Origin of the sequence: Azotobacter chroococcum (assembly GCF_004339665.1) — a bacterium.
In the GTDB taxonomy this organism is placed as follows: Bacteria; Pseudomonadota; Gammaproteobacteria; order Pseudomonadales; family Pseudomonadaceae; genus Azotobacter; species Azotobacter chroococcum.
This window is the reverse complement of record NZ_SMMU01000018.1, coordinates 1-57,470: the sequence shown is the minus strand read 5'-3', so window position 1 is coordinate 57,470 and position 57,470 is coordinate 1. Positions and strand designations below refer to the sequence as shown.

The 57,470-nt window shown below is 61.3% G+C and carries 51 protein-coding genes and 3 pseudogenes (1 of these 54 running past the window's edge); 11 read left to right on the top strand and 43 right to left on the bottom strand.

All coding sequences use genetic code 11. The features are described from left to right. The 31 genes and pseudogenes from EV691_RS15115 to mtnA all read right to left on the bottom strand — a co-directional run. A protein-coding gene (locus tag EV691_RS15115; protein ID WP_089167641.1) for an undecaprenyl-phosphate glucose phosphotransferase crosses the window boundary here: on the bottom strand, positions 1-948 show its 5' portion. 438 nt of this gene lie to the left of the window's left edge; only the first 948 of its 1,386 coding nucleotides appear in the window; the start codon lies at positions 946-948; the stop codon falls past the left edge of the window. Positions 949-1,036: 88 nt separating this feature from the next. Further along, a complete protein-coding gene (rfbD, locus tag EV691_RS15110; RefSeq protein ID WP_089167640.1) occupies positions 1,037-1,915 on the bottom strand; it encodes a dTDP-4-dehydrorhamnose reductase in 879 nt (292 codons plus the stop codon). 12 nt (positions 1,916-1,927) lie between these two features. Further along, positions 1,928-2,467, bottom strand: coding sequence for a dTDP-4-dehydrorhamnose 3,5-epimerase (gene rfbC, locus EV691_RS15105; RefSeq protein ID WP_089167639.1), 540 nt, complete (start codon positions 2,465-2,467; stop codon positions 1,928-1,930). Beyond that, positions 2,464-3,342 carry a glucose-1-phosphate thymidylyltransferase RfbA gene (rfbA, locus tag EV691_RS15100; RefSeq protein WP_131297674.1) on the bottom strand — a complete coding sequence of 293 codons (879 nt, stop codon included), beginning with the start codon at positions 3,340-3,342 and terminating at the stop codon, positions 2,464-2,466. The genes rfbC and rfbA overlap by 4 nt, the downstream gene beginning before the upstream one ends. A 181-nt stretch (positions 3,343-3,523) precedes the next feature. After that, entirely contained in the window at positions 3,524-6,685 is a 3,162-nt protein-coding gene (locus EV691_RS15095) for a hypothetical protein (RefSeq protein WP_131297673.1), read from the bottom strand. Then, positions 6,682-7,506 (bottom strand): glycosyltransferase family 2 protein, encoded by an 825-nt coding sequence (locus tag EV691_RS15090; protein WP_207390153.1) that lies wholly within the window; start codon positions 7,504-7,506, stop codon positions 6,682-6,684. The genes EV691_RS15095 and EV691_RS15090 overlap by 4 nt, the downstream gene beginning before the upstream one ends. Positions 7,507-7,521: 15 nt before the next feature. After that, positions 7,522-7,878: an EamA family transporter gene (locus EV691_RS15085; protein WP_131297672.1), complete on the bottom strand. Its 357-nt coding sequence runs from the start codon at positions 7,876-7,878 to the stop codon at positions 7,522-7,524. Continuing rightward, positions 7,875-8,711, bottom strand: a complete 837-nt coding sequence (locus EV691_RS15080; RefSeq protein ID WP_131297671.1) for a sugar phosphate isomerase/epimerase family protein — start codon at positions 8,709-8,711, stop codon at positions 7,875-7,877. The genes EV691_RS15085 and EV691_RS15080 overlap by 4 nt, the downstream gene beginning before the upstream one ends. Beyond that, positions 8,708-9,502: an NAD-dependent epimerase/dehydratase family protein gene (locus EV691_RS15075; protein WP_131297670.1), complete on the bottom strand. Its 795-nt coding sequence runs from the start codon at positions 9,500-9,502 to the stop codon at positions 8,708-8,710. The genes EV691_RS15080 and EV691_RS15075 overlap by 4 nt, the downstream gene beginning before the upstream one ends. Next, positions 9,495-10,667: an NAD(P)/FAD-dependent oxidoreductase gene (locus EV691_RS15070; RefSeq protein ID WP_131297669.1), complete on the bottom strand. Its 1,173-nt coding sequence runs from the start codon at positions 10,665-10,667 to the stop codon at positions 9,495-9,497. The genes EV691_RS15075 and EV691_RS15070 overlap by 8 nt, the downstream gene beginning before the upstream one ends. After that, complete coding sequence (locus EV691_RS15065; RefSeq protein WP_131297668.1) at positions 10,667-11,692, bottom strand: glycosyltransferase; 1,026 nt, start codon at positions 11,690-11,692, stop codon at positions 10,667-10,669. The genes EV691_RS15070 and EV691_RS15065 overlap by 1 nt, the downstream gene beginning before the upstream one ends. A 216-nt stretch (positions 11,693-11,908) precedes the next feature. Continuing rightward, a pseudogene (locus EV691_RS15060) lies at positions 11,909-12,061 on the bottom strand (IS5/IS1182 family transposase); the annotation flags it as partial. A 193-nt stretch (positions 12,062-12,254) separates the two neighbouring features. Then, on the bottom strand, positions 12,255-14,153 hold the full coding sequence (locus EV691_RS15055; RefSeq protein ID WP_131297667.1) for an acyltransferase family protein: 1,899 nt from the start codon (positions 14,151-14,153) through the stop codon (positions 12,255-12,257). Positions 14,154-14,302: 149 nt separating this feature from the next. After that, positions 14,303-15,367 (bottom strand): dTDP-glucose 4,6-dehydratase, encoded by a 1,065-nt coding sequence (gene rfbB, locus EV691_RS15050; protein WP_131297666.1) that lies wholly within the window; start codon positions 15,365-15,367, stop codon positions 14,303-14,305. 13 nt (positions 15,368-15,380) lie between these two features. Further along, positions 15,381-16,487, bottom strand: a complete 1,107-nt coding sequence (locus EV691_RS15045) for a DUF1972 domain-containing protein (protein WP_131297665.1) — start codon at positions 16,485-16,487, stop codon at positions 15,381-15,383. 7 nt (positions 16,488-16,494) lie between these two features. After that, on the bottom strand, positions 16,495-17,754 hold the full coding sequence (locus tag EV691_RS15040) for a glycosyltransferase family protein (RefSeq protein WP_242672492.1): 1,260 nt from the start codon (positions 17,752-17,754) through the stop codon (positions 16,495-16,497). 242 nt (positions 17,755-17,996) lie between these two features. Then, positions 17,997-19,211 (bottom strand): O-antigen polymerase, encoded by a 1,215-nt coding sequence (locus tag EV691_RS15035; protein WP_131297664.1) that lies wholly within the window; start codon positions 19,209-19,211, stop codon positions 17,997-17,999. 2 nt (positions 19,212-19,213) lie between these two features. Further along, positions 19,214-20,539: a flippase gene (locus EV691_RS15030; protein ID WP_131297663.1), complete on the bottom strand. Its 1,326-nt coding sequence runs from the start codon at positions 20,537-20,539 to the stop codon at positions 19,214-19,216. A 125-nt stretch (positions 20,540-20,664) separates the two neighbouring features. After that, positions 20,665-21,186, bottom strand: coding sequence for a transcription/translation regulatory transformer protein RfaH (gene rfaH / locus EV691_RS15025; protein WP_232487196.1), 522 nt, complete (start codon positions 21,184-21,186; stop codon positions 20,665-20,667). Positions 21,187-21,427: 241 nt separating this feature from the next. Then, entirely contained in the window at positions 21,428-22,891 is a 1,464-nt protein-coding gene (locus EV691_RS15020) for an MBL fold metallo-hydrolase RNA specificity domain-containing protein (RefSeq protein ID WP_131297662.1), read from the bottom strand. Positions 22,892-22,955: 64 nt separating this feature from the next. Further along, complete coding sequence (locus EV691_RS15015) at positions 22,956-24,005, bottom strand: LPS O-antigen chain length determinant protein WzzB (RefSeq protein WP_131297661.1); 1,050 nt, start codon at positions 24,003-24,005, stop codon at positions 22,956-22,958. Positions 24,006-24,232: 227 nt separating this feature from the next. Continuing rightward, positions 24,233-24,532, bottom strand: a complete 300-nt coding sequence (locus tag EV691_RS15010; protein ID WP_039805170.1) for a lipopolysaccharide assembly protein LapA domain-containing protein — start codon at positions 24,530-24,532, stop codon at positions 24,233-24,235. Positions 24,533-24,680: 148 nt separating this feature from the next. Beyond that, on the bottom strand, positions 24,681-24,959 hold the full coding sequence (gene ihfB, locus EV691_RS15005) for an integration host factor subunit beta (protein WP_012700218.1): 279 nt from the start codon (positions 24,957-24,959) through the stop codon (positions 24,681-24,683). A 207-nt stretch (positions 24,960-25,166) separates the two neighbouring features. Continuing rightward, positions 25,167-26,846: a 30S ribosomal protein S1 gene (gene rpsA / locus EV691_RS15000; RefSeq protein WP_089167623.1), complete on the bottom strand. Its 1,680-nt coding sequence runs from the start codon at positions 26,844-26,846 to the stop codon at positions 25,167-25,169. A 117-nt stretch (positions 26,847-26,963) separates the two neighbouring features. Beyond that, the gene (gene cmk, locus EV691_RS14995) at positions 26,964-27,653 is read right to left on the bottom strand and encodes a (d)CMP kinase (RefSeq protein ID WP_089167622.1); all 690 of its coding nucleotides are present in this window, start codon (positions 27,651-27,653) and stop codon (positions 26,964-26,966) included. Beyond that, positions 27,650-29,908 carry a bifunctional prephenate dehydrogenase/3-phosphoshikimate 1-carboxyvinyltransferase gene (locus tag EV691_RS14990; protein WP_131253525.1) on the bottom strand — a complete coding sequence of 753 codons (2,259 nt, stop codon included), beginning with the start codon at positions 29,906-29,908 and terminating at the stop codon, positions 27,650-27,652. Before EV691_RS14990 ends, cmk begins: the two co-directional genes overlap by 4 nt. Further along, positions 29,901-31,013 (bottom strand): histidinol-phosphate transaminase, encoded by a 1,113-nt coding sequence (hisC, locus tag EV691_RS14985; RefSeq protein WP_131297660.1) that lies wholly within the window; start codon positions 31,011-31,013, stop codon positions 29,901-29,903. The genes EV691_RS14990 and hisC overlap by 8 nt, the downstream gene beginning before the upstream one ends. A 93-nt stretch (positions 31,014-31,106) precedes the next feature. Then, positions 31,107-32,204 (bottom strand): prephenate dehydratase, encoded by a 1,098-nt coding sequence (pheA, locus tag EV691_RS14980; RefSeq protein WP_131297659.1) that lies wholly within the window; start codon positions 32,202-32,204, stop codon positions 31,107-31,109. Next, a complete protein-coding gene (serC, locus tag EV691_RS14975) occupies positions 32,204-33,289 on the bottom strand; it encodes a 3-phosphoserine/phosphohydroxythreonine transaminase (RefSeq protein WP_131297658.1) in 1,086 nt (361 codons plus the stop codon). The genes pheA and serC overlap by 1 nt, the downstream gene beginning before the upstream one ends. Positions 33,290-33,389: 100 nt before the next feature. Beyond that, the gene (gyrA, locus tag EV691_RS14970; RefSeq protein ID WP_131297657.1) at positions 33,390-36,134 is read right to left on the bottom strand and encodes a DNA gyrase subunit A; all 2,745 of its coding nucleotides are present in this window, start codon (positions 36,132-36,134) and stop codon (positions 33,390-33,392) included. Positions 36,135-36,275: 141 nt separating this feature from the next. Then, positions 36,276-37,352, bottom strand: coding sequence for an S-methyl-5-thioribose-1-phosphate isomerase (gene mtnA, locus EV691_RS14965; protein WP_131297656.1), 1,077 nt, complete (start codon positions 37,350-37,352; stop codon positions 36,276-36,278). A 112-nt stretch (positions 37,353-37,464) separates the two neighbouring features. On the opposite strand from mtnA, the gene EV691_RS14960 reads away from it, so the two are divergent. The 4 genes from EV691_RS14960 to EV691_RS14945 all read left to right on the top strand — a co-directional run bounded on the left by EV691_RS14960 (position 37,465) and on the right by EV691_RS14945 (position 41,157). After that, positions 37,465-38,802: a TRZ/ATZ family hydrolase gene (locus tag EV691_RS14960; protein WP_131297655.1), complete on the top strand. Its 1,338-nt coding sequence runs from the start codon at positions 37,465-37,467 to the stop codon at positions 38,800-38,802. A gap of 91 nt (positions 38,803-38,893) precedes the next feature. Next, complete coding sequence (ubiG, locus tag EV691_RS14955; RefSeq protein WP_089167616.1) at positions 38,894-39,592, top strand: bifunctional 2-polyprenyl-6-hydroxyphenol methylase/3-demethylubiquinol 3-O-methyltransferase UbiG; 699 nt, start codon at positions 38,894-38,896, stop codon at positions 39,590-39,592. A gap of 7 nt (positions 39,593-39,599) precedes the next feature. Then, the gene (gene mupP, locus EV691_RS14950; RefSeq protein ID WP_089167615.1) at positions 39,600-40,271 is read left to right on the top strand and encodes an N-acetylmuramic acid 6-phosphate phosphatase MupP; all 672 of its coding nucleotides are present in this window, start codon (positions 39,600-39,602) and stop codon (positions 40,269-40,271) included. Positions 40,272-40,398: 127 nt separating this feature from the next. Further along, positions 40,399-41,157: a YciK family oxidoreductase gene (locus EV691_RS14945; RefSeq protein ID WP_131297654.1), complete on the top strand. Its 759-nt coding sequence runs from the start codon at positions 40,399-40,401 to the stop codon at positions 41,155-41,157. An 18-nt stretch (positions 41,158-41,175) separates the two neighbouring features. On the opposite strand, the gene rluB is transcribed toward EV691_RS14945, so the two are convergent. The 3 genes from rluB to pgl form a co-directional block, all read right to left on the bottom strand. Then, complete coding sequence (gene rluB / locus EV691_RS14940; RefSeq protein ID WP_131297653.1) at positions 41,176-42,432, bottom strand: 23S rRNA pseudouridine(2605) synthase RluB; 1,257 nt, start codon at positions 42,430-42,432, stop codon at positions 41,176-41,178. A gap of 87 nt (positions 42,433-42,519) precedes the next feature. Next, positions 42,520-43,158 (bottom strand): bifunctional 4-hydroxy-2-oxoglutarate aldolase/2-dehydro-3-deoxy-phosphogluconate aldolase, encoded by a 639-nt coding sequence (locus EV691_RS14935; RefSeq protein ID WP_131253591.1) that lies wholly within the window; start codon positions 43,156-43,158, stop codon positions 42,520-42,522. Positions 43,159-43,187: 29 nt separating this feature from the next. Continuing rightward, positions 43,188-43,904, bottom strand: a complete 717-nt coding sequence (pgl, locus tag EV691_RS14930) for a 6-phosphogluconolactonase (RefSeq protein ID WP_131297652.1) — start codon at positions 43,902-43,904, stop codon at positions 43,188-43,190. A gap of 176 nt (positions 43,905-44,080) precedes the next feature. Here pgl and EV691_RS14925 point away from each other — a divergent pair, with 176 nt between their 5' ends. Further along, positions 44,081-44,947: a MurR/RpiR family transcriptional regulator gene (locus tag EV691_RS14925; protein ID WP_131297651.1), complete on the top strand. Its 867-nt coding sequence runs from the start codon at positions 44,081-44,083 to the stop codon at positions 44,945-44,947. Positions 44,948-44,966: 19 nt separating this feature from the next. On the opposite strand, the gene EV691_RS14920 is transcribed toward EV691_RS14925, so the two are convergent. From EV691_RS14920 to EV691_RS14895, 6 genes are all read right to left on the bottom strand, one after another. Then, on the bottom strand, positions 44,967-45,935 hold the full coding sequence (locus tag EV691_RS14920; protein WP_131297650.1) for a glucokinase: 969 nt from the start codon (positions 45,933-45,935) through the stop codon (positions 44,967-44,969). Continuing rightward, positions 45,932-47,758 carry a phosphogluconate dehydratase gene (gene edd / locus EV691_RS14915; protein WP_131297649.1) on the bottom strand — a complete coding sequence of 609 codons (1,827 nt, stop codon included), beginning with the start codon at positions 47,756-47,758 and terminating at the stop codon, positions 45,932-45,934. The genes EV691_RS14920 and edd overlap by 4 nt, the downstream gene beginning before the upstream one ends. A gap of 86 nt (positions 47,759-47,844) precedes the next feature. Next, the gene (gene scpB / locus EV691_RS14910; RefSeq protein WP_131297648.1) at positions 47,845-48,588 is read right to left on the bottom strand and encodes an SMC-Scp complex subunit ScpB; all 744 of its coding nucleotides are present in this window, start codon (positions 48,586-48,588) and stop codon (positions 47,845-47,847) included. Then, positions 48,585-49,424, bottom strand: coding sequence for a segregation and condensation protein A (locus EV691_RS14905; protein ID WP_165496525.1), 840 nt, complete (start codon positions 49,422-49,424; stop codon positions 48,585-48,587). Before EV691_RS14905 ends, scpB begins: the two co-directional genes overlap by 4 nt. A gap of 48 nt (positions 49,425-49,472) precedes the next feature. Beyond that, a complete protein-coding gene (locus tag EV691_RS14900; protein ID WP_131297646.1) occupies positions 49,473-50,102 on the bottom strand; it encodes an L-threonylcarbamoyladenylate synthase in 630 nt (209 codons plus the stop codon). Between the two features lie 13 nt (positions 50,103-50,115). Further along, entirely contained in the window at positions 50,116-50,979 is an 864-nt protein-coding gene (locus EV691_RS14895; protein WP_131297645.1) for a PHP domain-containing protein, read from the bottom strand. 66 nt (positions 50,980-51,045) lie between these two features. Here EV691_RS14895 and EV691_RS14890 point away from each other — a divergent pair, with 66 nt between their 5' ends. The 5 genes from EV691_RS14890 (at position 51,046) to EV691_RS14870 (ending at position 54,610) form a co-directional block, all read left to right on the top strand. After that, the gene (locus EV691_RS14890; RefSeq protein WP_089167606.1) at positions 51,046-51,645 is read left to right on the top strand and encodes a septation protein A; all 600 of its coding nucleotides are present in this window, start codon (positions 51,046-51,048) and stop codon (positions 51,643-51,645) included. A gap of 1 nt (position 51,646) precedes the next feature. Beyond that, a complete protein-coding gene (locus EV691_RS14885) occupies positions 51,647-51,946 on the top strand; it encodes a YciI family protein (RefSeq protein WP_131297644.1) in 300 nt (99 codons plus the stop codon). A gap of 12 nt (positions 51,947-51,958) precedes the next feature. Then, positions 51,959-52,636: a response regulator transcription factor gene (locus EV691_RS14880; RefSeq protein WP_131297643.1), complete on the top strand. Its 678-nt coding sequence runs from the start codon at positions 51,959-51,961 to the stop codon at positions 52,634-52,636. Between the two features lie 109 nt (positions 52,637-52,745). Further along, on the top strand, positions 52,746-53,207 hold the full coding sequence (locus tag EV691_RS14875) for a hypothetical protein (RefSeq protein ID WP_131297642.1): 462 nt from the start codon (positions 52,746-52,748) through the stop codon (positions 53,205-53,207). Between the two features lie 65 nt (positions 53,208-53,272). Next, positions 53,273-54,610, top strand: a complete 1,338-nt coding sequence (locus EV691_RS14870; protein WP_131297641.1) for a sensor histidine kinase — start codon at positions 53,273-53,275, stop codon at positions 54,608-54,610. 9 nt (positions 54,611-54,619) lie between these two features. Here EV691_RS14870 and EV691_RS14865 read toward each other — a convergent pair whose 3' ends face one another. Then, complete coding sequence (locus EV691_RS14865; RefSeq protein WP_131297640.1) at positions 54,620-55,180, bottom strand: NAD(P)H nitroreductase; 561 nt, start codon at positions 55,178-55,180, stop codon at positions 54,620-54,622. A gap of 72 nt (positions 55,181-55,252) precedes the next feature. Then, the gene (locus EV691_RS14860; protein ID WP_089167600.1) at positions 55,253-55,624 is read right to left on the bottom strand and encodes a YkgJ family cysteine cluster protein; all 372 of its coding nucleotides are present in this window, start codon (positions 55,622-55,624) and stop codon (positions 55,253-55,255) included. A 233-nt stretch (positions 55,625-55,857) separates the two neighbouring features. Here EV691_RS14860 and EV691_RS14855 point away from each other — a divergent pair. Continuing rightward, positions 55,858-57,303: pseudogene (locus EV691_RS14855) on the top strand (TrkH family potassium uptake protein); the annotation flags it as partial. 1 nt (position 57,304) lies between these two features. Here EV691_RS14855 and EV691_RS14850 read toward each other — a convergent pair. Continuing rightward, a pseudogene (locus EV691_RS14850) lies at positions 57,305-57,470 on the bottom strand (IS1595 family transposase); the annotation flags it as partial.

The window sequence follows — 57,470 nt, the reverse complement described above, 5'->3', positions numbered from 1 at the left end:
CTTGCCGTTGATGCCGGTGCGGTACTGCTTGAACAGCATCGGCCCCCGCGAGGTGAGCTTGACGGCCAGGCCGATCAGCACGCAAAGAGGCAGGATCAGCGCCATGATCGGGATGCCGACCAGCAGGTCCTCCAGTCGCTTGATCACCCGCGCCGGGCCGTCCATGGGGCTGCAGCTCAGGTCCAGGGTATAGAGGCCGGCGATATGGCTGATCTTGTGATTGAGCAGACGGATGTCGCCCCATTCGGGAATGAAGCGCACGGCCACCGTGTGGTGGCGCAACGCATAGAGAACCGAACGGACCGCGCCTCCCTCGCTCAAGGGCAGGCAGAGCCAGACTTCGTGCACCCCGAGCGACTTCACCTGGGAGGCCAGGGTGTCCAGCCAGTCCTCGTCATGACCCAGCGGCAGGCTGTAGGCCACCTTGTAACCGTACTCCCCTAGCGCCAGGGTATTGCTCAGCTGCCTCGCACAGCCGCCTCCCGCATCCACGAGTAGCACAGTTTTCAGATTCCTGCCGGAGCCCCGCAGGCGCCGCAGTAACAGGAAGACGGAAAGGCGCAACAACACGCACAAGGTCCAGCTGCCCAGCAGCATGCTGACGAACCAGATGCGCGAATAGTCTTCGGACACCTTAAGCAGGAAGGACAGCGAAAACAGGATGCCGACCCCTGCGAGCCAAGCGGCGGACAGCACACCGCACTGGCGGCGGAACGGCTGGCCGCGCTGGGACCCGTAGACGCCTCCCAGCCCCAGGCAGAACAGGATGACGATACCGCTCAGAAAGGTCGCCGTGTTGTAGCGCCCCGGCATGTCGAAATCGCCGAAACGGAAATAGTGGGCCAGAAAACCCGCACCGACGATGATCGACAGATCCAGCAGTGCCACGAACAGGGCGACCGGATAACGCTCGGCAAAGGTGGGCTGGTAATGGGGGATGGAAGGCATATCCTTACTGAAAACTCCAACGGGACGGGACGACGCGCTGCGCATACTAATCCCTTGATAATAAAAGTGTGAGTCGTCCCCCTCCCTACTATTTCCCCAGCTCCATCAGCACGGCCCGCAACTCATCCCGCCAGTCGCTCGGCGCAATGCCATGGGCTTCGCGCAGCTTGCTGCAATCCAGCACCGACCAGGCCGGCCGCCTGGCCGGAGTGGGATACTGCGCCGTGGCGATGGCATGCACTACGGGCAGCCGCGGCAACAATCCCAGCTCGTGCGCCTGCCTGAAGATCTCCTGGGCAAAGTCGTGCCAGGTGCAGGCCGGCGTGCCGCTGTAGTGATAGAGCCCCCAGTGCAACGAACCCTGCTCCCGGTATTGCCGGGCCAGCGACCAGAGTGCCCGGGCGATGCTCGCCGCCGAGGTCGGGCAGCCCCGCTGGTCGGCCACCACCGACAACTCCTCGCGCTCGCGCCCGAGCCGCAGCATAGTCTTCACAAAATTATTGCCGTGGGCGCCGAACACCCAGCTGGTGCGCAGGATCATGGGACGGGAGCAGCCTGCCAGCAGCGCCTGCTCCCCGGCCAGCTTGCTCGCCCCGTAGACCCCGGTCGGCCCGGTGGCGTCCTGCTCCCGGTAAGGCTCGCTGGCATCCCCGGCGAACACGTAGTCGGTGGAGATGTGCAGAAGCGGGATGCCCAGTCGCTCCGCCGCCGCGGCGAGATTGGCCACACCGTCGCGGTTCACCGCAAAGGCGCGCTCCGGCTCGCTCTCGGCCTTGTCCACTGTGGTATAGGCCGCGGCATTGACGATCAGTTGCGGCCGCACCTGCTCCACCATCGCCGCCATCCGGTCGGCATTGGCGATGTCCAGCTCCGCCGAGCCCATGCCTACTGCTTCGAAGCCTTCGGGCGCCAGGCGCATCAGTTCGTGGCCGACCTGGCCGCGGGCGCCGGTAATCAATACACGCATGTGAATCCCCCCTCAGCTCTTGCCCAGCAGCTCGCGCAACGTCGGATTGGCCTGATCCTTCGCCGAGAGCTGCGGCGCTTCCAGCGGCCAGGGAATGTTCACGTCCGGATCGTTCCAGATCAGTCCGCCCTCATCCGCTGGAAAATACAGCTCGGTGCACTTGTACTGGAAGTCCGCCACCTCGCTGAGCACGCAGAAGCCATGGGCGTAGCCCGGCGGAATCCACAGCTGGCGGTGGTTCTCGTCGTTCAGCTCGACGCCGACGAACCGGCCACAGGTCGGCGACTGCGGATTTATGTCCACCGCCACGTCATACACAGCGCCGCGGCCGACGCTGACCAGCTTGCCCTGCGGCCGGCTGCGCTGGAAATGCAACCCGCGCAGCACGCCACGCTGCGAGCGCGAATGGTTGTCCTGGACGAACGGTAGGTTGATACCGGCCTCGCGGTAACGCTCGACCTGGAAGGTTTCCAGGAAGAAGCCACGGTGATCGCCGAAAACCTTGGGCTCGATGATCAATACGCCGGGCAGTGCCGTTTCGATGACCTTCATTGCACAGCCTCCTGAGTCAGCAGGCGCTTGAGGTATTGACCATAGCCGGTCTTGCTCAGCGCATCGGCTTGACGGCGCAGTTGCTCGGCGGACAGCCAGCCCTGATTGAAGGCGATCTCTTCCAGGCAGGCAACCTTCAGTCCTTGGCGCGCCTCGATGGTCTGCACGAAATGGCTGGCCTCCATCAGCGAATCGTGGGTGCCGGTATCCAGCCAGGCGAAGCCGCGGCCGAGCAGGCTCACATGCAGATCGCCGCGCTGCAGGTAGGCATTGTTCACATCGGTGATCTCCAGCTCGCCACGGGCGGAAGGTTTCACCTGCCTGGCGATCTCCACCACGTCGTTGTCGTAGAAATACAGGCCGGTCACCGCGTAGCTGGATTTCGGCGCCTTGGGCTTCTCCTCGATGGAAACCGCCTTGCCCGCCGCATCGAACTCCACCACACCGAAACGCTCGGGATCGGAGACGTGGTAACCGAATACCGTGGCACCCTGCTCGCGGCTCGCTGCCTCGCGCAGCATGGCGCTGAAACCATAGCCGTAGAAAATGTTGTCGCCGAGGATCAGGCACACGCTGCTGTTACCGATGAACTCCTCGCCGATCAGGAAAGCCTGGGCCAGCCCGTCCGGAGAAGGCTGCTCGGCATAGCTCAACTGGATACCGAAGTCGGAACCGTCGCCCAGCAGCTTGCGGAAGTTGGGCAGATCGTCCGGCGTGGAAATCACCAAGATCTCGCGAATACCCGCCAGCATCAGCACCGACAGCGGGTAATAGATCATCGGCTTGTCGTAGATCGGCAGCAGCTGCTTGGAGACGCCGCGGGTGATGGGGTGTAGTCGGGTGCCGGAGCCGCCGGCGAGGATGATGCCTTTCATATTGAATCTCTTTTATTTGCGCTCAAGTGCAAAATGAGCATACTCCAAGAATAAACAGCAACTCAGCGAGCTAGCCCTGCTTAAATCAGCATATCTTAAATAATGACTGATACTTTATTATCCACCTCAGCCAGCCATAAATATGGCTGATTTAGGCTACGCCAATACAACTTTGAAAAAGTTAAAAAATCCTTTGAAAAAGACCTGCATCATTAACTTTAATTGCACCGCACGCTGATGGATTGTCAAGATCAATGCGAATCCCTTTGATACGCTCCATCATGACCCAGCGGGGTGATGCATCCATAGGAACAATTAATGCTCCGTCGTCTGCAGTAAACCGTACGCTAGCAGCCTCAAAAGGCCCCTCATGATTGTCACCCCACCAGAATATTTGAATCCTTGGCTCAGCGTTTCTATTCACACAAGCAAAATCTAGCTTTAGCAAACCCGCACTTCTTCCGGAAACAGTGAAGCCAGACATATCGAAGCTCAACGAAGGATCACTTCCTAAAACCTTATAAATACCGTTCTCATAGGTTAGTTGGCTTGTGGAGGCAATACTCAACTCAACAATAGGCTCCATCTTTTCTTTTAAAGAATTACTGGATCGCCCCCAAGAAACCGGAATCTTATTAAATTCCTTCTGCCCCACAGCCCTTTCAAATAGCGATATATGATACTCAGCCATTGCTTCTTGACTAAGCATTAGCTCAAAATTATTTGGGTAACCACCTTTTGCCGGATCTATAACATCACCATCCAACCATATGGCATTTCCTTCGCGCCAAACTTTTGCAACTCGGCGAATCTCGTCCCCACCTATACGAACCCTGTCACCTGCTACAATAACCTCGACAAGCGAAGGGTCATCAATAATAACAGCAGGCTCAAGGCGGTGAACGCCACTATCCCAGTTCACATCCGTTAGGTCTTTTACCCCAACGCTAACTTCTGATCGCCTCAAACTATTTTCTTGCGAAATGCTAGCTCCAAAGATAAATCCGCCCTCAAAACTTGGCGCGTAGTTATCTAACACAAATCGGTACAGATAAGGATTACGTAAAGCAAGACCACCACCATCATGAATGATATTATCCCCTTCCAGCAGCACCAAACGGGGCAATTCTTTCGAAAGTCTTTCTACTTCACGTTTTTGCTGCAACGGCGGCACCATATTATATGGCGCAGTCACAACCATCATAGGCTTCCGATTTAAATAAAAATATTGTGCATTCCTAGACGTTAAGTCCAGATAGCTTTCTTCATCAGCCAATTTTTTTCTCAGCAATAAACTTAATTTATTAAGACGCTCCCAATGCTCACTCTGAACATAAGCCTTACCAATGTTGGATAACCCTGCAGTGCCTCCATCTACTAGCGGACCTGTACTTACCTTAGCAGACATAGCTGAAAAAAAACTGGACAAGGACAGAGGCGTAACATTTAGAGCAGCAGTCATGCACACAAAAAATAGAACAAGCACTACTCTAGCCTGCACCCTAATTAACCACCACGCAGCAACTGGCAGCAAAACTGCCCACCCAAAAGCTGCGGTAATACCAGGTCTAGAGATGTCACCTGGGTCGACTCGTCCCATAGAATATGGAATTAGCAGAAAAATAAAGAGCAACACCACAAGTGCAGGAAAAACTTTACTCCAACTCCTATGGCTTGTATAAATAAACGTTAGACAAGCAACAGGAATCAAAACCCAAGACATCCGAATTGCTTCAAAAGCAAAGCCACTCCTTACTCCTCCTCCCCAACTCAGAGACCAAGGAACCCCATAAGAAACTTGATTAAGCGGACCATTTTCCAAAACATAACGGAGAGCGCCAAAAAACATGGAGCCCAGCGGAGTGGCCACCCCTAAAATAACGACTACACCTAGGGCTGCTCCAACTCTCTTCCAATCTCTCTCTTCGGAATTTCGCAAAAAACGCCAACCAAACCAAGCAGCCATAACCCCAGAAGCTACAACGAGCAGCAACCCTTGCGGAGGAACTCCCAATATAACGAAAGGAAATGTTAGCAGCCACGCACTTAGCCACCCTGAAGAGCTTCTTCTCAACCTTTGACTAAACCAAAAGCAAATAAAAGGCGTAAGAAAAAGCCAAGCCAGCCGCCCACCAACAAAGAATATTGATGCGAAAGCCAAGCCAAGGCTTCCGGAAAATAGGTATATTGACAGAAATGCAGCAAAGGCTAAAAATGCATAACTTAACCTTCCAACCTCAGGAATAACCCCAGCTGAATCATGATAAAAAATAGATGACAAAAACTGAGTTAAATCATCATCAATCAAACCATGTGCAGGCATATATCCAACATAAGGCACCACGCCCTGCTTATATGACCACCACCCTAACAAGCCCTCACCAAAATGGTAGTCATCTGGACTAATACTTGGTGCTAATGTATTCCCAATCTTCAACCCAACCAGAAGCGCAAAAAATGCAACCGGCGACAAACACTTTGATATATCCGTAGTGAGTGACGAGTATTTCCGATAACGGCTTATTACATCAAGCATACCCCATACAACAATTCCAAAAACTAACACTTTTAACCAGATCGTCGTTTCGTATCTTGTCACTACTCCGTCTGGCTGGAGAAGGCCTGCTGGATAAAGAACAAAAAATAAAGTCGGCAGACCAATCTGCCCCAACAAAGCAAGTTTTGGGAAAGCTTCGGAGATTTTCTCTGGGTAGCGGGCGGTATAAAAAGCTAAAGCAACCACTCCCAACCCAACAAAAAAATAAGCCGCCTCAATATATTTTGCAAGATCCAAACTACTAAACAATCCCAGCGGCAAACGCCCAAGGACAACGGCAAGCTCTATCGGTATAATACCAGCTAAAATAACAGCAAGCGCGCTCAACCCTAAAACATGCGGGCTAATATTTATTCCCTTTGACCAACAAAACACAGAAATAAATAAAACAAATAAAATCCCGATAGCAGAAATTACAAATATTCTCTCATCTAACACTCCCCCTAGAACCATACTTAAAATAGCAGCAAAAGATGGCAAGGACCACCATATCAGCTGATTAGACAGCTCACTTGAAAACCTCTCATCTTCTCCGAGCCTTTTTATTCCAATCGATATCAATAAAAACCCAAAAAACAGAGCAAATATAAAAACAGGCATCACAACAAGATCCTGCAGTTTTGTTTCAGCAGTCCAAGTAATACTCCCAACAACAAAATCCGGATAACTTGGCGCAACTTTCAACTTTAGGCAGGCTATAATAGCCAAAGCACCTAAAACACATGACGAAACGGCTGCGGCTATCTTCTCCGTTATCGAAAGCTGCTTAATCATAAAATCACTCACAACGAATTATTCCTTGGATTATATGAACCAAAGCACGCCAGCAATAGAACCTTAAGTACTGATAGGTTACCCTTCACGCTACTAATTTTGGTTGGCACTTCGCCTTTTGGATATCGCCGCACAGTCGGTAACTCGACACATTTCCAACCCAGTTTCGGCGCCCGATATGAAAGATAAGCAAGCAGCTCGTAAGTCATGAACACATCACGGAATGGCGCAACTCTTAGATCAAGCAACATTTTCCGACTGTAGGCACGAAAGCCCTGGGTCGTATCAGTCCATTTGAAGCCGGAAAACAGACTTAACATGGGGGCATGAATGAAACGAATGGCAAAGTCTCGAGACTTTGGCGTATTCTCCGCCACTCCTCCTGCGATGAAACGGGAGGCTTGCACGAAATCCACTCCCTGCTTCAGGGCATCAATAAAGCGGGGTATGGCCTCCGGATCATCCTTGTCATTGCCGTCAATAGTGACAATGCCCTCATAGCCTTGGTCGAGTGCAAAAGCGTAGGCACAGCGGAGCTGCGCACTCAGCTTACCCGGCCCTGTCTTGACCAGCAGTCCACGGACAGCATTCTGCTGCAGCGACTCCAGTGACAGCGAATCATCTGTGCTACCGCCATCGACAATGATGATATCGGCAATGTCCCCGATTTTCAGGGTGGCCATTCTGGCTAGCAGGCTCTTGATTCGTTCTCCTTCATTGATGACTGGAATCACAACACACCATTGGTTCAGCCGTCCAAGCCACAGAGGCGTATCGAAGGTGGGTACTTGCCAGCTGTCACGAACGTCAGAAGCAATATCAGAAGTAATCATTGTATATTCTTATCATTAGGCCACTCGGGCCGTAATTAGTACTACGCCGGCGATCACCAATACGATCCCTGCCCCCGTTGTCCAGTGGAAGGACTCCCGGAAAATCAGCACTGAAAACAGGGCAACAGTCGCCACGGCTCCGGCGGTCAGAACAGGATGCGCCACATTGAGAGGAAGTCGGGCCAAGGCGGCGGCATAGAGCAGGAAAGCAGCGCCATAAAGCCCGAGCCCCAACCAGAACGGCCAGTTGTTCAACGCGGCCATGGGGTCACTGAGGGAGGGAAACTTTCGCGGCGGCATCATGGCTATCTTGACCAGAACGCTCGCAGAAGCATTGGAGGCAATGCCAAGAATCAGGATGAACCATTTCATAGGCGGGCTCCAGCTCCATCACCGCGGTAATACCGAATTGCTACCTTAAGGGCTCGCTCAATCGATACCTCGTGTGGTTCTTTGTTGGTTGCCAGCATCTCGATGGAAACAACATGATCAGGCAAAAGCTGCCTCAGCACCGCGGACATTCGGCTGTGCTCGGCTCCCCCGTCCCCCAAAGGGAGCAGGTCAGGCTCACTGGCATGAATGTGTCCAATAAGCGATGAAGAGTCGCGCAACACGGCCTCTGGATCTTCTCCATTGATGCTGAGCGCGCCCGTGTCCAACTGCATCCCGATGAATGGGTGGGCGACCTCCCTCACCACTCGTGCAGTCTCGACACTGGTGGTCATGAAGTTGGCGCCATAGCAGGATGGGTTAGGTTCGAGGCAAATAAGCACGTTGTACGATTGGGCGATACTTCCAAGCCGTCGAAAAAAATCGACAGCGATATCCATGCTTTCCTCATCGCTCAACCCACTGCAATCTCGATTTTTCGGCGACCCGAAGACCAGACGCGTCGCTCCCAAACCGGCTCCGATACGGCACACGGCGGTGAGATGCTGCAGCATTGCCTCTTGGGCTTCGAGTGAACCAAAGACGTTCAAGCCAGTTGTGCCAAACAACAGTGCCTGCATACCGGTAATTTCGATACCACGCTCGGCCCACCAGTTCTTGACACGGAGAATGTCTTCGTCTGCCGCCTTGGCAGGCTCAGAGAAATACTTGCCAGGCGCGATATCAATCGCGTCGATGCCAAAGCGTTGAAGCAGCGTCACTATTGCTTCATCCTCGCTGGTATCCCAGGCAATATTTGAAATGGCCAGCCTCATGCCTTCGCTCCCGACTCGGACTTTATTATCACTGGCTCAGATTGTGCATAGGCCCTGATGGCCTGGATGGTTTCGCGCTTGCTGTATTGGTAATGCCCCGAGGCACCGAAAATGCCGGCATGACGGGTACGCATATTGTATGTAGCCGGTGGGGTGGCCAAGGTATGATCAAAGGGCTTTCCAAAACCTTGCTCGGAAATCTCCCTCACACTGATCGGCGCTGCCGTCAAGTGTACCAACCTCAAGCCAGCATTGAGTGAAGTTTGAATGTCATACCAGAGATTGACCATCGGATAAAACTGAAAAACACCACGACTATCGATCACATGTACATTGTTTTCATTGAGGAAGTCGAAAATCACATTCTTTCGTAAGCCCGGCCCAACCAGGCCGGGAAGGCGAACAATCAGATAGTTGGTAAAATGGCTTTCGACGAACTTCTCCAGCAGACGGCGATGCAAGCCATAAGCATGCAGTCCCGACTCGTCTACAGGTGCATCTTCATCAACGTCTACAGGGCTCTTGAATACATCGACCGTACTAACAAGGATGAAGGTTTTGCACTGGATGCTTCTCAGATGTGCAATCAGGCCTTCTATTTTTTGCCGATCCGCCTCAGGCTCCTGGTTGGCGATCCACTTTTGAGCGGGAGCACCAGCACAGACAACGGTATCGAACGTTTGGCCGTCAATACCATTGATAGTGGTTGAGCGATAAATCGACTCAAAATTCCCCTGTTTGAGAAGTGTACTTCCCACGAAGCCCGAGAACCCAATTAAAGCATTAGACATGTGTCGCTCCAGACTCATCCTGCCCTTGATTCGCTATAGCCTGAAACGGCTCCGCATCCAGTTTCTCAAGAACATCATAAATATTGTCAATTTTTCCGCCTAGCACTGAATAACATCCGGGCAATTCAGGATGCTTTTCAAACAGAATGGGCCTTCCATCATCGGCCTCATTCTTCATAAGAACGGTTTTTACCTCGAACAAGGAATCAATGTGCCTGGCACCAAGCACTGAGGGGATATACCGCCCAGTGTCCCTCAGCATACGGTCTACGCGGGTTACGCATTCGTATTGCTTGAGTTTCTGGTAAGGATCAATGCCTTGCCTATCACTCCAGTGCAGGTGTGGGGTGTAGCGGACGTGGGAGAGTGTATGCAGCCCACGTGCTGGAAATGGCATTATGGAAAAAAATGGACCATCCATCACCGTAATGCCTAGTTTCTGAAGTTCAGGCGGCATCTGCATAAGAGCCATTTCCGTGATCTCATGCTTGAGAGCTGTGTGTGTACCAGGAAAATCACCCTCGAACTGGTTTAGCCCGCTATAGGTACAGTTGAATACGTAGCGGCTGGAGATCAATTCCTTGCTACCTTCGCCGTGCTGCATGGCAACAGTTAGTGCCCCATTAGCCCTCTTTGATATACCGATGACGCGTGTGTCAAAACGGACTCGCACACCAGTCTCTTTGAGTTCGTGCTCAGCCCAGCTAGCTAGCTTTGTCGTATCGAACGAATACTCTTCGACCAGAAAAACGTCTTCGATCAATCGTGGTTCAAATAACGCTCTTAAAGCTGGCTCTGCAGGTTGAACCTTGGCTCCAATCTCCCGACAGAATCGCTCAAACTGCTTGGCTGTGACTTTTGAATTACGGCGTGCAATGGCATATAGCTTGGTGAAATCTTGCTTCACCGCATTCGGCCAGTCACGTACAAATCTGGGTAGATTCACTCGACTTCGATAAGCCGTCGTAAAGCTGCGTGGATAATGATAGCCGTTGTGTACACGAGCCTGATTGCTATAGGAGGCTCGCATAAGAAGAGCCGGCTCTCGCTCTACAAGAACGATACACTTGAAGCCACGCTGCCTGGCGAGATAAATGGCAATCGCGGCGCCGTAAAAACCACCTCCAACAATGACGGCCTCTTGATCCATCTCAGTGGCTGACATCAGGAAACTCGCTCGGCATCAGAACCAGGCATATACGTCGACTTAGACGCTACCGTCTCAATGTTTAGTTTCTCATGTCGGGTCATGCGGGCACTGGTAAATTCCTGCCCTATATGATAAAGCGGCCCCTCATTTGATAAGCTGGCCATATGCAGAATGTATTCGCCAAGGACAAGAAGAACGAGAGAAATCAAGAAGAACATACCGGACTGTTGCAAGGACAGGCTGATCCAGCCTGGCGCTATATCTGTCTTCAGAAGTCCGATGGCGAGGACGTAAACCGAATACACAAGGTTGGCAATAGCTCCAAACAGGGAGAGCGAGGTGACGAGACGCATAGGCGCACGCGTGGTTGACACCAGCAGTCGCATACCTCTGTCTATACTTTCGCTCAACCGCTTGGTATGGGAGGCTTTCGGAATTGCACTGTAGTTGAGATTAACACGAGCAAACCCCCCACTTGCGGGAAGATGGCGATAGGTGATCACCGGCTGAGGATGCTGGAGAATGAAATTGACTACCCGCTTGCTCAGAATGCGGTATTGCGGAGCCTCTGTAGCCAGATGAATACCATTGAACCATTTGTAGGCCCCATGAAAAATTGCATAAGCGCCTGTATAGGCGAAGCTCTGCTTAGGCTTCTGGCTATTGTTGGCAAAAACTACATCAGCACCGCTGACAGCCTTATCGAGCATATCAGGCAGAAAGGCTATGTCGTCTACCAGTGGGTCGATCACAGCGACAAAATCACCCAAGGCATTTTCCAGGCCAACCCATGATGCGGTATCAGCATTTACCTCTTTAGTCAGTGCAAACACCTGCAAATTAGGCTGCCCATTCTCTCCCGTCAATCTTTTCAGCACAGTAACACTGTCGTCATCCGACGCATTATCTACGATGATGAACTCATAATCGCTTACAAGCGAGGAAATATCGACGGCGGCCTCTGATAATATTTTTTCGATATGCTCAGCCTGGTTGCGCACAACAAACACAACTGAAAGAAAGACGGGAAAAAACGACATTGGAAGTCCTCTTAATTTCCATCAACAAGTTAATCTTACTGCGTCATAAACGTGGGTATCCCAAACCTCCGTACAGGCCCCGGCAATACTCAAGCATCAGGTATACACCCAAGTGATGACGCAGCGTCGTGATCGAGTCCGCCACGTGCCGCTGTGCGCGTTGGCCGACCGCGGGGGCGGTAATCCGCGGGAAGCGCAGGTACCGTGCAGCCCATGAGGTTTTTTGCCGGCCTTGGGGTAGAACGACTCAATCAGGGCCAGCAACCCCGCCCAGGGCACCACCTGCTCCATCTCCGCCAGGAATCGCTCGCGGCGGGTTTGCTTGCGCTTGCCGGCATACTCGGCATCGGCGAAGGACAGCTGCTTCATCGAAAAACTCGCGCAAGGGAGCGGGTGTATTTCACCAGAATCGGGAAGTCTTTTTCAGGATTTCCTTAACGAAAGGGCTATTTCATCAGATTGGTCGGAACTTGTTTGGAGCTTCCTTAACTTCAAAAAATAACTGAGACAATCAACTTATCTGAGACCAGATCACCTCTCCCTGAAAGTTTGATTCACTTAGTCAGAATAAAAAACTGTTTCTCTCTTTCAGTTTTTTCCCAAAGATTTTGGCTCCAGCCAAAGTAAAATGCCCAGCATCAAAGTAGAGATACTCCCCAGTATCCTCGGAAAGAATGTCACAATTCATTTCCACCCCGCACTGGGCATCAAGAGCACTGACATACTGAACCGATGCCAAGCCAAGATCGCGATCAAAAAACTCCTTCAATTCATTATCATAATCAACCAAGTCTTTTCGCTGGAACCGTCTAGAGTACTTATTTATACTTAAAGGAGTTATAAATCTATCTTGCTGAGCATATTTTGAAATATTCAGGGCACTTTCTTCAAATATCATCTTTGGCCCGATAACATAAATTGGAGCGGTGGTGACACTTCGAATCATCTGCAAGACCCGAACAAGCCCATCAAAATCCTTGCCCCCCCAATTATCGTGCAAATAAATCACATCAGCAGACCTCAACTCTGGACTTCCAATAACCGCTGAGAACCGCTCCCTGCAATGGTCGACTTTTTCCGAAAATACCGCTCCAAACCCGAAGTTGAAGCAGTAATGTGTCGTTCCAATTAACTTTATCTTACCCTGAAAATCATTTTCTGTAAGCGAATACGAAAGATCATTTGCATGCGAGTTTCCCACCAGCAAAACTTTCTTGGTTCCGCCCCCTTCTGTAAAGTCAGTATCTATGGTCTTGATTCCCTGCCAATAACGCTGACGCTCATTATTAAGTTCCTCCTGCGTAAGCAATGCGTATGGAAACCGGCCGGGCAGACCATCTTTCAGATAAATCAGAATCGGCCCAAAGGAAACAATTAAAAAAACTGGAGTTGCCAGAAAAAATACTATTCGACTATCCCTCGAAGCATTACTCCTGAAAAAACTCTCCACAAATCGCCAACTCAGAAAACCGAGAAATATCGAGAGTGCAATTGCTGTGAACATCACTATAGGGGTTAGATCAACTCTCAAATACCGCAACAAGCTAACCACAGGCCAATGCCATAAATAAAGAGAATAAGAAATCAACCCAACAAAAACCAGCGACCTTGTTGACAACAGACAAGAAACAAAATTCTGACCATATAGGGGAGCTACAATCACAAGAGCAGCGCCGACACATGGAAAAAATGCATTAACCCCTGGGAAACTAGAGCTTTCATCCAAAAAAATAGCCGAAGCAAGAATTAGTGCCATCCCTGCCACCGCAATACCGTTGGCAAGAACTTTACTCTCAAACCCACTATACCTTGAATCCTCAAGACTCAACGCCAGTAAGCTTCCCAACAGCAACTCACCAGCTCGAAATGGCAACAAAAAATAAGCGCCACTATAATCACTAGCAACACCGATCTCAGCCAAGCAAAATGACAGGAATACCAGCAAGAGAACAAAAAGTCTCCGACCACGCAACTCAAATATTTTACATATCAAGAAAAACAAAAAAGGCCATACAAAATAGAACTGTTCCTCCACAGAAAGCGACCACACATGCAAAAACGGCATTTCCTCGGCATTTGGAGAAAAATACCCACCCGAGTTTTTCCAAAAAAATATATTTGCCGAAAATAGCAATGAACTCAGTGCGCTCTGCGATAAAAGAGCATAATCCCCCGGCAAATAAAAAAAATACCCCAGAACCAGCACACTCCCTAGTACGACATATAGAGCCGGTAACAACCTGAGAGCCCTACGGATATAGAATTGGCGAAACGACCATACCCCCATGAGTAACTGCCTGGAAATAATAGCAGTGATAAGATAGCCAGAGATCACAAAAAACACATCAACGCCAACAAAACCGCCTGAAAAAAAACTCAATCCAAAGTGATTCAAAAGCACCAACGAAACCGCAACAGCCCTTAACCCGTCAATATCAGGTCTATACTTTATTATGGACATACCAAACTCGAGTCTACAAGATCAACTCCAAAACAGCCTACAATCCAGGCCACCCCAGAAAAGCAAGAGGCTATTTATCAACATAAAAAAGCCCCCGATATTTCATGAGAAACATCAATGAGGCAAGATAAATCCGGTATTATTCAGACTTATCCACCGAGCCGCCCCAAACGATAGTCGCCACTCAAAACACGCTGCCACCACAGGCGATTGTCGAGATACCACTGCACGGTCTTGCGGATACCGCTCTCGAAGGTTTCCTGGGGCTTCCATCCAAGCTCACGTTCGATCTTGCTCGCATCGATGGCATAACGCAGGTCGTGGCCGGGACGATCCTTGACGAAAGTGATCAGGTCGCGATAGCGCTCGACACCCTCAGGCTTGTTTGGCGCCAATTCTTCCAGCAGGTCGCAGAGAGTTTGTACCACTTCGAGATTGCGCTTCTCGTTGTGCCCGCCGATGTTGTAGGTCTCGCCTACCTTTCCCCTGGTGACAACCTCGACCAACGCCCGGGCGTGGTCCTCGACGAACAGCCAGTCGCGGATCTGCGAGCCGTCGCCATACACCGGCAGCGGCTTGCCGGCCAGGGCGTTGAGGATCATGTGAGGAATCAGCTTCTCGGGGAAGTGATAGGGACCATAGTTGTTCGAACAGTTGGTGACCAGTACCGGCAGACCGTAGGTGCGATGCCAGGCACGAACCAGATGATCGGAGCTGGCCTTCGACGCGGAGTAGGGCGAGCTGGGCGTATAGGGGGTGGTTTCGGTGAACAGGTCGTCCGTACCCTCCAGATCGCCATACACCTCGTCAGTGGATATATGGTGAAAACGAAAGGCGCTCTTTTCGTCTGCCGGCAAGCCATTCCAGTAGCGCCGGGCCGCCTCGAGCAGGCTATAAGTGCCGACGACATTGGTCTGGATGAACTCGGCCGGTCCGTCGATGGAGCGGTCCACATGGGACTCGGCGGCCAGATGCATCACCGCCGTTGGTTTGAACTCGGCGAACACTGTATCCAGCGCAGTTCCATCGCAGATGTCGACCCGATAAAAGCGATAGCGCGGCGAGTCCGAAATCGACGCCAGTGATTCGAGGTTGCCGGCATAGGTCAGCTTGTCGAGGTTGGCAACTTCGTGGGGGGTGTTCTGGATCAGGTGGCGTACCACAGCAGAGCCGATGAAGCCGGCACCGCCGGTGACGAGGATGCGAGAAATCATGGGAATCTCTTGATTACTTGGAGGGATACCAACGGGTTAGCAGCTCTTCGTACTCGTGCAGTACCTGAGGCCAGGTGAATCGCTCCTGGAAGCGGGCTCGACTGGCTGCCTTCATGTGCTCGACAGCGGCGGCGTCGCCCAGAAGCCGATCGAACAATCGTGCGCAAGCCGGTTCATCCTTGAAATACGCTGCCCCGGAACCAGCAACCCAGCGGTTGAAATGATTGTCCTGAGCGATGACGGCACAGCCTGCGCCCAAAGCCTCAACCAGCGACGGATTGGTACCGCCGACACGATGACCATGCAGGTAAAAGCGACTGAAGAAACGCAAGGCCTGGACAAGTGGAGCCTCGTAGATGGCGCCAGGGAAGATCACCTCGTCGCTGGCAGCGTCCATGACACGAAGATGATAGGGGTTGGCTTTGGGCTTGAAATCACCAAGTACAACCAGTTTATGGGCACGAGACTTACGGCTAAAGGCATGCACCATCTCGTAAATGGAGTTTTCCGGCTCGGGGCGTGCCACGATTATAGAAAAGCCATCGGGCTTGAGCTTATAAGGGGCAAGCACGCTGGCGTTTGCCTTCAAGACCTCAACGCCACCATAGGGAATCATGGTTATTTTGCTGTCATTGATGCGGGTAGCCAAATGCTCCTTGATATTTGGATGGTCTGCTACCAGATGATTTCCCACCCAGCATCCGACACGCTCATTCAACCAGAACCAAGCCTTGGCTAAAATTCCCCACTTACCACGATGCCACTCGATGCCATCCATATTAATGATATTGGTTTGACCCTTGACTCGCTGGAGCACATTAAAAATAGCTGTATTGTAGCCAAGTGTTAGAAACAACCCCTCTTGGGAGAGAGCGTGACAGGTGGCCTTCCAGTCAAAAAGTACTGTCCCAGATGCGCCATCACGACCGATGGGTATATGAATGCGCCGAATGCCCTCCCAAGTGCTTTCGTAAATCGGCCCCATTCCACTTTCCTGACAGTAAACCGTGACCTGCCAACCTTGGCCCACAAGGTACAAAGCCAACTTCTCTGCAAAAGACTCGAACCCTCCATGCTGGGCAGGCACACCACGGATACCTAAAATATTTAATTTAAGCACGACAAACCTATTTTCCCCGAAAAATCATTATAAATACGGAGCAAACCAAAAAGAACAGCAGTGCCGGAAATAGAAGCAAACAACCGACTATGCCTATCAACCGCCGCCACCAGCTCATCGAATCGACGGAAATGGCTTCAAGAGCAGTCGCAAAGCGAGACCAGTAAAAGTCAGACGCAAGATTTAGCATGGAGTGATGCATTTCAGCTATTCTCTCCGGAGCCCCACTCAGCTCGTAAACTACTTCAGGCAAAGAGGATAGATTCGTCACGACGCCTGCGCCACTTTTTTCCAGGCGTTCGCCCCACTCATCATCTTCGTTCTGAACGACAGGCAAACCCAGTGTCAGGCAATCAAAATTACGCGTCCTCGATGCATAGTCATTTTCATATCCCTCCCCTCCCCAGACGAGCGAAATATCGAATCCAGCCCAGTATTCGAAACGCTGCCCGAACTCCACCCAGGGTAAAAATATGATATTGCCCTTGACGGCCTCGTCTACAAAACTCAGCAACTCAGATTGTCGCCTTCCATCAGCCCCGAAAAACACGAGCTTTATATTTTTGTTTTTCAAAATAGCTTTGGAAATTGCCGACAGCACCGATTCAAGATCGAACCAGCCATAAGTTCCTCCCAGCCATCCGATCAAGAAATCCTCTTCACAGATCCGGCCCTCACTGAGCCTTGCCAGAAGAAGCCGGCCATTTGCCTTGTCATGCCCCCCATGCCTTTCGCACCCAAAAGGGATCACGGAGATTCGCGAAAAATCATGCGTCAACAAAAAGGGGGCTGTTATACCTCTAAAAAGATCCAGCTGGCGCTTATTGGCGACAATGACCTTGTCGAACACCAGTCCACCCAGCAGGCTTCTTGCAACATTGAAATAAGCCTTGATCAACAACTTGGGAATATCTTTCTTCGAGCTTTTTCCAACGACCTCGTCCAACTCGATCCAGTGCGGAACATAGCTATCAAGGACCAACCTCTTACCCCAAAAACCCACCAACATGGCAAAGAGAAGTATTAATGGCCCGCCCCCATGCAGCACGACAACATTTGCAGAGAAAAATGCCCGTAATAAATCATAACCCCTGGAAACAGGAACAAATTCGGCCCCCGCTGGAATCCCATGCTTATTACCAGTACGTCCGCACAAAATGACTTGATGCCCCAAAGACAGCAACTCGACTGCCAATGATGCGTACCGCATTTCCGGTCCACGCAGGCTCGAGCCGTAATCTCCTTTATACAAAAGAAGAAACTTCATATTTCCTCACAAAAAACAACCATATAGATTCTGCACGAAAAGCCAGTCATTGAATAGCACACATCAAAACAACCAAGAAGAATAACCACACAATGCAAAACCTTTCGCACAGAATCTAAAAAACTATCACCTAAAAGATAGCATAGCCGCGAAGAAGCTATCGAACCAGGAACCATTATTTTTTTAAAGGAAAGCCCACCAAAGGACGTGCCACAACCGACAAGACCCTAACTTACAAAATATCAACAACCACTTACTTTTCGACTTACGCACACATCCCTCTCCACTCCCAAAAAGAAAAAACAATAAAACAAATAAATCAACACATGAATAATTGCAAACAAATAAACATAAATATAAACATAAAAAAATATAAGCGTATGCAAATAAAGCACAGCATAAAGCACAGCATACTTGTTGTTTTTCCTAGCTACACTAAATACCGCCCCCAAAACAATAGCCATTATAAATACACATAAGCAGACACCGACCAAACCAAAATCAACATAGAAATTCGATACAACCGTCGATGTTAATTCTGCATAGAAATCTATCCCCAGAAGCTCGTTCTTAAACACACCAAAATCAACTTGAGGCCCTGGAATTAATGAGTAAAAAGCATAAAACGTGTATCGCCCCCCACCCATCCCCTCAGCCCCTGCATTTACCAACATATCCAAAACCATATAGCCATAGGTCAAGGTCATATAAAGCGGGTAGAAAATATACTTTACAAAACTTGGTTGACCTACCAGCTGGCTTTCTATCATCCCAATATAATCAACCCCATAAGCAACTTCCCTGTAAAACTTAAGCAACACGAAAGCAAGAAGTATGAACGAGCCAAACAGGAAATACCTAGCCCGAAGCATTACTCCTCCTTTAAACATGAAGTACAGAAAAATGACAACCAAACAAAGCATTGAATCAGATCTATTCCCAGTCAATGCCAGAAAAACAAACCCCAGCCCACCAAAAAATAAAAATACAACTTTTTTCAGCCCCGAAAAAAAAGAAGCCGAAACAACAAACAACGTAGATACTATCCCCAGCGATATAGCCAGAAGATGCACATAGCCATTAACCTGGACATTGAATCTCAACTCCTCGACATTGCCCGACAAAACAGGTATTCCACCGAGAACATGAAACTCATAAAAAAGACAGGCAGCCCCTAAAAAAAACCAAGAAAACAAAAACAAATACAGCAAGGACAAGTTTCTAACATAGACTTTATCCCGCAATGGATTTATCGAAATTCGCCCACCCAAGCAATACCGAAAAAAATAACAGAAAATCAACCCCAAAAAATAAGCAACAATAGAAAAATAAATAATTTTCTCTGTTTCCTCTGACATGCCCCCCACAGTAGAAACAAAGTTAATCTTCGTCATTAGAAACGGCAGGATAAAGCCAATAAAAAAAACAAACCATGGCCGCGCAATAAAGCTGTTCATTGCTAGTATCTCACAAAGTGTCTTCGCAAGACTTCGAGTGCCAACCAATCCATGACACACCTCCCCACCCAAACCCAAGCAACTCCCTCAATACCAAAACCATGCTTCATTACATAAAATATAAGCCCCAGATAGAAAGGAGCCTCTACAACATGCAATATTGCAGTAACCTTTGACCCACCCGCTGCTTGTATAACATTGTAAGGCACACTAGCCAAAGAATTGGCGAGCACGCCCAGCACAATAACCCAGAAAACAACATAGCTTTTTCGAGCATACTCCGCCCCTAGCCAAACATCCAAAATGGCCTCGCCGAAGAAATAGATAACGAGCAGCGCCGGAACAATCAGCGCAGCATTAAGCAAATAAGACAGCCCTTGAAGCCTGGAAACCTCTGAAAAATCAGACTTGCCTAACAATGCACTGATTCTAGGAAAGAGCACCGTCCCGATGGAGGCCGGCACCAGGAGCAGTTTGGTGGCCATTTCGTATGGCGTTGTATAAAAAGAAACAACCCCTACTGAAATGAGCGAACCTATGAAAAACCTGTCGAAATAGACCATTACCGGACTGATTGCGTTGGAGAGGGTCATCCAGCCTCCAAACCTCAGCAACCTGGACATAGTGGCCTTGCAAAAGCTTCGGAGCGAGTAGGAAACCATCCTGCCTGCATACAAAAAATAATAAAGACAAAGCAGCAATCTGGCCAAGGCGAGAGAGGCGACCGCATAGACGAAGTCACCCCAAACATGAAAGAAAATCAAAGGCCCGACAAACATCCAGACCCCAAGAGGAATTCTCCCTACCGATACAATCTTAAATCTCTCAAACCCTTCCAGGACTCCTCTCAGACCAGTAGCCCACACCGTAAAAACAACAGCCACCCCAGTGACTTCAAGTGATGATTCCGCTATACCCTGAAGGCTCTTGTCCAACTTGAAAACATCATAACTCAGATACCCGGCAGAAAAATATACAACAACGCCGGCAACAACTCCTGCAATAACGACTAGAGTCATACCAGTCGAATACAGCTTATTCAGGGCAACTTCATCCCCAGCAAAATTTGCGTGAGCTATACTTTGGGTCAAAGCTCTGCCAATGCCGAAATCGAACAGTGAAAAGTAGCCAACAAACACCCACAATATGGTCAGAAAGCCAAAAAGCTCATTTCCGAACTGATCTACCATCAACGGTATCGAATAAACTCCAATCGCAAGCGGTAGAAAATTGCTTGCAAAAACCCACACCATTTTCTTCTTCACTAGTTCCCCTTCAAACGGCTTGGGCTCCGCATCATGCCTCAACGGAAGCGGTGGAACCTCCACCGTCTTTTCTCTTTTTCTTTAAACACGCTACCGCCCCAGGATTTACCGTCGGTTTCCTGAGAACGCGAAAGCCATGATGTAGACACGCCCGGGCACAGCATCGCTGCGCCCGGGCGTGAGGATTGTCAGTATTTGCGTATGCTTTCCAGCGGCAGGCTCAGCCGGTGTTCGCGGTGAAGCAGGCTCATCAGCAGGACGACGCGCTCTTCGCCATCCATCGCCAGGAAGATGGCATCCAGCTCCGCGAAGCTTCCCGTGGTGATACAGACCCTGTCGCCGGGTTGCAGAACCGGTTGCGGTGCCGGCTGGACACGCCGCTGCAGTTCGGCAATCAGTTCGTCGGCGATGGACAACGGCATGCCGCCAAAGCCGACCAGACGACTGACACCGCGTGTCGAGCGCAGCGGGGCCCAGTTGGCATCGGCTGCCAGCCGAATGAACAGATAGCCTGGAAACAGCGACTCGCTCTGGACCTGCAGGGTGCCACGCACCAGACGCTCTCGCCGGCACAGCGGACGAAAGTATTCGTATCCTTGGCGGTCCAGATTTTCTTCGGCCCGTTCGTCCTGGCGAGGTTTGCACTGCACGAGATACCACGCCTTGCCCTTGCGCATGCCGGATGCGTCGTTCGCAGTGCGGATGTTCATTTCCGTGTCACCTTGCTCCTGACTTGGCTACAGCCATCGCAGGAAGCTTTTCCGATTTACTCAACGTCCCTGGTTACGCGCCAATGGACTTCGTTTGCACGTCTGGCAACACTTCCGATACCAAGCGGATCTGCTGACGGGTTTCGGGGCAGTGCCGCCGCCCAAGACCATCGCGAATGAATTCGCTCCTACGTCCGTCCTGCGATTGATTTGTTGATCGCTCTATCCTTTACCATCGCCTTCACGGGGTGATGATGTTCACCCTCTTCTGTCTTTGTTCATATCTCCGCTGCAATTCGGCAGCGAGCGCACGCTTGGCGTCGGCCTCGCCATGGACAAGACGTATCTCGTCCGGCCATTCACGCATACGGGTGATGAAACTCACCAGCCCCTGCCGATCGGCATGGGCCGAATAGCCGCCCAGGGTGGCAATACCGGCCCGTATCTCGAAGCGCTCGCCCTCCAGATCGACGTAGCCGCCCCGCGGCCCATATTTCTGGATAGCATGTCCGGGCGTACCCATGGCCTGGTAGCCGACGAAGAGCACATTGTGCCGACGATCCCCCAGCATGGCCTTCAGGTAGTTGACGATGCGTCCACTGGTACACATGCCACTGCCGGCGACAACGATGGCCGGGCGTGCCGTGCTTGCCAGATGCCCGACCATGCGCAAGTGGTCGGCATGGCTATCCACGGTGATCAGTTGCTCGAAGCCCAGCGGCCGACGCCCGGACTTTACCCGCTTGATGGCTTCCTGGTCCCAGAAAGGCTGCAGTTCGCGATAGGCCTGGGTGAAACGGCTGGCCAGCGGAGAGTCGAGGATGATGGGCAACTGCGGCCAGTCGGTCTGCCCGGAGGCGTTTCCGGGAAGGGGGTATCCCCCACTGTTTCCCGCCGGACGAGACCGAGTCTTGCGGTGGATGATGTCTTCCAGTTCGTAGAGCAGCTCCTGGGTGCGGCCGACGCTGAAGGCCGGAATCAGCACGCTGCCCCGGTCGGCCAGGGCCTGTTCGATGACCGCCTCGAGGCGCTGCCGGCGACTGCGGCGATCTTCGTGCAGACGGTCGCCGTAGGTGCTCTCGATAACCAGGGTATCGGCCCGGTAAGGCGGCTGGGGCGCCGGCAGCAGCGGCGCATGGGGGGCGCCCAGATCGCCGGAGAACAGGATGCGGCGCTTCTGGCCGGTATGGCGGTAATGGAGATCGACCTCCACATAGGCCGAGCCGAGAATGTGCCCGGCTCGCTGCAGGCGAACCTTGCAAAGCAGCGCCGGAGTGTCCGCCAGGGTGAACCAGTGCCTGTAGGGCAAAGCGACCAGGCGTTGCCCGATCAGCCTGAGATAGCGCTCCACCTGCTGCTGGTCGCCGCTCACACCCAGTTTGAAGGCATCCTCCAGGACGATGGGCAGCAGCCTGGCCGAAGGCTCGCTGCAGAGGATCGGCCCCTTGAAGCCGGCCGCCAGCAGATAGGGAATCCGCCCGACATGGTCGATGTGTACATGGGTCGCAATCAATGCCTTGACGGTATCCAGCGGAAAACCAATGGGCAGACTGGCTGCCCCGCCTCGCCCATCGGCGGAGGTCTCCGCTCCCTGGAACAGGCCGCAATCGACCAGCAGGCTGTGCTGTGCATCCATCAGCAACTGGTGACAGGAGCCGGTGACGCCGTGGGTGGCACCGTGATGGAGAATCTCCGGATATAGCATCGCTCGACTCTTCAGCTCTAGGTTCCCGGCCGCCTGCGTCCGGGCGCAACAGGACTGGTCCGACTCAGTCGGCAGATCGTTTCTTCAGCATGGCGCGAACCAGGGCGATGAACAGGCCCAGCATGCCACCCAGCACCACACCCAGAGCCAGAATCAGAAGCTTCTTGGGCTTGATCGGTTCATCCGGTGTCACGATGCTGCCATCCTGGCGGAATACCGCGCCCCTCTCCGCATCGATCTTCAAGCCGGCGTAGAGGTTGTATTTTTCCTGGAGGTTGCGCAGCTCGCCGATGAAGGGATCGTCCGACTCGCGGGTTTCCAAAGATTGAATTTCCGCCCGCAGCGCCTTGGCACCGCGCATGTACATCAGGCTGCCATCCATGATGGAGGAAAGCTGCCCTGCATCCTGACCGGTAACGACCGGCGGATTCTCCAGCTTCAAGGCATCGGCCACGGCCAAGGCCTCCTTGAGCCGAACGATGCGGTCGTCCCGGCGATTGCGGGCCGCTTCGCGCAGGGTATCGATCTGCTGTTGAACGGTCCGCCCCCTCACGAGAATCTCGCTGCGGGCATTTTCCCGCATCTGCTGCAGCGATTCCCGAGCCACCCGCTCGAGATACAGCCTGGCCCAGTCGGCGGCCTGCGCCGGATCCTTGCGCTCGACGAAGAGCTCGTAGCGGTCGGGTTGATCCTTGCCTGGCGTCTTGATGCTCAGGTCTTCGGAGAAACGCTCGTAAAGATCGTCCTGGGAATCGTTGCGCTCATCCTCAGGCAGGGAGGGCAGGTAGACCTCGTAAAAGAAACTGCGGCGGGCCTCGTCGGATTGCAGGTTGCGGGTGAAGACCGCATAAACGCCCTCGATGGTGAGGGGCTCGAGGCCGATCTCGGCATTGCGCACAAAGTTGAACGGCGCAATATCGCTGAGCGAGGGCGGAAACACAGCCACCCTTGCCTGATAGACAGGCTTGGCCAGAAAAGCGTAGGCAGCCGCACAGGCAGTCACCAAGACAGTTACCAAGACAATGAGCCATTTCTGGCTCCAGAGCGCCCGGAAGAGTTCGATCAGATCGATTTCGTCACTCTGCGGAGCGCGGCGTACAAGGGGCTCGTCCATTTGAGCTGATCCACCGGTGGTTCGGAAAAAGAAAGAAGTATAGGGACTCATCCATCCCCACGGGACAAAGAAGTCAGGGGCGCGAATTGTGCCGAGCGGAAAGAGGATTACAAGCCTTGACAGGGCGTAACGGTAGTCGACCGGAAGGCCATGAACTCAAATACCGGAAGTACGTCACAAACCCTGCCATCTCGCTCGAGGTAGCCGGAAAGGAAAGGTTATTTCGGCTATTCCGCCGCCGGCTGCTTGGTCAAGCGAGCCAGCTCTTTCTGGCACTCCACCAGTTGGCGCTGACGGGAAGCCAGCTGCATCCTCAGGCGACCGTAGAACATCATTCCCAGCAGCGGCGAGGCCAGCAGGCCCAGCAGCAGGGCGGCGGAAACGAAGACGGCCATCGGCAGTTGCGGCGTAGTCCAGCCAAAGAGCACCAGCGTCGCGACCTGGCGATTTTCCAGTACGAACACCAGCGTGGCGGCGGCTACCAGCAGCAGGATCAGTCCCAGCAAGATTCGTTTGAAGTGGCGCATTAAGCAATTCTCTCGTGATGACTACACTTTCGTTCGCTCTATCCGGACGGGCCATTGCAATGGGCAATACAAAGGTCCGCCGTGCGGACGAGCCAGCTCCGAAGACGCTCAGTGTACCGTCCCGACATTCGAGCAGGACATAGTCATTTCATTCATTGACGCGATCACGCAGTTCCTTGCCAGGCTTGAAATGCGGCACGAACTTGCCATCGAGGCGAACGGTCTGCCCGGTTTTCGGATTGCGCCCGACACGCGGCGCCCGGTAGTGCAGCGAGAAGCTGCCGAAACCGCGAATTTCGATACGATCCCCGGTGGCCAGAGCCTGCGACATCTGCTCCAGCATGGTCTTGATGGCCAACTCCACATCCTTTGCAGAAAGCTGGCCCTGCTGGGTGACGATGCGCTCGATCAACTCCGACTTGGTCATGGTTTTCCCTTCGTTTTCAAGCGGCTAGATCAAAATGGATTGCTTGGTTTTTAGCATGCTGAACAGAGTTTGAACAGCCCGAAGCGCAGCCAGGCAGCGACGAGCACACAGAAAGCGCAGCGTTTCCTTCAGGAAACTCATGAGCGGGGATCGAAAACGAAAAAGGGCGACCGAAGTCGCCCTTTTTCGTTCAACGCGTCACCGAACTCAGCTCTGGTTGCCCATCTGAGCGCGGATCAGGTCGCCAATGGTGGTCGGACCGGGCGCCTCGGTTTCCTGCTTGCGCAGTTCCTTGATGGCGTCCTTCTCGTCGTCCACATCCTTGGCCTTGATCGACAGGCTGATGACACGGCTCTTGCGGTCGATGCTGATGATCTTGGCTTCGACCTCGTCGCCTTCCTTCAGCACGTTGCGGGCGTCTTCGACGCGATCGCGGCTGACTTCGGAGGCCTTCAGCACGGCTTCGATGTCGTTGCCCAGGTCGATGACCGCACCCTTGGCGTCGACTTCCTTCACGGTGCCGCGCACGATGCTGCCCTTCTCGTTGAGGGAGGCATAGTTGGAGAACGGATCGTCAGCCAGCTGCTTGATGCCCAGGGAGATGCGCTCGCGCTCCGGATCGACGGAGAGGATGACGGTTTCCAGCTCGTCGCCCTTCTTGAAGCGGCGCACGGCTTCCTCGCCCTGCTCGTTCCAGGAGATGTCGGACAGATGGACCAGACCGTCGATGCCGCCTTCCAGACCGATGAAGATACCGAAATCGGTGATCGACTTGATGGTGCCGGAGATGCGGTCGCCCTTGTTGTAGTGACTGGAGAAATCTTCCCAGGGATTGGACTTGCACTGCTTGATGCCCAGGGAGATGCGGCGACGCTCCTCGTCGATGTCCAGCACCATGACTTCCACTTCGTCGCCGACCTGAACGACCTTCGACGGGTGGATGTTCTTGTTGGTCCAGTCCATCTCGGAAACGTGCACCAGGCCTTCCACACCCTCTTCCAGCTCGGCGAAGCAGCCGTAGTCGGTGAGGTTGGTAACGCGGGCCATGACGCGGGTGCTTTCCGGATAACGGGCCTTGATGGCGACCCACGGGTCCTCGCCCAGTTGCTTCAGACCCAGGGAGACGCGGTTGCGCTCGCGGTCGAACTTGAGCACCTTGACTTCGATCTCGTCGCCGACGTTGACGATCTCGGACGGATGCTTGATGCGCTTCCAGGCCATGTCGGTGATGTGCAACAGGCCGTCCACACCGCCCAGATCGACGAACGCGCCGTAGTCGGTGAGGTTCTTGACGATACCCTTGACCTGCTGGCCTTCCTGCAGGGATTCCAGCAGGGCTTCGCGCTCGGCACTGTTCTCGGCTTCCAGCACGCTGCGACGGGAAACGACAACGTTGTTGCGCTTTTGGTCAAGCTTGATGACCTTGAACTCGAGCTCTTTGCCTTCCAGGTGGGTGGTGTCGCGCACCGGACGGACGTCGACCAGGGAACCCGGCAGGAACGCACGGATGCCGTTGATGTCGACGGTGAAGCCGCCCTTGACCTTGCCGTTGATGACGCCTTTGACAACTTCTTCTGCCGCGAAAGCCGCTTCCAGAACAATCCAGCACTCGGCGCGCTTGGCTTTTTCGCGGGACAGCTTGGTTTCACCGAAGCCGTCTTCCACTGCGTCCAGCGCGACGTGGACCTCGTCACCCACCTTGATGGTCAGCTCGCCCTGCTCGTTGTAGAACTGTTCGACCGGGATGACGCCCTCGGACTTCAGGCCGGCATGCACGGTAACCCAGTCACCGTCGATGTCGACCACGATGCCGGTGATGATGGCACCGGGTTGCATGTCGAGGGATTTCAGGCTTTCTTCAAAAAGTTCTGCAAAGCTTTCGCTCATGTTGATTCCTGTCGATTGGGGCGGTTAACCGCCCATCTCCACATTCCAGACAATGTGGGTTCGTTTTTTTAAAGAGGCCGCAGACAAGGCCTGGTTTTCTGCGGTCCTTCTGTATCATCATCCGGCGAGATCACGCGCGGCGATTTCACCCATGATGCGTTCCACCACCTGCTCGATCGAGAGTTCGGTGGAGTCCAGACAGATCGCGTCTGGCGCAGCCTTGAGCGGGGCAACGCTACGCTTGCTGTCGCGCTCGTCACGCTTGCTGATCTCGCCCAGTAGACTAGACAGATTAGCATCGACACCACTGTCCTTCAACTGCTGGTAGCGGCGACGCGCCCGCTCCTCGGGCCTGGCGGTGAGGAAGACCTTCAGCGGCGCGCCCGGAAAGACCACGGTGCCCATGTCCCGACCGTCGGCCACCAGGCCTGGCGGCTCGAGGAAGGCGTGCTGGCGCTGCAGCAGGGCCTCGCGTACAGCCGGCAGCGAGGCGACCTGGGAAGCCCCGGCGCCGACCTGCTCGTTGCGGATGGCGTCGGTGACGTCTTCGCCCTCGAGAATGATCTGCTGCGGCCGCTGCTCGGTGGAGGTGACGAACTGTACGTCCAGGTGGGCGGCCAGCACCTTGAGCGCCTCCTCGTTGGTCAGGTCCACGCCATGGTTGCGCGCAGCGAAGGCGAGCAGGCGGTAGAGCGCTCCCGAGTCGAGCAGGTTCCAGCCGAGCTTCCTGGCCAGCAGGCCGGCCACAGTCCCCTTGCCGGAGCCGCTGGGACCGTCGATGGTGATCACGACCGGGCGAGCGCTCATGACTCACCCTCCTCGTCCACGCGAATGCCGACGTGCTTGGCCAGGGCGACGAAATTGGGGAAGGAGGTGGCCACATTGGCGCAGTCGTGGATGCGGATCGGCGCGCTGGCACGCAGCGAAGCGATGCCGAAGGACATGGCGATACGATGGTCGCCGTGACTGTAGACCTCTCCCCCGCCGATCGGGCCACCCTCGATGGCGATGCCGTCCGGGGTCGGCTCGGCCTTGACGCCGAGCGCCTGCAAGCCGTCGGCCATTACCTGGATGCGGTCGGACTCCTTGACCCGCAGCTCCTCGGCGCCGCGCAGTACGGTGCGCCCTTCGGCGCAGGCCGCGGCGACGAACAGCACGGGGAACTCGTCGATCGCCAGCGGCACCAGTTCCAAGGGGATCTCGATGCCCTTGAGGCGGGCCGAACGCACGCGAATGTCGGCGACTGGCTCGCCGCCCACCTCGCGCGGGTTCTCCAGAACGATGTCGGCGCCCATCAGCTTGAGGATCTCGATCGCCCCGGTGCGGGTCGGGTTGATGCCGACGTGCTCGAGCAGCAGCTCGGAGTCTTCGGCAATGCTCGCCGCCACCAGGAAGAAGGTCGCCGAGGAAATGTCCGCCGGCACCTCGATCTGGGTCGCCTTCAGCTTGTGGCCGGACTCGACGGTGACCTTGCTGCCCTCGACTTTCACCGGATAACCGAAGCCGCGCAGCATGCGCTCGGTATGGTCGCGGGTCGGTGCCGGCTCGCCGACCGAGGTTTCGCCGCCGGCATAGAGGCCGGCGAGCAGCAGGCAGGACTTCACCTGGGCGCTGGCCATGGGCATCTGGTAATGCATGCCGGTGAGCTTGCGACCGCCCTTGATGGTCATCGGCGGACGGCCTTCCGGCCCGGTCTCGATCTCCGCGCCCATCTCGCGCAGGGGTTTGGCCACACGATTCATCGGCCGCTTGGAGAGCGAGGCATCGCCGGTCAGCACGGTGTCGAACGGCTGGGCGGCGAGCAGGCCCGACAGCAGGCGCATGGAGGTGCCCGAGTTGCCCAGGTACAGCGGCCCGGGCGGCGCCTTCAGACCGTGCAGGCCGACCCCATGGATGGTCACCCGGCCATGGTGCGGCCCCTCGATGACCACGCCCATGTCGCGGAACGCCTGGAGGGTGGCGAGGGCGTCCTCGCCCTCGAGAAAACCTTCCACTTCGGTCGTGCCTTCGGCCAGCGAGCCGAGCATGATCGAGCGGTGGGAGATGGATTTGTCGCCGGGAACACGGATGTGTCCGCGGGCATGACCGCCCGGCAGGGCCAGGTAGATCAGGTCGTTATCGTGCATGGCATCCACATAGGCCCGGCGGGCCAGTATCTTGCTGAAATGCTCACGGGCGACGCGGGCGCGGGTGAACACGCCCAGCAGTTGATGCCCGTCCCCTGCATCGACCGCGGCGCGCAGGGCGTCGAGATCGCTGCGAAAGACATCGAGGGTGCGCAGCACCGCCTCGCGGTTGGCGAGGAAGATGTCGTGCCACATCACCGGATCGCTGCCGGCGATTCGCGTGAAATCGCGGAAACCGCCGGCGGCATAGCGAAAGATCTCCAGGTTCTCGCTGCGCTTGGCCAGCGAGTCCACCAGGCCGAAGGCCAGCAGGTGCGGCAGATGGCTGGTGGCGGCGAGCACCTCGTCGTGGCGCTCGACGGCCATGTGTTCGACCACCGCACCGAGTTCCCGCCAGAGCCCGCCAACCAGTGCCAGCGCCTCGGGATCGCTTTCCTGCACCGGTGTCAGGATGACCTTGTGGTGACGGAACAGTTCGCTGTCGGCCGCCTCCACGCCGCTGCGCTCGGAGCCGGCGATCGGATGGCCGGGCACGAAGCACAGCGGCCGGCCGGCGAAGGCCCGCCGCGCCGCCCGCAACACATGCCCCTTGGCGCTGCCGACGTCGGTAATGATGACGCTGCCCAGGTCGAGCCCGGCGAGCATGCCGAGCAGCTTCTCCATGGCCAGAATGGGGACGGCCAGCTGGATCACCTGGGCATCGCGACAGGCAGCCGCCAGGTCCTCCTCGCAGCGGTCGACGACGCCCTGCTCGACGGCCAACTGGCGGGCTTGCGGGTCGAGATCCACCCCGACCACCTCGCGGCACAGGCCGCGCTCGCGGACGCCCTTGGCGAAGGAGCCACCGATCAGTCCCAGCCCCACCACGACCAGACGGCCAATCCTGGGCTCTCCCCGTTGCAGCGTGGTGACAGGCGTGAATGCATGCTCAGACACTGGCGAGAACCTTCTTCAGCGCCGCCAGAAAGCAGGCATTCTCTTCCGGCAGCCCGATGGACACCCGCAAAAAGGTCGGCATCCCATAGCCGGCCACCGGGCGCACGATCACGCCCTCGCGCAGCAGCGCCGCGTTGATCGGCGCAGCATCGCGGCCGAAGTCGACGGCGACGAAGTTGCCCCTGCTGGGAATCCAGGACAGGCCGAGCTCGCCCAGCCCCGCCTCCAGCTGGGCCATGCCCGCATCGTTGATGCGCCGGCCTTCGGCCAGATACTCGGCATCCTCCAGCACGGCGCAGGCGGCGGCCAGGGCCAGGCTGTTGGCGTTGAACGGCTGGCGCACGCGGTTCAGCACGGCCGCCACCTCCGGCGTGGACAGCGCATAGCCGACACGCAGGGCGGCCAGGCCGTAAGCCTTGGAGAAGGTGCGCGAAACCAGCAGGTTCGGGTAACGGGCCAGATATTGGAGCCCGTCGGGCAAGTCGTCGCCCGAGGCGTATTCGATGTAGGCCTCGTCGAGAACCACCAGCACGCGCTCCGGCACCCGGGCGAGGAAGCGCTCCAGGGCGTCCGGACCGAACCAGGTGCCGGTCGGGTTGTTCGGGTTGGCGAGGAACACCACGCGGGTGTCGGCATCGATGGCGGCGAGCATCGCCTCCAGATCATGGCCGTAGTCCTTCGCCGGCACCACCCGTCCCTCGGCGCCCACCGCCTGGGTGGCGATCGGGTAGACGGCGAAGGCGTGCTCGCTGAACACCGCATTGAGCCCCGGCGCCAGCCAGGCGCGGGCGACCAGGTCGAGAATGTCGTTGGAGCCGTTGCCCAGGGTGATCTGTGCCGGTGTCACGCCGCAGCGCTCGGCCAGCCTGGCCTTGAGCTCGAAGCCGCTGCCGTCGGGATAGCGGGTCAGCTCCGCCAGCTCGCCACGGACCGCCTCCAGTACCCTGGGGCTCGGCCCGAGCGGGTTCTCGTTGCTGGCCAGCTTGACGATGCCGGCCGGGTCGAGGTTCAGCTCGCGCGCCAGCTCGTCCACCGGCTTGCCCGGCACATAGGGAGACAGCTTCTGCACGCCCGGCACGGCCAGGGCGAGGAAATCACAGGTCATGAATCAAGCCTCAAGCGTGAAACTGCAAGCCACCGGGCAGGCCGGGCAGCACTGCGCTGGCGGCTTGCCTCCGGTCGCGTGCAGCCGCCGCAATCACAGTACTGCCTTGGGATAGGAGCCGAGCACCTTGAGCGCCACGGCCTCCTGGCTGAGCCGCTCCAGCACGCTCTTGACCAGCGGGTCGTGGCGGTGGCCGACGAAGTCGATGAAGAACACGTAGGTCCATTTGCCGCTGCGCGACGGACGGGTCTCGATGCGGGTCAGGTCGATGCCGTTCTCGTGGAAGGGCACCAGGAGTTCGTGCAGAGCCCCGGGCTTGTTGCTCATCGAGACGATGATTGAGGTCTTGTCATCGCCGGTCGGCGGCACTTCCTGGTTGCCGATGATGAGAAAGCGTGTGGAGTTGTCCGGACGGTCCTCGATCTTCTCAGCGAGCCTGCTCAGGCCATAGAGCTGGGCCGCCATGTCGCCGGCGATGGCCGCCGAATTCCACTCGCTCTTCACCCGCCGGGCGGCGTCGGCATTGCTGGCCACCGCCACGCGCTCGACGTTCGGGTAGTGCGCATCCAGCCACTTGCGGCACTGGGCCAGCGACTGGGCATGGGAGTAGATGCGGGTGATGCCGTCGGTCCGGGTATTCTCGCCGACCAGCAGATGATGATGGATGCGCAGCTCCACCTCGCCGCAGATCACCAGATCGTGCTCGAGGAAGCTGTCCAGGGTGTGGTTGACCGCGCCCTCGGTGGAGTTTTCCACCGGCACCACGCCGAAGTTGACCGCCCCGGCGACCACCTCGCGGAACACCTCGTCGATCGCCGCCATCGGCGTGCTGATCACCGCGTGGCCGAAGTGCTTGAGTGCGGCAGCCTGGGTGAAGGTGCCTTCCGGGCCGAGGTAGGCAACCTTGAGCGGATGCTCGAGGGCCAGGCAGGACGACATGATCTCGCGGAACAGCCGGGCGACCTCCTCGTTGCCCAGCGGCCCCTTGTTGATCTCCATGATGTGCCTGAGCACCCAGGCCTCGCGCTCGGGCCGGTAGAACACCGCCGCCTCGCCGGGCTTGAGCGCCGTCATCTTCACCCGCGCCACTTCTTCGGCGCAGCGCGCGCGCTCGCTGATCAGCTCGAGGATCTTCTCGTCGAGGTTGTCGATGCGCACGCGCAGGGCCTTGAGCTGATCCTGATCGCCCATCAGCCGTGCTCCTTCTCGAATTCGGCCATGTAGGCTACCAGGGCCTCGACCGCGCCCAGGCCGAGCGCGTTGTAGATCGAGGCGCGCATGCCGCCGACCGAGCGATGCCCCTTGAGGTTGAGCAGGCCGCGCGCCTCGGCGCCGGCAAGGAAGGCCTTGTCCAGCTTCTCATCGGCCAGGCGGAACGGCACGTTCATCCAGGAACGGGCGTTGGCGGAAATCGGGTTGGTGTAGAACGCGCTGGAGTCGATGAAGCCGTAGAGCAGATCCTTCTTGGCACGGTTGCACTGCGCCATGGCCTCGATGCCGCCCTGCTCCTTCAGCCACTCGAAGACCAGCCCGGACAGGTACCAGGAAAAGGTCGCCGGGGTGTTGTACATGGAGCCGTTGTCGGCCGCGACCTTGTAGTCGAGCATGGTCGGACAGGCGCTGCGGGCGCGGCCGAGCAGATCCTCGCGGACGATCACCACCACCAGGCCGCTGGGGCCGATGTTCTTCTGCGCGCCGGCGTAGATCAGCCCGAACTGCGACACGTCGATCGGCCGGGAGAGGATGTCCGAGGACATGTCCACCACCAGTGGCACGTCGCCGAGCTCCGGCACCCAGTCGAACTGCAGGCCGCCGATGGTCTCGTTGCTGGCGTAGTGCAGGTAGGCGGCGTTCTTCGACAGCCGCCACTCGTTCTGCCCGGGGATGGCGAAGTAGTCGTAGGCCTCGGCGCTGGCGGCGACGTTGACGGTGCCGAAGCGGCGGGCCTCCTCCATGGCCTTGCGCGACCAGATGCCGGTGTCGACGTAGTCGGCGACGCCGCCCTCGGGCAGCAGGTTCAGCGGGATCTCGGCGAACTGCTGGCTGGCACCGCCCTGCAGGAACAACACCTTGTAGTTCGAGGGGATCGCCAGCAGATCGCGCAGGTCCTGCTCGGCCTTCTCGGCGATGGCCACGTACTCGTCGCTGCGATGGCTCATCTCCATCACCGACAGGCCCTTGCCGTGCCAGTCGAGGAGTTCCGCCTGGGCGCGGAGCAGGACAGCTTCGGGAAGCGCGGCCGGGCCGGCGCAGAAGTTATAGGCGCGTTTGCTCACGTCGTTCTCTCTCAAGCACTACAGGTTGTTGATCGTTCCCACGCTCTGTACGGAAGCGCCGCCCTCGGAGCTTCCGGTCGCCGGGGCAGGCCGCCCCGGCTCAATCCTCGCCGTCGCCCGCCGCGGCCTCGACCTCCGCCGCCTGCTCGTCGAGCGCCACATCACCCTCTTCCGGCCCCTCCTCCCCGGAGGGCTCCTGAACACGCTCCAGGCCCACCAGTTGCTCGCCGTTGGCCAGCTTGATCAGGGTCACGCCCTGGGTGTTGCGCGACAGCGAGGAGACCTCGTCGACCCGGGTGCGCACCAGGGTGCCCTGGTCGGAGATCAGCATGATCTCCTCGCCGTCCTGCACCTGGATGGCGCCGACCAGCCTGCCGTTGCGCTCGTTGGTGACCATGGCGATCACCCCCTGGCCGCCGCGTCCACGGCGCGGGTAGTCGGCCAGCGGAGTGCGCTTGCCGTAACCACGCTCGGAAGCGGTGAGGATCTGCGCGCCGCGCTCGGGGATCAGCATGGAAATCAGCTGCTGGCCCTCGCCCAGCCTCATGCCGCGCACGCCGCGGGCGTTGCGGCCCATGGTGCGCACGTCGCGCTCGCGGAAACGGATCACCTTGCCGGCGTCGGAGAACAGCATGACCTCCTTGGCGCCGTTGGTGATGGCAGCGGCGATCAGGGTGTCGCCCTCGACCAGATCCAGGGCGATCAGGCCGGCCTTGCGCGGGCGGCTGAACTGCACCAGCGGCACCTTCTTCACCGTGCCGAAGGCGGTGGCCATGAAGATGTAGGCACCGGTCGGCTCGTCGTTCAGCTCGGCGGTCTGGCCCTCGACTTCCTCGCCGGCTTCGGCCTCGACCACTTCCCCCTCGATCACCGGGCTCTCGCCGTCTTCCAGCTCCTCGTCGGCAGCGCTCTGCTGCAGCGCCTCCAGATCGACCTGCAGCATGGCGGTGATCCGCTCGCCCTCGCCCAGCGGCAGCAGGTTGACCAGCGGGCGGCCGCGCGCGGTGCGCGAGGCCTCGGGAATCTCGAAGGTGCGCAGCCAGTAGACCTTGCCCTTGCTGGAGAACAGCAGGAGGGTGGTATGGCTGTTGGCTACCAGGAGGTGCTCGATATAGTCCTCCTCCTTCACCCCGGAGGCCGCCTTGCCCCGGCCGCCACGGCGCTGCGCCTGGTAGGGGGCCAGCGGCTGGGTCTTCGCATAGCCGCCGTGGGAGATGGTCACCACCCGCTCTTCCTCGGTGATCAGGTCGGCGATGGTCAGGTCGACCTGGGAGGCGACGATCTCGGTGCGCCGCACGTCGCCGAACTCGGCCCTGACCTTCTCCAGCTCCTCGCGGATGACTTCCAGCAGCCGCTCGGGACTGGTCAGGATGCGGATCAGCTCGCCGATCTGGGCGAGGATCTCCTGGTACTCGGCGAGCAGCTTCTCATGCTCCAGGCCGGTCAGGCGGTGCAGGCGCAGATCCAGAATGGCCTGGGCCTGCTCCGGCGACAGGTAGTACTTGCCGGCGCGCAGGCCGTACTGCGGATCGAGGTCCGCCGGACGGCAGGCGTCGGCGCCGGCCCGCTCGACCATCGCCTCAACGGCGCTGGACTCCCAGCCGGTGGCGACCAGTCGCTCCTTGGCCTCGGCCGGGGTCGGCGAGCGCTTGATCAGCTCGATCACCGGATCGATGTTGGACAGCGCGACCGCCTGGCCCTCGAGGATGTGGCCGCGCTCGCGAGCCTTGCGCAGCTCGTAGACGGTGCGCCGGGTCACCACCTCGCGGCGGTGGCGGACGAACACCTCGAGCATGTCCTTGAGGTTCAGGGTGCGCGGCTGGCCGTCGACCAGCGCCACCACGTTGATGCCGAACACGCTCTGCAGCTGAGTCTGGGCGTAGAGGTTGTTGAGCACCACCTCGGGCACCTCGCCGCGGCGCAGCTCGATGACCACGCGCATGCCGTCCTTGTCGGACTCGTCGCGCAGCTCGGTGATGCCCTCGATCTTCTTCTCTTTCACCAGCTCGGCGATCTTCTCGATCAGCCGTGCCTTGTTCAGCTGGTAGGGCAGCTCGGTGATGACGATCTGCTGGCGGCCGCCGACCTTGTCGATGTCCTCGATGTCGGCGCGGGCGCGGATGTAGATACGCCCCCTACCCGTCCGATACGCCTCGATGATCCCGGCACGGCCGTTGATGATCCCTGCGGTGGGAAAGTCCGGACCGGGGATGTACTGCATCAGTTCGTCGACGGTCAGCTCGGGGTTGTCGATCAGCGCCAGACAGCCGTCGATCACCTCGGAAAGGTTGTGCGGCGGGATGTTGGTGGCCATGCCCACGGCGATGCCGCTGGAGCCGTTGACCAGCAGGTTGGGGATCCTGGTCGGCATGACCGCCGGAATCTGCTCGGTGCCGTCGTAGTTGGGCACCCAGTCGACGGTTTCCTTGTCCAGGTCGGCGAGCAGCTCGTGGGCCAGCCTGGCCATGCGCACTTCGGTGTAACGCATGGCGGCGGCGTTGTCGCCGTCCACCGAGCCGAAGTTGCCCTGGCCGTCGACCAGCATGTAGCGCAGGGAGAACGGCTGAGCCATGCGCACGATGGTGTCGTATACCGCGGTGTCGCCATGCGGGTGGTACTTACCGATGACATCGCCGACCACGCGGGCAGATTTCTTGTACGGCTTGTTCCAGTCGTTGCCCAGCTCGCTCATCGCGAACAGCACGCGCCGGTGTACAGGCTTCAGGCCGTCGCGCGCATCCGGCAGGGCCCGCCCGACGATCACGCTCATCGCGTAGTCGAGGTAAGACTGTTTCAGCTCGTCTTCGATATTGACCGGGAGGATTTCTTTGGCCAGTTCGCCCATGGAAGCCGGGTTCCTTTTACGTCAGCAATGTCCTGCGTTTAAGCGCGGAATGGTAACACAGGGGAGGGGTCGCAGGCTGCACGCCATGCGCGGCAGACGGAAGCCGGAACGCCGCAGCGGGCGTCCGCCTGCCGCCGGCACTCAGTGCAGCCGCTTGCGGCTCATGAGCTCGGCCATCTTGGCCGCGTTCGGCCGCTCGACCACGCCCCGCTCGGTGACGATGGCGTCGATCAGATCGGCCGGGGTGACGTCGAATACCGGATTGACCGCCTCCACCGCGGCGGCCACGCGCTTGCCGCCGACCTCCAGCAGCTCGCGCCCGTCGCGCTCCTCGATGGGAATCTCCTCGCCACCCTGCAGCGACATGTCGATGGTCGAACTGGGCGCCACCACCATGAAGCGCACGCCGTGGTGCATGGCCACCACCGCCAGCTGGTAGGTACCGATCTTGTTGGCCACATCGCCCTCGGCGGTGATCCGGTCGGCACCGACGATCACCCAGGTGATGCCCCTGGTCTTCATCAGATGGGCCGCCGCGCCGTCCACGTTCAGACTCACCGGCACGCCCTCCTCGGCCAGTTCCCAGGCGGTCAGGCGCGAACCCTGCAGCCAGGGCCGGGTCTCGTCGGCATAGACCCGCTCGACCAGTCCATCCAGATGGGCCGCACGGATCACGCCGAGGGCGGTGCCGAAGCCGCCGGTGGCCAGAGCACCGGTATTGCAGTGGGTCAAGAGCGCCTGGGGTTTGCCGCTGTGCTTGCGGATCAGTTCGACGCCGAGCTGGGCCATGGTCAGGTTGGCCTCGCGATCGCTTTCATGGATGCCCACCGCCTCGGCCTCCAGCGCCGCCAGCACGTCCTCGCCCTCCTTCAGCCGCGCCAGGCGCTCGCGCATGCGGTCCAGCGCCCAGAACAGGTTGACCGCGGTCGGCCGCGACTCGGCCAGCACCCGGAAATCCTCCTCCAAGGCCGCGCGCCAGTCGCCGCCAGCCGCCAGCCGCTGGCGCGCGCCCAGCACCACGCCGTAGGCGGCGCTGATGCCGATCGCCGGCGCGCCGCGCACCACCATGTCGCGGATCGCCCCGGCCACCCCGACCGCGGAATCGTAGGTGCGCCAGGTTTCCTCCAGCGGCAGCAGGCGCTGGTCGAGCAGATGCAAAGTGCCGTCCCGCCATTCGATGGCCTTGATTTTCTCCGCAGCCAGCAATCGCTCGCGCATGGGACACCTCGCAGTTCAGGAAACGAAAAAGGTGCGGATTATAACGAGCGCCCCAAAACAGCGCTCGGGTATACTGCATCCTATTGAAATAACTGATTGAAGGACCCCTGCCATGCCTGACGCCACAGCCCCGCTCGACCTGCTGCTCCTGCCGACCTGGCTGGTGCCGGTCGAGCCCGCCGGCGTCGTGTTGCACGATCACGCACTGGGCATCCGCGACGGGCGCATCGCCCTGCTCGCGCCCCGCGACATCGCGCTGCGCCATGCCGCCCGGGAAGTCCGCGAGCTGCCCGGCATGCTGCTCGCCCCCAGCCTGGTGAACGCCCACGGCCATGCGGCGATGACCCTGTTCCGCGGCCTGGCCGACGACCTGCCGCTGATGACCTGGCTGGAAAAGCATATCTGGCCGGCCGAGGCCCGCTGGGTGAACGAGGACTTCGTCCGCGACGGCACCGAACTGGCCATCGCCGAACAGCTCAAGGGCGGCATCGGCTGCTTCTCGGACATGTACTTCCACCCGGAAATCGCCAGCGATCCCATCCATCAGAGCGGCATCCGCGCGCAGCTGTGCATCCCGGTGCTGGACTTTCCGACCCCCGGCGCCCGCGATGCCGGCGAGGCGCTGCGCAAGGGCGTCGCGCTGTTCGACGACCTCCGCCATCATCCGCGGATCCGCGTCGCCTTCGGTCCTCACGCGCCCTATTCGGTGAGCGACGAAACGCTGGAGAGCGTGCGCATACTCGCCGAGGAGCTGGATGCGGCGATCCACATGCACGTCCACGAGACCTCCCACGAGATCGCCCGGGCCATCGAGCGCGACGGCGTGCGCCCCTTGACCCGCCTGGCCCGTCGCGGCCTGCTCGGCCCGCGTTTCCAGGCGGTGCATGTGACCCAGCTCGACGACGAGGACCTGGCCCTGCTGGTGGAGAGCAACAGCAGCGTGATCCACTGCCCGGAGTCCAACCTCAAGCTGGCCAGCGGCTTCTGCCCGGTGGAGCGCCTCTGGCTGGCCGGCGTGAACGTGGCGATCGGCACCGATGGCGCGGCAAGCAACAACGACCTCGACCTGCTCGGCGAAACCCGCACCGCCGCCCTGCTGGCCAAGGCGGTCGCCGGCTCGGCCACCGCCCTGGACGCTCACCGCGCGCTGCGCATGGCCACCCTGAACGGCGCCAGCGCCCTCGGCCTCGACGCCGAGACCGGCTCCCTGGAGCCCGGCAAGTCTGCCGACCTGGTCGCCTTCGACCTCTCCGGACTGGCCCAGCAGCCAATCTACGATCCGGTGTCGCAACTGATCTACGCCAGCGGCCGGGACTGCGTGCGGCACCTCTGGGTCGGCGGCCGGCAGCTGCTCGAGGATGGCCGCCTGACCCGCCTGGACGAGGAGCGACTGAAGGACAAGGCCCGCGAATGGGGTCGGCGCATCAGCGCCGCGGACAGCGCCCGCTGACCCCGCCCGCGACAAACCGACACTGGGCACGCACTCCATGTCTCCGGCAAAGCTGGCACAGTGTTACCGCCCGACAACCACGGAATAACTGATGAGCAACGTCGACCACGCCGAAATCGCCAAATTCGAAGCCCTGGCTCACCGCTGGTGGGACCGCGAGAGCGAGTTCAAGCCGCTGCACGAGATCAATCCGCTGCGGGTCAACTGGATCGAGGAGCACGTCCGCCTGGCCGGCAAGAAGGTGCTCGACGTCGGTTGCGGCGGCGGCATCCTCAGCGAGGCCATGGCCCTGCGCGGCGCCACGGTGACCGCCATCGACATGGGCGAGGCGCCGCTCGCCGTGGCCCGCCTGCACCAGCTGGAGTCCGGCGTCGAGGTGGATTACCGGCAGAGCACCGTCGAGGCGCTGGCGGCGGAGATGCCCGGCCAGTTCGACGTGGTCACCTGCCTGGAGATGCTCGAGCACGTGCCCGATCCGGCCTCGGTGATCCATGCCTGCCACACCCTGGTCAAGCCCGGCGGCCAGGTGTTCTTCTCGACCATCAACCGCAATCCCAAGGCCTACCTGCTGGCGATCGTCGGCGCCGAGTACCTGCTCAAGCTGCTGCCACGCGGCACCCACGACTTCAAGAAATTCATCCGCCCCTCCGAACTGGGCGCCTGGTGCCGCGCCAGCGGCCTGGCGGTCGAGGACATCGTCGGCCTGACCTACAACCCGCTGACCCGCCACTACAAGCTGGGCACGGACGTCGACGTCAACTACATGATCCAGACCCTGCGCGAGGAATGAACCTGCAATGACTCTACGAGCGGTCCTCTTCGACATGGACGGCACCCTGCTCGACACGGCGCCGGACTTCATCGCCATCATCCAGGCCATGCGCGCCGACCGCGGCCTGCCGCCGGCCGACGAGCGCGCCATCCGCCACGTCGTCTCCGGCGGCGCCCGGGCGATGATCATGGCGGCCTTCGCTCTGGACCCGTCCGCCGCCGAATTCGAGCCCCTGCGCCTGGAGTTCCTCGAACGCTATCAGGAGCACTGCGCGGTGTTCACCCGCCCCTATCCGGGCATGGAGGAGCTGCTGGCCGACATCGAGCGGGCCCGGCTGCTGTGGGGCGTGGTGACCAACAAGCCGCTGCGCTTCGCCGAGCCGATCATGCAGCGCCTGGGACTGGCCGAACGCTCGGCCCTGCTGATCTGTCCGGACCACGTAAAGAACAGCAAGCCCGACCCGGAGCCCATGATCCTCGCCTGCAGCCGGCTCGGCCTGGAGCCGGCCAGCGTCCTGTTCGTCGGCGACGACCTGCGCGACATCGAGTCGGGCCGCGCCGCCGGCACCCGCACCGCCGCGGTGCGCTACGGTTACATCCATCCGGACGACAACCCCGGCCACTGGGGCGCCGACGTGGTGGTGGACCATCCGCTCGACCTGCGCACGGTCCTCGATCGCGCGCTCTGCTCATGCTGAGCCGCCAGTCCGCAGGCTGCGCCGACCGCACGGCGAGGTAGCCCGCCCGCGGCACCGCGAGGGACCGCCCGGCAGGCTGCACCTCGCCAGTCCTCCACGAATCTGCCGTTCTCCATAGGAGATTCCCATGTTCCAATACACCGCCCGTCCCGACCTGCTGAAGGACCGCATCATCCTGGTCACCGGCGCCGGACGCGGCATCGGCGCGGCTGCCGCCAGGACCTTCGCCGCCCACGGCGCCACCGTGCTGCTGCTGGGCAAGACCGAAGAGCACCTCAACCGGGTCTACGACGAGATCGAGGCCGCCGGATATCCGCAGCCGGTGGTGATTCCCCTCAACCTGGAAACCGCCCTGCCGCACCAGTACGACGAACTGGCGGCGACCATCGAGCGCGAATTCGGCCACCTCGACGGCCTGCTTCACAACGCCTCGATCCTCGGCCCGCGCACGCCGCTGGAGCAGCTTTCCGGCGACCACTTCATGCGCGTCATGCAGATCAACGTGAACGCCGAGTTCATGCTCACCAGTACCCTGCTGCCGCTGCTCAAGCTCTCCGAGGACGCCTCGGTGCTGTTCACCTCCAGCAGCGTCGGCCGCAAGGGACGCGCCTACTGGGGCGCCTACGCAGTGTCGAAGTTCGCCACCGAGGGCCTGATGCAGGTGCTCGCCGACGAAGTCGAAGGCACCTGCGCGGTGCGCGCCAACAGCATCAACCCCGGCGGCACCCGCACCGACATGCGCGCCCAGGCCTACCCCGGGGAGAACCCCATGAGCCGGCCGGGGCCGGAAGAGATCATGCCGGTCTACCTGTACCTGATGGGACCGGACAGCAAGGGCGTCAACGGCCAGGCGTTCGACGCCCAGCAGACGTCGAACATGCCCTGATCCGTCGCGCGGCGTCCCTCAGGGACGCTTGCGGCCGAAGCCCGGACGCTGGCCCTCGCCGGCCGGCGGACTGCGGCGCTTGGTCGGCGCCGGTGCCGGCCTGGGCTTGCGCGCCGGCCGCTCGGCCAGCTCGACGGGCGGCCGCTCGCCGGACGGCTTGCCCGGACGCTTGCGAGCGGACTCGCCAGATGGACGCTCCCCGCCCGGATTCCCCGGGCGCTTGCGCGCGGGCTCGCTGGACGGGCGCTCTCCGGCCGGCCGGCCCGGCCGCTTGCGCGCCGATTCGGCCGGACGCTCGGCGACCGGCGTGCCGCGGCCGCGCGGTGCCTGCTCCTCCTTCGGCCGGCGCGGGGCGCGGCGCTCCTGTGCCTCTGCGCCCTCATGGGCCGGACGCAGCACCCGCTCGCGCGACCCGCTGCGGCCGACCGGCTTGGCCGACTTGCGCTGCAGGCGCTCGATCTTCTCGCGGAACTTCGGCTTCATTTCCGGCAGCGCCACCGGCTCCAGACCCACCTCGCTGCCGAGGACGTCCACCTCGCCCTGGGTCATCTCCCGCCAGCGGCCCACGGACAGGTCGGCGGTCATGAACACCGGACCGAAACGCACCCGCTTCAGCCGGCTCACCACCACCCCCTGCGACTCCCACAGGCGGCGCACCTCGCGGTTGCGGCCTTCCATCACCACGCAGTGGAACCAGCGGTTGAGGCCCTCGCCGCCAGGCGCCTCCTTGATGTCGGTGAAGCGTGCCGGACCGTCCTCCAGCATCACCCCGCGCTTGAGCGCTTCGAGCATTTCCTCGGTGACCTCGCCGCGCACGCGCACCGCATACTCGCGGTCCATTTCGTAGGAGGGATGCATCAGCCGGTTGGCCAGCTCGCCGTCGGTGGTGAACAGCAGCAGGCCGGTGGTGTTGATGTCGAGCCGGCCGATGTTGATCCAGCGGCCGTCCTTCAGGCGCGGCAGGCGGTCGAACACGGTCGGCCGGCCTTCCGGGTCGTTGCGGGTGCAGATCTCGCCCTCGGGCTTGTTGTAGATCAGCACGCGGCGCACCGCTTCGGCGGCTTCCTCGCGCCTGAGCAGACGACCGTCGAGGGCGATGGCGTCGTTGCGGCCGACGCGCTGGCCGAGCGTGGCGACCACCCCGTTGACCAGCACCCGGCCCTCGGTGATCCGCGTCTCGACCTCGCGCCGGGAGCCGAGGCCCATGCGCGCCAGCACCTTCTGCAGCTTCTCGCCCTGGGCGGCAGGCAGGGAATTCTCTTTATGTTCGCTCATCTGGGCACCTCCCGGTGTATCGGTTCCGCTTGAATGGGGGCGCGCATCATACGCGCATCGCCGGCGGGGCGCATCCGCCCGCCGGACTCAGTCGAGCAGGGCCACGGCCTCGGCGGCCAGACGCTCGATGGTCGCCCAATCGCCGCGCGCCATGGCCTCGCCGTCGAGCATCCAGGAGCCGCCCACGCACATCACGTTGGGCTGCGCCATGTACTCCCGGAGGTTGCCCGGCCGGATGCCGCCGGTGGGGCAGAAACGGATGCCGGGAAAGGGCGCGAAGAAGGCCTGCAGCGCCGCCACGCCGCCGCAGACCTCCGCCGGGAACAGCTTGAAGCGCCGGTAGCCCAGGCTGTGGCCGAGCATCAGGTCGGAGGCGCTGCTGGCCCCGGGCAACAGCGGCAGCGGGCTTTCCAGGCCGGCCTGGAGCAGCTCCGCGGTGCAGCCGGGGCTGACCACGAACTGCGCCCCGGCGGCCTCGGCCTCGGCCAGCATCCGCGCATCGAGCACGGTGCCGACGCCGACGCACAGCTGCGGCCGCTCCCGGCGCAGGGTACGGATGGCCGTCAGCCCGTGCTCCGAGCGCAGGGTGATCTCCAGGGTGCGCAGGCCGCCGGCGGCCAGGGCATCGGCCAGCGGCAGGATGTGCGCCGCCTGGCGCACGGTGACCACCGGCAGGATCCGCGCCTGGGCGCAGAGAGTGTCGAGGCGGGCGATCTTCTCGGCCATCGGGACGGACATGCGACGCTCCTCGGCGCTCAGGGGCACCAGTAGACCTCGAGGGGAGAATGCAGGAAGGCGCGGATCGGCATCTGCAGGACATCCTCGCCGGCCAGCGCGGCGCGCAGGGTGGCCAGCTTGGCCCCGCCCTGGATCTGCAGCAGGGTCAGCCGGGCCGCGGCCAGCAGCGGCAGGCTCAGCGTCAGGCGCTGGTGCGGCACGCTCGGCGCCAGCATCGGCAGGCAGCGGCGCGGACAGCCGGGATCGAGCGCCGCGGCCAGGTTCGGGCTGCCGGGGAACAGCGACGCGGTGTGGCCGTCCTCGCCCATGCCCAGCACCAGCACGTCGATCGGCTGGGGCAGCCCGGCCAGCGCCGCGTCGGCCAGCTGCGCCGCCGCCTCCAGGGACGCGGCCGGCCGGTAGAGCCCGACAAACTGCGCCGGCGCCGCCTGGCCACGCAGCAGATGGCGCTCCACCAGACCGGCATTGCTGTCCGGATGGCCGAGCGGCACCCAGCGCTCGTCGGCCAGGCCGATCGTCACCCGCTGCCAGTCCAGCGCCTGCTCGGCCAGCCGCTCGAAGAAGGCGACCGGGCTGCGTCCGCCGGACACCACCAGGGTCGCCCGCCCCTGCGTGTCGATGGCCGCCCGCAGGGCGTCCGCCACCTGCCGGGCCATGGCCGCCGCCAACCCTTCGGCATCGGCCAGCTCATGGGTAGCTATTCCCGGGGGCAACCCAACTGCATGAATAGACATAGAAAATCCCCGTATCGGCCCTCTCGGTGAGCGCCCGTTGCACTGAATGTACTTTTTACCAGCTTAGAAAAGAAAATCCCCCCTTCAGCGGGAATTTCCCCGGACTCTGTTGTAATAAAACTACCAAGTCTTGTAAAACGCAGAAAAGCCCTCCAGATTAAGGACAGGGAAACGTCATGAGAAATTTCCTCGAACAGATCCAGGGGCGCCTCGACGATCTGAACAAGGCTGAGCGCAAGGTCGCCGAGGTCATTCTGCAGGACCCGCAACAGGTCATGGGTCTGAGCATCGCCGCCCTGGCCCAGGCGGCCGGCGTCAGCGAACCGACCGTCAACCGCTTCTGCCGCTCCCTCGACGCCAGTGGCTACCCGGCGCTGAAGATCCAGCTGGCGCAGAGCCTGGCCAGCGGCGCCGCCTATGTCAGCCAGGCGGTGGCGGCGGACGACGGTCCCGCCACCTACACGCGCAAGATCTTCGGCAGCACTATCGCCGCCCTCGACAACGCCTGCCAGGGACTCGACCCGCAGAGCGTCGACCGGGCCGTCGACCTGTTGATCCAGGCCCGGCAGATCCACTTCTTCGGCCTCGGCGCCTCCGCCTCGGTGGCCCTGGACGCGCAGTACAAGTTCTTCCGCTTCAATCTGGCCGTAGCGGCACAGAGCGACGTGCTGATGCAGCGCATGCTCGCCTCGGTGGCCCATACCGGCGACCTCTTCGTGATCATTTCCTACACCGGGCGCACCCGAGAGCTGGTCGAGGTGGCGCACCTGGCTCGCAGCAACGGCGCCTCGGTGCTCGGCCTGACCGCTGCCGGCTCGCCGCTGGCCAGGGCCTGCAGCCACAGCCTGGACGTTCCCCTACAGGAAAACACCGACATCTACATGCCGATGTCCTCGCGGATCATCCAGCTCACCGTGCTCGACGTGCTGGCCGCCGGCGTGACCCTGCGCCGCGGCACCGACTTCCAGACGCACCTGCGCAAGATCAAGGAAAGCCTGACGCAGACCCGCTACCCGACCGACGACGAAGTGACCGAGGAGTGACCGCCCAGGACGCAGGGAGTCAAGCAGGCGAGCGCTCCAGCCACGCCTGCAGGGCCAGCCCGGCGCCCAGCAGGCCGGGCTGCTCGGCCGTCGCCAGCCAGACCGGGATGTCCTCCAGATAGTCGCTCATCACCCCCTTGTCGACGAAGCAGCGGGCGAAGCCGCTGCCCTGCAGGAAGTCGGCGAAATGCGGCAGCATGCCGCCGGCCAGATAGACCCCGCCGCGCGCGCCCAGGGTCAGCGCGTGGTTGCCGGCGACCCGTCCCAGCCAGCAGCAGAACTGCTCCAGCACCGCCGCCGCGCCGGCCTCCCCGGCCAGTGCCGCGGCGCTCACCGCGGCGGCCGAGTCGAACTGCGGCGCCCGTCCGTCGAGGACGCAACTGGCGCGGTACAGCCGCAGCAGGCCGCCGCCGCTGAGCACGCTTTCCGCGGAAACGTGGCCGAGTTCGCGCTGCATCACCTGCCACAGCGCCACCTCGCGGGCGCTGCCGAGCGGCAGGTCGACATGCCCGCCCTCGCCCGGCAACACCCGCCAGCCGCCCGCGCCGTCCGGCAGCAGGGCGCTGACGCCGAGCCCGGTGCCTGGCCCCAGCACCAGCCGGGGGCAGCCGGTCGCGGCCAGGCCGGGGCGGATGGTCAGCCGCTCGTGGTCGGCCAGGGCGGTCATGCCCAGGGCCATGGCGGCGAAGTCGTTGATCACCAGCAGCTGGCGCAGGCCCAGCGCATGGGTCAGCGCCAGGCGGCCGAACTGCCAGGGGTTGTTGGTCAGGCGGAACCGGTCGCCATGCACCGGACCGGCGCAGGCCAGGCAGGCCGTCTCCAGCGCATCCAGCGGCAGCCCCAGTTCGGCGAGATAGGCGCGGATCGCCTCCTCCGGGCCGGGATAGTCGCCCGTGGCCAGCACCCGCAGCGCCTGCGGCCGGCCATCCCGCCAGAGGGCGAAGCGCACATGGGTGCCACCGATGTCGGCAATCAGGGCCAGCCTCATTCGAGGGTCCCGAGACGCCCGGTGAACACACAGGCGCCCTCCTCGGCCGAACTGAAGGCCGCGCGCATGAAGGCGAACAGCTCGCGGCCGCAGCCCACGCCGGCATCCTCCGGCGGCGCGAGCGTCTCCCGCGTCGCCCATTCCTCCGCCGGCAGCAGCACGTCCAGCGTGCCGCGCTCACCGTCCAGGCGAATCGGGTCGCCGTCGCGCAGCCGGGCCAGCGGTCCGCCCTCCTGCGCCTCGGGACAGACGTGGATGGCCGCCGGGACCTTGCCGGAGGCCCCGGACATGCGCCCGTCGGTGACCAGCGCGACGCGGTAGCCGCGGTCCTGCAGCACCCCGAGGTAGGGGGTGAGCTTGTGCAGCTCGGGCATGCCGTTGGCCTTCGGGCCTTGGAAACGCACCACCGCCACCAGATCGCGCTCCAGCTCGCCGGCCTGGAAGGCCGCGGCCAGCTCGGCCTGGCTGGCGAAGACCCGCGCCTGGGCCTCGACCACCCGGTGCTCCGGCGCCACCGCGGAGACCTTGATTACCCCGCGGCCGAGATTGCCCTGCAGCACGCGCAGGCCGCCTTCGGCGGAGAACGGCCGGGCCACCGGGCGCAGGACGTCTTCGTCGAGGCTCTGCTGCGGGCCTTCGCGCCAGACCAGCCGGCCCTCCTCGAGGAACGGCTCCTGGCTGTAGCGGGAAAGCCCGCGGCCCAGCACGGTGTTGACGTCCTCGTGCAAGAGCCCGGCGCCGAGCAGCTCGCGGATCAGGAAGGGTGTGCCGCCGGCGGCATGGAAGTGGTTCACGTCGGCCTGGCCGTTGGGATAGACCCTGGCGATCAGCGGCACTACCTCGGACAGCTCGGCCATGTCCTGCCAGGTCAGGCGAATGCCGGCGGCCTGGGCCATGGCCGGCAGGTGCAGGCTGTGGTTGGTCGAGCCGCCGGTGGCGAGCAGCGCCACCACCGCGTTGACCACCGCCTTCTCGTCGAAGACCTCGCAGAGCGGCAGGTAGTCGCCGGCCTGCCGAGTCAGCCGCGTCACCTGGCGGGCCGCCTCGCGGGTCAGCGCGTCGCGCAGCGGCGTGTACGGATTGACGAAGGCGGCGCCCGGCAGATGCAGGCCGATCACCTCCATCAGCATCTGGTTGGTGTTGGCGGTGCCGTAGAAGGTGCAGGTTCCGGGACCGTGATAGGACTTCATCTCCGAATCGAGCAGCTCGGCGCGGCTGGCCTTGCCCTCGGCGTAGCGCTGGCGGGTCTCGGCCTTCTCCTTGTTGGAGAGACCCGAGGGCATCGGCCCGCCGGGCACGAAGAGGAACGGCAGATGGCCGAAGCGCAGCGCGCCGATCACCAGGCCGGGGACGATCTTGTCGCAGATCCCCAGGCACAGCGCCGCGTCGAACAGGTTGTGGGACAACGCCACCGCGGTGGCCATGGCGATCACGTCGCGGCTGGCCAGGCTCAGCTCCATCCCCGCCTCGCCCTGGGTAACGCCGTCGCACATCGCCGGCACTCCGCCGGCGAACTGGCCGACCGCGCCGATTTCCTGCAGGGCGGCCTTGATGATCGGCGGAAAATGCTGATAGGGCTGGTGCGCCGAGAGCATGTCGTTGTAGGCCGAGACGATGGCCACGTCGACCTGATCGGGCAGGCGCAGACGCTGCTTGTCGTCCTCGCCGCAGGCGGCCACGCCGTGGGCGAAGTTGGCGCAAGGCAGCTTGGTGCGCGACGGACCCTCGGCGGCGGCACGGCGCATCTGCTCGAGATAGCGCTCGCGGGTGGCGCGACTGCGCTCGGTCAGCCGCCGGGTGACTTCGAGAATTCGGGGATGCATAGCGGACGCCCTCTGGCTGGTCACCATTCATTTAGGCCCAGGGCCGGAAAATGGACAAGCCACAGGCGGCTGCGCCGCCGCCCCGCTCAGGAGTCGTCCGCCGTCCGCTCCAGACCGGCGTCGCCCGCGGCATCCGCCTCCGGCAGGTCGTCGAAGTCGCTCTTGAGGCCCTGCTCCATGGCATCCAGCTCGGCCAGCAGGCTGCGGAAGCTGGTCTGCCCGGCCGGCTCACCGCACACCGGCAGGCCGGCCGGCGAGGGCTCGTCGTCTACCGCAGTAGCGTCCGGCCCGGGCTCCAGGCTGCGCAGGACCGCCATCGGCGGCAGCTCGTCGAGGCTCTTCAGGTTGAAATGGTCGAGGAAGGCGCGGGTGGTAGCGAACAGTGCCGGCCGGCCGGGCACCTCGCGGTAGCCGACCACCCGTATCCACTCGCGCTCCTGCAGGGTCTTGATGATGTTGCTGCTCACCACCACGCCGCGCACCTCCTCGATCTCGCCGCGGCTGATCGGCTGGCGGTAGGCGATCAGCGCCAGGGTTTCCAGCAGGGCCCGCGAGTAGCGCTGCGGCCGCTCCTCCCAGAGACGCCCGACCCAGGGCGCGAAGCGCTCGCGAACCTGCAGGCGATAGCCGGAGGCCACCTCCTTCAGCTCGAAGGCGCGGCCCCGGCAGGAGCCCGCAAGGATCGCCAGGGCGTCGCGCAGGCGGGCCGGCTCGGGGCGCTCGGCCTCCTCGAACAGCTCGCCGAGGCGCTCCAGCGACAGCGGCCGGCCGGCGGCGAGCAGCCAGGCTTCCAGCAGCACGGCCAGCTCGGCCGGATCGTTCAGGTTCATTCCGCTTCTCCCGAAGGCTCGTCGCCGCGCAGGCGCACATGGATGGGCGCGAAGGGTTCGGTCTGCACCAGCTCGACCAGCGACTCCTTGATCAGCTCGAGCACCGCCATGAAGGTCACCACCACCCCCAGGCGCCCCTCCTCGGCGCGGAACAGCTGCACGAAGGGCACGAAATGGCCATCGCGCAGACGCTCCAGCACCTCGCTCATGCGCTCTCGGGTGGACAGCACCTCGCGGGTGATCTGGTGACTCTCGAACAGGTCGGCGCGACGCAGCACCTCGGCCATGGCCAGCAGCAGCTCGTCCAGGCCGACCGTCGGCAGCAGGCGGCGCACCCGCGCCTGCGGCGCCTCCAGCTGCGCCGGGTGCAGTTCACGACCGACCCGCGGCAGGCCGTCGAGTTCCTCGGCGGCGCTCTTGAAGCGCTCATACTCCTGCAGGCGGCGGATCAGCTCGGCGCGCGGGTCCTCCTCGTCCTCCTCGGCCTGCGCCGGGCGCGGCAGCAGCATGCGCGACTTGATCTCGGCGAGCATGGCGGCCATCACCAGGTATTCGGCGGCCAGCTCCAGGCGCGCGACCTTCATCAGCTCGACGTAGCCCATGTACTGGCGGGTGATCTCGGCCACCGGAATGTCGAGGATGTCGATGTTCTGCCGACGGATCAGGTAGAGCAGCAGATCGAGCGGCCCCTCGAAGGCCTCGAGGAACACCTCCAGGGCATCCGGCGGGATGTACAGATCCTGCGGCAGCTCGGTCAGCGCCTGTCCGTAGATCAACGCGAAGGGCGGCTCCTCGCTTGCGTCGGCCTCAGGGGCGGCGCTGGCTTCGTCCGGCATGGACTCGGCGGCCGGCGCGGCGCCGGCCGGTACTGGGCGGCGCAAGACTCAGGCTTCGCCGGCGAAGGGCGCCGGATCGCCGCAGCCGACGCGCAGCACCTCGGGCTCGCTGTCGAGCAGACTGACCACGGTGGAGGCTTCCAGCGTGCCGGCGCCGCCGTCGATAATCAGGTCGACGTGGTGTTCGAGACGCCGGCGCATCTCCGCCGGGTCGCTCAGCGGCAGCGTCTCGCCGGGCAGGATCAGGCTGGCGCTCATCAGGGGCTCGCCGAGCTCGGCCAGCAGGGCTTGGGCGATCGGATTGGCCGGGATGCGCAAGCCGACGGTGCGCCGCTTGGGATGCAGCATGATCCGCGGCACCTCGCGGCTGGCGTTGAGGATGAAGGTGTAGGGGCCCGGGGTCCAGGTCTTGAGCAGACGGAAGGCGCCGGTGTCGACCCGGGCGAACAGGCTCAGCTGCGAGAGGTCGCTGCACACCAGGGTGAAGTTGTGCCGCTCGTCCAGCTGGCGCAGGCGGCGGATGCGCTCCAGGCCGGCCTTGTTGCCGAGCAGGCAGCCGAGCGCGTAGGAGGCATCGGTGGGATAGACGATCACCCCGCCGCCACGGACGATTTCCACGGCCTGGCGAATCAGGCGCAGCTGGGGGTTTTCCGGATGGATCTGAAAGTACTGACTCACATGGATTCCCTGTTCAGAGGGCGGCGCAGCGATGGACATGGGGGAAACGCGTCCAGAGAAGCGGCAGATCGTCCGGCAGCGAGCGGTACAGCCCCAGCTCGGACCAGGTGTCGGGGGCATGGAAATCACTGCCGGCGCTGGCCAGCAGACCGAATTCGCGGACCAGAATGGCCAGACTGCCGGTCTGCTCGGCCGGCTGCAGGCCGTTGCTGACCTCCAGCGCATGGCCACCGGCGTGGATGAAGTCACCGACCAGACGGCGCCGCTTGCTGCGGGTGAAGTCGTAGTGCCAGGGATGCGCCAGGCTGATCCAGGCGCCGGCCGCGCGCAGGGTGTCGACCGCCTGCTCGAGGCTCGGCCAATACTGCTTGATGTCGCCCAGCTTGCCCGCGCCCAGCCACTTGTGGAAGGCCTCCGCGCGGTCCCGGGCATGCCCGGCGCGCACCAGGAACTCGGCGAAGTGCGGGCGCGCCGGCGCGTTGTCGCTGTCACCCAGCTCGCGCTGCACCGCCCGGGCGCCCTCCAGGGCCCCGTCCATGCCCTTGCCGGCCAGCCGCCGGGCGATCTCCGCAGCCCGCTGCCAGCGGCCCTCCTGCAGCCCGGCGAGGGCCTGGCGCAACGCCGGCGCATCGCTGGCGAAGGCGTAGCCGAGCACGTGCACGGTGGCCCCGCCCCACAGGGCGGACAGCTCGATGCCGTTGATCAGCTCGATGTCCAGCCCGGCACTGGCGGCCTGCGCCTCGGGGAGGCCGTCCAGGGTGTCGTGGTCGGTCAGCGCCAGCAGCCGGACGCCGCGTCCGTGGGCGCGGCGAACCACCTCGGCGGGGCTCAGGGCGCCGTCGGAAGCGGTACTGTGGCAGTGCAGATCGACCTTCATGGGGCTGGCTTTCGCGTCTGTCGAGGTTTGTTATTATGCCGCCACATCCCGCGTCTGGCTGCCACAGTGAAACAATTCATCGATTTCATCCCGCTGATTCTCTTTTTCATCGTCTACAAGCTGGAGCCCCGCGCCGTCGAACTGGCCGGCCATACCTTCACCCTCGGCGGCATCTTCAGCGCCACCGCGGTACTGATCCTCGCCTCGCTGCTGGTCTATGGCGCCCTGTTCCTGGCCCAGCGCCGCCTGGAAAAGGGCCAGTGGATCACCCTGCTCGCCTGCCTGGTGTTCGGCGGCATGACCCTGACCTTCCACAGCGAGACCTTCCTCAAGTGGAAGGCGCCGGTGGTCAACTGGCTGTTCGCCCTGGGCTTCGCCGCCAGCCACTTCATCGGCGACCGCCCGCTGATCCAGCGCATCATGGGCCACGCGGTCAGCCTGCCGGCGCCGCTGTGGACGCGCCTGAACCTCGCCTGGGTGGCGTTCTTCGTGTTCAGCGGCTGCGCCAACCTGTTCGTCGCCTTCACCTTCCACGACTTCTGGGTCGACTTCAAAGTGTTCGGCAGCCTGGGCATGACCGTCCTGTTCCTGGTCGGCCAGGGGATCTTCCTCGCCCGCCACATGCATGAACACAACACCGAATCCGCCGCCAAATCCAAGGACTGACATGCTCTACGCCATCATCGCCACCGACGCGGCAAACTCTCTGGACAAGCGCCTGGGCGCTCGTCCCGCCCACCTCGCCCGCCTGCAGCAACTGAAGGAAGAAGGCCGCCTGGTGCTGGCCGGCCCGCACCCGGCGGTAGACAGCCCCGCCCCCGGCCCGGCCGGCTTCAGCGGCAGTCTGGTGGTCGCCGAGTTCGACTCCCTGGAGGCCGCCCGCAGCTGGGCCGAGGCCGACCCCTACTGCGCCGCCGGCGTGTATGCCGACGTCAAGGTCAAGCCCTTCAACAAGGTCCTGCCCTGACCCGGCGCCGCCATGAGCGAACTGCTGCTGATCGACGACGACTGCGAGCTGTGCGAGCTGCTGGCCAGCTGGCTGGGCCAGGAAGGCTTCCAGGTGCGCGCCAGCCATGACGGCCACGACGCCCGCATCGCCCTCGCCGAAAAGACCCCGGATGCCGTGGTGCTGGACGTGATGCTGCCCGACGGCTCCGGCCTCGAGCTGCTCAAGCAGCTGCGCGGCGACTATCCGGACCTGCCGGTGCTGATGCTCTCCGCCCGTGGCGAGCCGCTGGACCGCATCCTCGGCCTGGAGCTCGGCGCCGACGACTACCTGGCCAAGCCCTGCGATCCGCGCGAACTGACCGCCCGCCTGCGCGCCGTGCTGCGCCGCAGCCAGCCGCCGGCGGCTTCCAGCCAGCTGGAGCTGGGCGACCTGTGCTTCAGCACGGCGCGCGGGGTGGTCGACATCGGCGGCCACGAGATCGCCCTCACCGCCTCCGAGAGCCGCCTGCTCGAAGCCCTGCTGCGCCAGCCCGGCGAGCCGGTGGACAAGCAGAGCCTGGCGCAACTGGCCCTCGGCCGCAAACTGACCCTCTACGACCGCAGCCTGGACATGCACGTCAGCAACCTGCGCAAGAAGCTCGGCCCCCACCCGGACGGCAGTCCGCGCATCCTCGCCCTGCGCAGCCGCGGCTACTACTACAGTCTCTGAAGGCGCCTTTACCTAGCCTTTACCCTCGCCTGACCGCACCTGACCCTGCACTCTCTAGACTGAAATCGTCCGGCACACAGCCGATCCCGCACTACTGAGGAGACACACCATGCGCAAGACTCTTTCCATGCTGCTGCTCGCCGCCGCCCTGCCCGCCGCCGCGCTCGCCGCCGAACACGGCGAGCGGGGGCCGGCCTGCGACATGGGCTCCGGCTATTACCATAAAGGGGCGGACGGCATGGCCGGAATGCCCGGGAAGATGGGCGGCATGCACGGGTTCAACCTGAACCCCGAACAGCGCAAGACGATGCACAAGGCCTACCAGGAAGCCGCCCAGGAGAAGCGCGAGATCACCCAGCGCTACCTGGACAAGCTGTCCGAGGCCGACAAGGAGGCCATGCAGAAGGAACTGCAGGCCAGCCGCGACAAGGCCGACAAGGCCTTCCGCGACCAGCTGACGCCGGAGCAGCTGAAGGCCTTCGACGAGCGCAAGGCCGAGCAGGAAAAACGCCGCGCCGAGTGGGAAGAATTCCGCAAGTGGAAGGCCGAGAAGGAAGGCAAGCCGCAGTAGGCCTTTCCCCGCCGAACCGCCGGCCAGGCGGTTCGGCTTTCGCCCTCCGCAGCACCGGATTTCCCATGCGTTCACTCTTCTGGCGAGTCCTCGCGGCATTCTGGCTGGCCCTGGCGCTGGTCGCCGGCCTGTCCATGCTGCTCGGCCGGGCACTGAACAACGATGCCTGGATCATCGCCCGCCATCCCGGCATGCAGGATCTCGCCAGGCGCTGGACGGAGCGCTACGAGGCTCAGGGGGCGCTGGCCGCACAGCCCCTGCTGGACGAGAACCGCGACCAGTACCGCGTCTCCGTCCAGGTGCTGGACGAGACCGGCCGCCACCTGTCCAGCCGCGACCTCGCCCGGCACCGTCGGCCGCCGCCACCGCCCGGGTTCGGCGGCCCCCCGCCCCTGCCGCGCTTTCCCTGGCGCCAGCTGAGCCAGGAATACACCAGCCCGGAGAGCGGGCAGACCTACTTCTTCATCTACCGGATTCCCCACGAGGAGCTGAAGGCCTGGCGCCACGACAGCCTGCTCTGGCCGCTCAGCGCCCTGCTCATCGCCCTGGTGGTGCTGACCCTGTTCAGCCTGCTGCTGACCGTCTCGATCACCCGCCCGCTGAACCGCCTGCGCCGCGCCGTGCACGATCTCGGGCAGACCAGCTACCAGCAGAACAGCCTGGCGCGCCTGGCCAACCGGCGCGACGAACTGGGCGTGCTGGCCCGCGACTTCAACCGCATGGGTGCGCGCCTGCAGAGCCTGATCGGCAGCCAGCGCCAGCTGCTGCGCGACGTCTCCCACGAACTGCGCTCGCCGCTGGCGCGGCTGCGCATCGCCCTGGCCCTGGCCGAGCGCGCCGACGCCGAAGAGCGCGCCCGCCTGTGGCCGCGCCTGATCCAGGAATGCGACCGCCTGGAGGCGCTGATCGGCGAGATCCTCACCCTGGCGCGCCTCGATGCCGACTCCGGCACGGCGCGCCCGATCGACCTGGCCGAACTGCTCGCACGCCTGCGCAATGACTATGCCCTCAGCGCCAAGGGACGGAAAATCCGCAGCGAACTGGCGCCCGGACTCGACCTGTCGGGCTGGCCGGACATGCTCGAACGGGCGCTGGACAACCTGCTGCGCAATGCCCTGCGCTTCAGTCCGGCGGACCAGCCGGTGGAAATCCGCGCCGAACGCCAGGGCGAGCATCTGCTGCTCAGCGTGCGCGATCACGGTCCGGGCGTGGCACCGGAGCACCTGGCCCGCCTGGGCGAACCCTTCTACCGCGCGCCCGGCCAGAGCGCGGCCGGCCACGGACTGGGCCTGGCCATCGCCCGGCGCGCCGCGGAACGCCACAACGGCCAGCTGCTCCTCGCCAACCATCCGGACGGTGGTTTCGTCGCCACCCTGGACCTGCCGCTGAGCACGCCCCGCTGAGCCGCCGGCTCAGCCCGGCCAGGCACTGACGAAATCGGCCGGCGCCAGCCGCTGCGGCACCCGCAACCCGCCCTCCGGCGTCCCCAGGTAGAGAAAGCCGACGATCCGCTCGTTGCCGGCCAGCCCCAGGCCGGCCGCCACCCACGGGTCGTAGGCCGCATCGCCGGTGCGCCACATCGCCCCGAGTCCCTGGGCATGGGCAGCCAGCAACAGGGCATGAGCGGCGCAGCCGGCGCTCAGGACCTGTTCCACGTCCGGCACCCGCGGGTGCTCCTTCAGGCTGGCGATTACCACCACCAGCAGGGGCGCGCGCAGGGGCGCGCTGCGGGCCTTCTGCAGGACCTCCTCGCGGGCCTCCGGCTGGCTGGCAGCGATGGCGCTGGCGAACAGCTCGCCGAGGCGCTCCCGGCCCTCGCCCTCCACGGTCAGAAAGCGCCAGGGACGCAGCTGGGCATGATCCGGCGCACGCAGGGCAGCGGCGAACAGACGCTCGCGCTGCTCGGCGCTCGGTGCCGGATCATGCAGGCGAGCGACGGAAACGCGGTTGAGCAGGGCATCGAGAGCCTCCATGGGCACCTCCTTGGCTGTGATGGGAAGAGTCTACGCCGCGCCGTCGGGCTCCGCCCTGTTCGGGCGCCCCCTTCAAGCGACCCGCTCCGGCGCCAGATCCGGCTGCAGAGGCGGCGTCAGCGGCGGCAGGCCATAGGCGGCACGGGCCTTGTCGCAGTGGGGATTGGCCAGGCCGTTGCTCCAGGCCGCCTCGAACTCCCGGCAGGTGCTGGAGCGCTGCTCGTAGAGGGTGCAGCGCACCGCGCCGCCGACCTCGCCGAGCAGGCCGATGCAGCGCACCGGCTTGCTTTCGGTACCACACATCGCCGCCCGGTGCGGGCCGACCGGCAGCACCAGATCATCCGGCACGAGCCCGCCGGCGGAGCGGCATTCGCCCCAATAGAAGGACACACGAAAATGCGCGCAGCAGGCGCCGCACGTCAAACAAGGATTCTGATCGGACATGATGGGAAACTGACAAGAAACCGGCACGGGCCGGCACCCAGGCTGCACGAAGGTTCGGCAGAAAAGCCGCATGGACACCCTCGCCAGCCTGCCCCTGACAAGCGGCGCTATTCTATTCGCCGCCCTGCACTTGTGAAGAGGGCCGCGCGCCCGGCGAGTCAGCCCGGCGGTTTACAGAGCAATCGGCGCAGGTAGAATGGCCCGCCTTGAACCTTCAGCCCAGGCATCTTTCCATGGCTTTGCCGACCCTGCGCATTATCGGCTTCATTCTCGGCATCTTCCTGATCACTCTCGCCATCGGCATGGTCCTGCCGATGCTGACCCTGGTGATCTACGAACACAGCCACGAGATCGAGCCCTTCGTCTGGGCGAGCATGATCACCCTCAGCGCCGGGGTCGCCCTGATCCTCCCCGGCCGCCCGGAACAGGTGCACCTGCGCCCGCGCGACATGTACCTGCTGACCACCGCCAGCTGGCTGGTGGTCTGCCTGTTCGCCGCCCTGCCGCTGAACCTGCTGCAGAACATCAGCTACACCGATGCCTTTTTCGAGGCCATGTCCGGCATCACCACCACCGGCTCGACCGTGCTGTCCGGCCTGGACAGCGCCTCGCCGGGCCTGCTGATGTGGCGCTCCATGCTGCACTGGCTGGGCGGCATCGGCTTCATCGGCATGGCGGTGGCGATCCTGCCGCTGCTGCGCGTCGGCGGCATGCGGCTGTTCCAGACCGAATCCTCGGACTGGTCGGAAAAGGTGATGCCGCGCTCGCACATGGTCGCCAAGTACATCGTCGCCATCTACGTCGGCTTCACCCTGCTCGGCATCCTGGCCTTCCATCTGGCCGGGATGGGCTGGTTCGACGCCATCAACCATTCCATGTCGGCGATTTCCACCGGCGGCTTCTCCACCTCGGATGCCTCGATGGCCAAGTTCGGTCCGGCCACGCACTGGACCGCCATCGTTCTCATGCTGCTCGGCGGCCTGCCCTTCACCCTCTATGTCACCACCCTGCGCGGCAACCACCAGGCCTTGCTCCGCGACCACCAGGTGCGCGGCTTCATGGGGATGCTGAGCCTCACCTGCCTGCTGTTCGGCCTCTGGTACTGGCAGCACTCCGAGCACCACTTCGTCGACGCCCTGCGCATCGTCACGCTGAACGTGGTGTCGGTGGTCACCACCACCGGCCTCGTCCTGGGCGATTACACCCAGTGGGGCGGTTTCGCGGTGATGGTGTTCTTCTACCTGACCTTCGTCGGCGGCTGCTCGGGCTCGACCAGCGGCGGGCTCAAAGTGTTCCGCTTCCAGGTCGCCTACGTGCTGCTCAAGTCCAGCATGCGCCAGCTGATCCATCCCCGCGCGGTGCTCAAGCAGCAGTACAACGGCCACAACCTGGACGAGGAGATCGTCCGCTCGATCCTCACCTTCTCGTTCTTCTTCACCGTCACCATCGGCGCGATCGCCCTCGGCCTGAGCCTGCTCGGCCTCGACATGATCACCGCCCTGAGCGGCGCCGCCACCGCGGTATGCAACGTCGGCGTCGGCCTCGGCCCGATCATCGGCCCGGCCGGCAATTTCGCCAGCCTGCCGGATTCCGCCAAGTGGCTGCTGTCGATCGGCATGCTGCTCGGTCGCCTGGAGATCATCACCGTGCTGGTGCTGCTGACCCCGAGTTTCTGGAAGGCTATGTCTGAGTTAGCTGTTGCATGGCTGCTCGCCCCAGCGCCTCCCTCAAGCAAATCAATGGATTGAGCGGCGTCTTGTAGCGCTCGAGCAGGCGGCGCCATCCCAGGTAATGGGTCAGGTACTTGGTGGCTACACCATGAAAGCGGATCATCCAGCTCTTCAGA

Excerpts from the sequence above, each read along its gene's own strand:
- rfbD (WP_089167640.1), bottom strand. The coding sequence starts at position 1,915 with ATGCGTGTATTGATTACCGGCGCCCGCGGCCAGGTCGGCCACGAACTG.
- rfbC (WP_089167639.1), bottom strand. The coding sequence starts at position 2,467 with ATGAAGGTCATCGAAACGGCACTGCCCGGCGTATTGATCATCGAGCCC.
- rfbA (WP_131297674.1), bottom strand. The coding sequence starts at position 3,342 with ATGAAAGGCATCATCCTCGCCGGCGGCTCCGGCACCCGACTACACCCC.
- EV691_RS15090 (WP_207390153.1), bottom strand. The coding sequence starts at position 7,506 with ATGATTACTTCTGATATTGCTTCTGACGTTCGTGACAGCTGGCAAGTA.
- EV691_RS15085 (WP_131297672.1), bottom strand. The coding sequence starts at position 7,878 with ATGAAATGGTTCATCCTGATTCTTGGCATTGCCTCCAATGCTTCTGCG.
- EV691_RS15080 (WP_131297671.1), bottom strand. The coding sequence starts at position 8,711 with ATGAGGCTGGCCATTTCAAATATTGCCTGGGATACCAGCGAGGATGAA.
- EV691_RS15075 (WP_131297670.1), bottom strand. The coding sequence starts at position 9,502 with ATGTCTAATGCTTTAATTGGGTTCTCGGGCTTCGTGGGAAGTACACTT.
- EV691_RS15070 (WP_131297669.1), bottom strand. The coding sequence starts at position 10,667 with ATGTCAGCCACTGAGATGGATCAAGAGGCCGTCATTGTTGGAGGTGGT.
- EV691_RS15065 (WP_131297668.1), bottom strand. The coding sequence starts at position 11,692 with ATGTCGTTTTTTCCCGTCTTTCTTTCAGTTGTGTTTGTTGTGCGCAAC.
- EV691_RS15055 (WP_131297667.1), bottom strand. The coding sequence starts at position 14,153 with ATGTCCATAATAAAGTATAGACCTGATATTGACGGGTTAAGGGCTGTT.
- rfbB (WP_131297666.1), bottom strand. The coding sequence starts at position 15,367 with ATGATTTCTCGCATCCTCGTCACCGGCGGTGCCGGCTTCATCGGCTCT.
- EV691_RS15040 (WP_242672492.1), bottom strand. The coding sequence starts at position 17,754 with ATGAAGTTTCTTCTTTTGTATAAAGGAGATTACGGCTCGAGCCTGCGT.
- EV691_RS15035 (WP_131297664.1), bottom strand. The coding sequence starts at position 19,211 with ATGAACAGCTTTATTGCGCGGCCATGGTTTGTTTTTTTTATTGGCTTT.
- rfaH (WP_232487196.1), bottom strand. The coding sequence starts at position 21,186 with ATGAACATCCGCACTGCGAACGACGCATCCGGCATGCGCAAGGGCAAG.
- EV691_RS15020 (WP_131297662.1), bottom strand. The coding sequence starts at position 22,891 with ATGCTATATCCGGAGATTCTCCATCACGGTGCCACCCACGGCGTCACC.
- EV691_RS15015 (WP_131297661.1), bottom strand. The coding sequence starts at position 24,005 with ATGGACGAGCCCCTTGTACGCCGCGCTCCGCAGAGTGACGAAATCGAT.
- EV691_RS15010 (WP_039805170.1), bottom strand. The coding sequence starts at position 24,532 with ATGCGCCACTTCAAACGAATCTTGCTGGGACTGATCCTGCTGCTGGTA.
- ihfB (WP_012700218.1), bottom strand. The coding sequence starts at position 24,959 with ATGACCAAGTCGGAGTTGATCGAGCGCATCGTCACCCAGCAGGGCCAG.
- rpsA (WP_089167623.1), bottom strand. The coding sequence starts at position 26,846 with ATGAGCGAAAGCTTTGCAGAACTTTTTGAAGAAAGCCTGAAATCCCTC.
- cmk (WP_089167622.1), bottom strand. The coding sequence starts at position 27,653 with ATGAGCGCTCGCCCGGTCGTGATCACCATCGACGGTCCCAGCGGCTCC.
- hisC (WP_131297660.1), bottom strand. The coding sequence starts at position 31,013 with ATGACCTGTGATTTCCTCGCCCTGGCCGTGCCGGGCGTGCAGAAGCTG.
- pheA (WP_131297659.1), bottom strand. The coding sequence starts at position 32,204 with ATGGGCGATCAGGATCAGCTCAAGGCCCTGCGCGTGCGCATCGACAAC.
- gyrA (WP_131297657.1), bottom strand. The coding sequence starts at position 36,134 with ATGGGCGAACTGGCCAAAGAAATCCTCCCGGTCAATATCGAAGACGAG.
- mtnA (WP_131297656.1), bottom strand. The coding sequence starts at position 37,352 with ATGCGCGAGCGATTGCTGGCTGCGGAGAAAATCAAGGCCATCGAATGG.
- EV691_RS14960 (WP_131297655.1), top strand. The coding sequence starts at position 37,465 with ATGCCTGACGCCACAGCCCCGCTCGACCTGCTGCTCCTGCCGACCTGG.
- ubiG (WP_089167616.1), top strand. The coding sequence starts at position 38,894 with ATGAGCAACGTCGACCACGCCGAAATCGCCAAATTCGAAGCCCTGGCT.
- mupP (WP_089167615.1), top strand. The coding sequence starts at position 39,600 with ATGACTCTACGAGCGGTCCTCTTCGACATGGACGGCACCCTGCTCGAC.
- EV691_RS14945 (WP_131297654.1), top strand. The coding sequence starts at position 40,399 with ATGTTCCAATACACCGCCCGTCCCGACCTGCTGAAGGACCGCATCATC.
- rluB (WP_131297653.1), bottom strand. The coding sequence starts at position 42,432 with ATGAGCGAACATAAAGAGAATTCCCTGCCTGCCGCCCAGGGCGAGAAG.
- EV691_RS14935 (WP_131253591.1), bottom strand. The coding sequence starts at position 43,158 with ATGGCCGAGAAGATCGCCCGCCTCGACACTCTCTGCGCCCAGGCGCGG.
- pgl (WP_131297652.1), bottom strand. The coding sequence starts at position 43,904 with ATGTCTATTCATGCAGTTGGGTTGCCCCCGGGAATAGCTACCCATGAG.
- EV691_RS14925 (WP_131297651.1), top strand. The coding sequence starts at position 44,081 with ATGAGAAATTTCCTCGAACAGATCCAGGGGCGCCTCGACGATCTGAAC.
- EV691_RS14920 (WP_131297650.1), bottom strand. The coding sequence starts at position 45,935 with ATGAGGCTGGCCCTGATTGCCGACATCGGTGGCACCCATGTGCGCTTC.
- edd (WP_131297649.1), bottom strand. The coding sequence starts at position 47,758 with ATGCATCCCCGAATTCTCGAAGTCACCCGGCGGCTGACCGAGCGCAGT.
- scpB (WP_131297648.1), bottom strand. The coding sequence starts at position 48,588 with ATGAACCTGAACGATCCGGCCGAGCTGGCCGTGCTGCTGGAAGCCTGG.
- EV691_RS14905 (WP_165496525.1), bottom strand. The coding sequence starts at position 49,424 with ATGCCGGACGAAGCCAGCGCCGCCCCTGAGGCCGACGCAAGCGAGGAG.
- EV691_RS14895 (WP_131297645.1), bottom strand. The coding sequence starts at position 50,979 with ATGAAGGTCGATCTGCACTGCCACAGTACCGCTTCCGACGGCGCCCTG.
- EV691_RS14885 (WP_131297644.1), top strand. The coding sequence starts at position 51,647 with ATGCTCTACGCCATCATCGCCACCGACGCGGCAAACTCTCTGGACAAG.
- EV691_RS14880 (WP_131297643.1), top strand. The coding sequence starts at position 51,959 with ATGAGCGAACTGCTGCTGATCGACGACGACTGCGAGCTGTGCGAGCTG.
- EV691_RS14875 (WP_131297642.1), top strand. The coding sequence starts at position 52,746 with ATGCGCAAGACTCTTTCCATGCTGCTGCTCGCCGCCGCCCTGCCCGCC.
- EV691_RS14870 (WP_131297641.1), top strand. The coding sequence starts at position 53,273 with ATGCGTTCACTCTTCTGGCGAGTCCTCGCGGCATTCTGGCTGGCCCTG.
- EV691_RS14865 (WP_131297640.1), bottom strand. The coding sequence starts at position 55,180 with ATGGAGGCTCTCGATGCCCTGCTCAACCGCGTTTCCGTCGCTCGCCTG.
- EV691_RS14860 (WP_089167600.1), bottom strand. The coding sequence starts at position 55,624 with ATGTCCGATCAGAATCCTTGTTTGACGTGCGGCGCCTGCTGCGCGCAT.